50 protein-coding genes and 1 tRNA gene (2 of these 51 running past the window's edge) are annotated in these 56814 nt (G+C 69.2%); 18 read left to right on the top strand and 33 right to left on the bottom strand.

Annotated elements, in window-relative coordinates; all coding sequences use genetic code 11:
* The 3 genes from ccoN to ACAV_RS07690 all read right to left on the bottom strand — a co-directional run.
* Positions 1-76 carry the beginning of a cytochrome-c oxidase, cbb3-type subunit I gene (gene ccoN / locus ACAV_RS07700; RefSeq protein WP_013594005.1) on the bottom strand. The gene continues 1364 nt to the left of window position 1, outside the view, so only the first 76 of its 1440 coding nucleotides appear in the window; the start codon lies at positions 74-76; its stop codon lies beyond the left edge, outside the window.
* Between the two features lie 65 nt (positions 77-141).
* Entirely contained in the window at positions 142-279 is a 138-nt protein-coding gene (gene ccoS, locus ACAV_RS07695; protein ID WP_011794659.1) for a cbb3-type cytochrome oxidase assembly protein CcoS, read from the bottom strand.
* Positions 279-2696 (bottom strand): heavy metal translocating P-type ATPase, encoded by a 2418-nt coding sequence (locus ACAV_RS07690; protein WP_013594004.1) that lies wholly within the window; start codon positions 2694-2696, stop codon positions 279-281. The genes ccoS and ACAV_RS07690 overlap by 1 nt, the downstream gene beginning before the upstream one ends.
* A 137-nt stretch (positions 2697-2833) precedes the next feature.
* Between ACAV_RS07690 and ACAV_RS07685 the strand changes: the two genes are divergently transcribed.
* On the top strand, positions 2834-3280 hold the full coding sequence (locus tag ACAV_RS07685; protein WP_013594003.1) for a universal stress protein: 447 nt from the start codon (positions 2834-2836) through the stop codon (positions 3278-3280).
* A gap of 23 nt (positions 3281-3303) precedes the next feature.
* Here ACAV_RS07685 and ACAV_RS07680 read toward each other — a convergent pair whose 3' ends face one another.
* From ACAV_RS07680 to ACAV_RS07655, 6 genes are read right to left on the bottom strand one after another with little or no spacing between them, the layout of a single operon-like run.
* Positions 3304-4014 (bottom strand): ABC transporter ATP-binding protein, encoded by a 711-nt coding sequence (locus tag ACAV_RS07680; protein ID WP_041829050.1) that lies wholly within the window; start codon positions 4012-4014, stop codon positions 3304-3306.
* 11 nt (positions 4015-4025) lie between these two features.
* A complete protein-coding gene (locus ACAV_RS07675) occupies positions 4026-4787 on the bottom strand; it encodes an ABC transporter ATP-binding protein (protein ID WP_013594001.1) in 762 nt (253 codons plus the stop codon).
* Positions 4784-5665: a branched-chain amino acid ABC transporter permease gene (locus tag ACAV_RS07670; protein ID WP_013594000.1), complete on the bottom strand. Its 882-nt coding sequence runs from the start codon at positions 5663-5665 to the stop codon at positions 4784-4786. The genes ACAV_RS07675 and ACAV_RS07670 overlap by 4 nt, the downstream gene beginning before the upstream one ends.
* A gap of 19 nt (positions 5666-5684) precedes the next feature.
* Positions 5685-6560 (bottom strand): branched-chain amino acid ABC transporter permease, encoded by an 876-nt coding sequence (locus tag ACAV_RS07665; RefSeq protein WP_013593999.1) that lies wholly within the window; start codon positions 6558-6560, stop codon positions 5685-5687.
* 22 nt (positions 6561-6582) lie between these two features.
* A complete protein-coding gene (locus ACAV_RS07660; RefSeq protein WP_013593998.1) occupies positions 6583-7803 on the bottom strand; it encodes an ABC transporter substrate-binding protein in 1221 nt (406 codons plus the stop codon).
* A 40-nt stretch (positions 7804-7843) separates the two neighbouring features.
* Complete coding sequence (locus tag ACAV_RS07655; RefSeq protein ID WP_013593997.1) at positions 7844-9076, bottom strand: metal-dependent hydrolase family protein; 1233 nt, start codon at positions 9074-9076, stop codon at positions 7844-7846.
* A 219-nt stretch (positions 9077-9295) separates the two neighbouring features.
* On the opposite strand from ACAV_RS07655, the gene ACAV_RS07650 reads away from it, so the two are divergent.
* Positions 9296-10252: a LysR substrate-binding domain-containing protein gene (locus tag ACAV_RS07650; RefSeq protein WP_013593996.1), complete on the top strand. Its 957-nt coding sequence runs from the start codon at positions 9296-9298 to the stop codon at positions 10250-10252.
* A 58-nt stretch (positions 10253-10310) separates the two neighbouring features.
* Here ACAV_RS07650 and ACAV_RS07645 read toward each other — a convergent pair whose 3' ends face one another.
* The 7 genes from ACAV_RS07645 to ACAV_RS24515 form a co-directional block, all read right to left on the bottom strand.
* Positions 10311-11930: a malonate--CoA ligase gene (locus ACAV_RS07645; RefSeq protein ID WP_013593995.1), complete on the bottom strand. Its 1620-nt coding sequence runs from the start codon at positions 11928-11930 to the stop codon at positions 10311-10313.
* 75 nt (positions 11931-12005) lie between these two features.
* Entirely contained in the window at positions 12006-12797 is a 792-nt protein-coding gene (locus ACAV_RS07640; RefSeq protein ID WP_013593994.1) for an enoyl-CoA hydratase/isomerase family protein, read from the bottom strand.
* Positions 12798-12919: 122 nt separating this feature from the next.
* The gene (locus ACAV_RS07635) at positions 12920-13933 is read right to left on the bottom strand and encodes a Bug family tripartite tricarboxylate transporter substrate binding protein (protein WP_013593993.1); all 1014 of its coding nucleotides are present in this window, start codon (positions 13931-13933) and stop codon (positions 12920-12922) included.
* Positions 13934-14011: 78 nt separating this feature from the next.
* Positions 14012-15517, bottom strand: coding sequence for a malonyl-CoA decarboxylase (locus tag ACAV_RS07630; RefSeq protein ID WP_013593992.1), 1506 nt, complete (start codon positions 15515-15517; stop codon positions 14012-14014).
* Positions 15514-16182, bottom strand: coding sequence for a GntR family transcriptional regulator (locus ACAV_RS07625; RefSeq protein WP_013593991.1), 669 nt, complete (start codon positions 16180-16182; stop codon positions 15514-15516). The genes ACAV_RS07630 and ACAV_RS07625 overlap by 4 nt, the downstream gene beginning before the upstream one ends.
* Before the next feature lie 300 nt (positions 16183-16482).
* Entirely contained in the window at positions 16483-17310 is an 828-nt protein-coding gene (gene lgt, locus ACAV_RS07620) for a prolipoprotein diacylglyceryl transferase (protein ID WP_041829047.1), read from the bottom strand.
* Between the two features lie 535 nt (positions 17311-17845).
* Complete coding sequence (locus ACAV_RS24515; RefSeq protein WP_157768736.1) at positions 17846-18418, bottom strand: DUF3885 domain-containing protein; 573 nt, start codon at positions 18416-18418, stop codon at positions 17846-17848.
* Positions 18419-18638: 220 nt separating this feature from the next.
* Here ACAV_RS24515 and bfr point away from each other — a divergent pair, with 220 nt between their 5' ends.
* On the top strand, positions 18639-19118 hold the full coding sequence (bfr, locus tag ACAV_RS07610) for a bacterioferritin (RefSeq protein WP_013593987.1): 480 nt from the start codon (positions 18639-18641) through the stop codon (positions 19116-19118).
* Between the two features lie 87 nt (positions 19119-19205).
* On the opposite strand, the gene ilvD is transcribed toward bfr, so the two are convergent.
* Both ilvD and ACAV_RS07600 read right to left on the bottom strand, forming a co-directional pair.
* Positions 19206-21065 carry a dihydroxy-acid dehydratase gene (gene ilvD, locus ACAV_RS07605; protein ID WP_013593986.1) on the bottom strand — a complete coding sequence of 620 codons (1860 nt, stop codon included), beginning with the start codon at positions 21063-21065 and terminating at the stop codon, positions 19206-19208.
* A 129-nt stretch (positions 21066-21194) separates the two neighbouring features.
* Positions 21195-21437, bottom strand: a complete 243-nt coding sequence (locus ACAV_RS07600) for a TIGR04438 family Trp-rich protein (RefSeq protein WP_013593985.1) — start codon at positions 21435-21437, stop codon at positions 21195-21197.
* Positions 21438-21556: 119 nt separating this feature from the next.
* On the opposite strand from ACAV_RS07600, the gene ACAV_RS07595 reads away from it, so the two are divergent.
* A complete protein-coding gene (locus ACAV_RS07595; protein WP_013593984.1) occupies positions 21557-21862 on the top strand; it encodes a c-type cytochrome in 306 nt (101 codons plus the stop codon).
* A 152-nt stretch (positions 21863-22014) separates the two neighbouring features.
* Here the strand turns inward: ACAV_RS07595 and ACAV_RS07590 are convergent, their stop codons facing one another.
* Both ACAV_RS07590 and acs read right to left on the bottom strand, forming a co-directional pair.
* On the bottom strand, positions 22015-22479 hold the full coding sequence (locus tag ACAV_RS07590) for a hypothetical protein (protein ID WP_013593983.1): 465 nt from the start codon (positions 22477-22479) through the stop codon (positions 22015-22017).
* Positions 22480-22657: 178 nt separating this feature from the next.
* The gene (acs, locus tag ACAV_RS07585) at positions 22658-24652 is read right to left on the bottom strand and encodes an acetate--CoA ligase (protein ID WP_013593982.1); all 1995 of its coding nucleotides are present in this window, start codon (positions 24650-24652) and stop codon (positions 22658-22660) included.
* A gap of 65 nt (positions 24653-24717) precedes the next feature.
* Between acs and ACAV_RS24510 the strand changes: the two genes are divergently transcribed.
* The 8 genes from ACAV_RS24510 (at position 24718) to ACAV_RS07550 (ending at position 33490) form a co-directional block, all read left to right on the top strand.
* A complete protein-coding gene (locus ACAV_RS24510; protein ID WP_013593981.1) occupies positions 24718-24864 on the top strand; it encodes a hypothetical protein in 147 nt (48 codons plus the stop codon).
* Between the two features lie 55 nt (positions 24865-24919).
* Entirely contained in the window at positions 24920-25531 is a 612-nt protein-coding gene (locus ACAV_RS07580; RefSeq protein WP_013593980.1) for a TIGR00645 family protein, read from the top strand.
* 525 nt (positions 25532-26056) lie between these two features.
* Complete coding sequence (gene proV / locus ACAV_RS07575) at positions 26057-27331, top strand: glycine betaine/L-proline ABC transporter ATP-binding protein ProV (protein WP_013593979.1); 1275 nt, start codon at positions 26057-26059, stop codon at positions 27329-27331.
* The gene (gene proW, locus ACAV_RS07570; RefSeq protein ID WP_013593978.1) at positions 27328-28689 is read left to right on the top strand and encodes a glycine betaine/L-proline ABC transporter permease ProW; all 1362 of its coding nucleotides are present in this window, start codon (positions 27328-27330) and stop codon (positions 28687-28689) included. Before proV ends, proW begins: the two co-directional genes overlap by 4 nt.
* A gap of 29 nt (positions 28690-28718) precedes the next feature.
* Positions 28719-29756: a glycine betaine/L-proline ABC transporter substrate-binding protein ProX gene (proX, locus tag ACAV_RS07565; RefSeq protein ID WP_013593977.1), complete on the top strand. Its 1038-nt coding sequence runs from the start codon at positions 28719-28721 to the stop codon at positions 29754-29756.
* A 149-nt stretch (positions 29757-29905) separates the two neighbouring features.
* Positions 29906-31465, top strand: coding sequence for an ATP-binding protein (locus ACAV_RS07560; protein WP_013593976.1), 1560 nt, complete (start codon positions 29906-29908; stop codon positions 31463-31465).
* On the top strand, positions 31455-32153 hold the full coding sequence (locus tag ACAV_RS07555) for a response regulator (protein ID WP_013593975.1): 699 nt from the start codon (positions 31455-31457) through the stop codon (positions 32151-32153). Before ACAV_RS07560 ends, ACAV_RS07555 begins: the two co-directional genes overlap by 11 nt.
* Positions 32154-32269: 116 nt before the next feature.
* The gene (locus ACAV_RS07550) at positions 32270-33490 is read left to right on the top strand and encodes a DNA topoisomerase IB (RefSeq protein ID WP_013593974.1); all 1221 of its coding nucleotides are present in this window, start codon (positions 32270-32272) and stop codon (positions 33488-33490) included.
* Positions 33491-33502: 12 nt separating this feature from the next.
* Here the strand turns inward: ACAV_RS07550 and fumC are convergent, their stop codons facing one another.
* Positions 33503-34888, bottom strand: a complete 1386-nt coding sequence (gene fumC, locus ACAV_RS07545; RefSeq protein ID WP_013593973.1) for a class II fumarate hydratase — start codon at positions 34886-34888, stop codon at positions 33503-33505.
* A gap of 239 nt (positions 34889-35127) precedes the next feature.
* On the opposite strand from fumC, the gene ACAV_RS07540 reads away from it, so the two are divergent.
* The 6 genes from ACAV_RS07540 (at position 35128) to paoC (ending at position 43821) form a co-directional block, all read left to right on the top strand.
* Positions 35128-37338, top strand: coding sequence for a putative bifunctional diguanylate cyclase/phosphodiesterase (locus ACAV_RS07540; RefSeq protein WP_244875528.1), 2211 nt, complete (start codon positions 35128-35130; stop codon positions 37336-37338).
* A gap of 81 nt (positions 37339-37419) precedes the next feature.
* On the top strand, positions 37420-38979 hold the full coding sequence (locus ACAV_RS07535; RefSeq protein ID WP_013593971.1) for a fumarate hydratase: 1560 nt from the start codon (positions 37420-37422) through the stop codon (positions 38977-38979).
* A gap of 1 nt (position 38980) precedes the next feature.
* Positions 38981-39847, top strand: a complete 867-nt coding sequence (murI, locus tag ACAV_RS07530; protein WP_013593970.1) for a glutamate racemase — start codon at positions 38981-38983, stop codon at positions 39845-39847.
* Between the two features lie 132 nt (positions 39848-39979).
* Entirely contained in the window at positions 39980-40609 is a 630-nt protein-coding gene (gene paoA, locus ACAV_RS07525; RefSeq protein ID WP_013593969.1) for an aldehyde dehydrogenase iron-sulfur subunit PaoA, read from the top strand.
* 3 nt (positions 40610-40612) lie between these two features.
* Positions 40613-41563: an FAD binding domain-containing protein gene (locus ACAV_RS07520; RefSeq protein ID WP_013593968.1), complete on the top strand. Its 951-nt coding sequence runs from the start codon at positions 40613-40615 to the stop codon at positions 41561-41563.
* A gap of 5 nt (positions 41564-41568) precedes the next feature.
* Positions 41569-43821 (top strand): aldehyde oxidoreductase molybdenum-binding subunit PaoC, encoded by a 2253-nt coding sequence (paoC, locus tag ACAV_RS07515; protein WP_013593967.1) that lies wholly within the window; start codon positions 41569-41571, stop codon positions 43819-43821.
* 10 nt (positions 43822-43831) lie between these two features.
* Here the strand turns inward: paoC and ACAV_RS07510 are convergent, their stop codons facing one another.
* The 12 genes from ACAV_RS07510 to tagF all read right to left on the bottom strand — a co-directional run.
* Positions 43832-44368 carry a M48 metallopeptidase family protein gene (locus tag ACAV_RS07510; protein ID WP_049791064.1) on the bottom strand — a complete coding sequence of 179 codons (537 nt, stop codon included), beginning with the start codon at positions 44366-44368 and terminating at the stop codon, positions 43832-43834.
* 93 nt (positions 44369-44461) lie between these two features.
* Entirely contained in the window at positions 44462-45094 is a 633-nt protein-coding gene (locus ACAV_RS07505) for a DUF6806 family protein (RefSeq protein WP_026434464.1), read from the bottom strand.
* A 13-nt stretch (positions 45095-45107) separates the two neighbouring features.
* Positions 45108-45199, bottom strand: a tRNA-Leu gene (locus tag ACAV_RS07500).
* A gap of 277 nt (positions 45200-45476) precedes the next feature.
* Entirely contained in the window at positions 45477-48215 is a 2739-nt protein-coding gene (tssH, locus tag ACAV_RS07495) for a type VI secretion system ATPase TssH (RefSeq protein ID WP_013593965.1), read from the bottom strand.
* Between the two features lie 70 nt (positions 48216-48285).
* Positions 48286-49452: a type VI secretion system baseplate subunit TssG gene (gene tssG, locus ACAV_RS07490; RefSeq protein WP_013593964.1), complete on the bottom strand. Its 1167-nt coding sequence runs from the start codon at positions 49450-49452 to the stop codon at positions 48286-48288.
* Positions 49449-51323: a type VI secretion system baseplate subunit TssF gene (gene tssF / locus ACAV_RS07485; protein ID WP_013593963.1), complete on the bottom strand. Its 1875-nt coding sequence runs from the start codon at positions 51321-51323 to the stop codon at positions 49449-49451. The genes tssG and tssF overlap by 4 nt, the downstream gene beginning before the upstream one ends.
* A 73-nt stretch (positions 51324-51396) precedes the next feature.
* Complete coding sequence (tssE, locus tag ACAV_RS07480; protein ID WP_013593962.1) at positions 51397-51918, bottom strand: type VI secretion system baseplate subunit TssE; 522 nt, start codon at positions 51916-51918, stop codon at positions 51397-51399.
* Positions 51919-51934: 16 nt separating this feature from the next.
* On the bottom strand, positions 51935-52723 hold the full coding sequence (locus ACAV_RS07475) for a type VI secretion system accessory protein TagJ (protein ID WP_013593961.1): 789 nt from the start codon (positions 52721-52723) through the stop codon (positions 51935-51937).
* A gap of 124 nt (positions 52724-52847) precedes the next feature.
* Positions 52848-54347: a type VI secretion system contractile sheath large subunit gene (gene tssC / locus ACAV_RS07470; RefSeq protein ID WP_013593960.1), complete on the bottom strand. Its 1500-nt coding sequence runs from the start codon at positions 54345-54347 to the stop codon at positions 52848-52850.
* A gap of 13 nt (positions 54348-54360) precedes the next feature.
* Positions 54361-54909 carry a type VI secretion system contractile sheath small subunit gene (tssB, locus tag ACAV_RS07465; protein WP_013593959.1) on the bottom strand — a complete coding sequence of 183 codons (549 nt, stop codon included), beginning with the start codon at positions 54907-54909 and terminating at the stop codon, positions 54361-54363.
* Positions 54910-55069: 160 nt separating this feature from the next.
* Positions 55070-56119 (bottom strand): type VI secretion system protein TssA, encoded by a 1050-nt coding sequence (gene tssA, locus ACAV_RS07460; RefSeq protein ID WP_013593958.1) that lies wholly within the window; start codon positions 56117-56119, stop codon positions 55070-55072.
* A gap of 45 nt (positions 56120-56164) precedes the next feature.
* On the bottom strand, positions 56165-56814 hold the 3' portion of the coding sequence (tagF, locus tag ACAV_RS07455; RefSeq protein WP_041828636.1) for a type VI secretion system-associated protein TagF. It continues 64 nt past the right edge of the window; only the last 650 of its 714 coding nucleotides appear in the window; its start codon lies off the right edge, out of view; its stop codon occupies positions 56165-56167.

Raw genomic sequence — 56814 nt, 5'->3', positions numbered from 1 at the left:
ACACCACGGCCATGATTGAAAACTGCCGCACGACCGTGTCGTTGTAGTGCGCGGCGTTCGAGACAGAAGAATCCATCGGGCACCTCTTTTGGTTTGCTTACAAATTCTGACGAGGGGGGCCCCGGAGCCGTTTGACCAGCGTCAATCGTCCCGAAGAATGCGTTCGCCTTCCTGTTCGACGTTGTCGAATTGCCCCCGGTCGATGGCCCACCAGAGCCCGACCAGGATCAGCAGCACGAGCACGACCGACAGCGGAATCAGCAGGTACAGGATGTCCATCACGCGGCTCCCTGCGCCAGCGGCGCGGCGGTGGGCGGCAGGGCAGCATCCGCCCCCATGGCGGCCGCACCGGCATCGCTGCCAGCGCCCCGCGCGAGGCGCGCCGCGTTCGCCACCACCAGCAGCGAACTGAGCGCCATGCCCAGCCCCGCGAGCCATGCCGGCATCCAGCCGGCGACGGCCAGCGGTACGCACAGCGCGTTGTAGGCCGCGGCCCAGGCCAGGTTCTGCCGCACCACGCGCAGCGTGCGCCGCGCGAGCCGCACGCTGCGCTCCACCAGTGCGAGCTGGTCGCCCATCACCACGAAATCCGAACGCGACCGCGCGAGCGGCACGGCCCGGCCGAAGGCGAACGACACGTGCGCGCCCGCGAGCACCGGCCCGTCGTTGAGGCCGTCGCCCACCATCGCCACGTGCCGGCCGGCGGCCTGCAGCGCGCGCATGCGGTCGAGCTTGTCCTGCGGCGAGCAATCGCCGCGCGCGGCATCGATGCCCGCGCTGGCGGCCACGCGCGCCACCGCGTCGGCACGGTCGCCGGAAAGCAACTCGACCGACAGCCCGGCCTCGCGCAGGCGGGCAACGACGCCGGCCGCGTCGGGCCGCAGATCCTCCCGCCAGTCGAAACACGCGACCTCCGCGGGCCACGCGGCCGGGGACGCGCCAGCCTGCAAAGGCTCCGCGCCCAGGGCCACCCGCTGCGTGGCGGCTGCACCGGCATCCGCGGCCCGGCCCAGGCGCAGCACGGCAGGCGCCCTCAGGCCCTGCAGGTCATCCACCCGGGCGGCCAGGCCCTGCCCTGCCACCTCGCGCACATCGCTCAGCCGCCAGCGCTCGATGGCGCCCTCCCCCTGCGGACCGGCCGCCTGCACCAGCGCACGGGAGAGCGGATGCAGCGAGTGCCGCGCCAGCGCCGCCGCCAGGGCCAGCGCTTCCGCCTGCGTGAAGCCCTGCGCCGGATGCACGCCCGCGATCCGGATGCCGTCCTGCGTCAGCGTGCCGGTCTTGTCGAACACGACCGTGTCCACCGCCGCCAGGGATTCCAGGGCCTGCAGGTTGCGCACCAGCACGCCCTGCCGAGCGAGCGCGCCCGCCGCCGTGAGCATGGCCACCGGCGTCGCGAGCGAAAGAGCGCACGGGCAGGTCACGATGAGCACTGCCACCGCGACCATGAGTGCATGTTCCGGGTCGGTCTTCCACCACCACGCCGCCGCCAGGCCCGCGGCCACCAGCACGCCCGCAAGGAAGGGCCGCGCGATGCGGTCGGCCAGTTGCGCCAGGCGCGGCTTCTGCGCCGATGCGGACTCCATCAGCGCGACGATCTCGGCAAAGCGCGTATCGCCGCCGACACGCTCCACATGCACCTCCACGGGCGCGCGCAGGTTGTAGCTGCCGGCCGTCACGGCCGCGCCTTCCGCACGCGCCAGCGGGGTCGATTCCCCCGTGAGCAGCGCCTCGTCCACCTGCGTGCTGCCGCGCTCGATGCGCCCGTCTGCCGGGAAGGCCTCGCCCGGCAGGATGCGGACCACGTCGCCCACCGCGAGCCGGCGCACGGCGACGCGCGTGAATGCGCCATCGGCGCCGCGCCGCTCCACGCTGTCGGGCAGGCGGTTCATCACCGCCTCCAGCGCGCCCGCCGTGCGGTCGCGCATCCGCATCTCCAGCCAGCGGCCGGTGAGCAGGAAGAACACGAACATGGTCAGCGAGTCGTAATAGACCTCGCGGCCGAAGGCGCCGGCCGGATCGAAAGTGCCCGCCGTGCTCACCACGAAGGTGATGCCCATGCCCAGCGCGACCGGCAGGTCCATGCTCACGCGGCGCAGGCGCAGGTCGCGCAGCGCGCTCGAGAAGAACGGGCCGCACGAGAAGATCATCATCGGCAGCGTGATGACCCAGGAGGCCCAGCGCAGCAGCCGCTCCATCTCGGCCGTGAGGTCGCCCGGCTGGGCCACGTACGCAGGCCACGCGTACATCATCACCTGCATCATGCAGAAGCCCGCCACCAGCCAGCGCCACAGGGCCTTGCGGCCCTCGCGCCGGCGCTGCTCACGGGCCAGCGCATCCATGGCCGGCAAGGCGGGGTAGCCCGCGCGCGCCACCGCGGCCATCCATCGCGACGGGCGCACGCGCCGGGCGTCCCACACCACCCGCGCGCGGTGCGTGGCGGCACTCACCTCGGCCTGCAGCACGCCCGGCACGCCGCGCAGCGCGTCCTCCACCGTGAGCGCGCAGGCCGCGCAATGCATGCCGCCGAGCACCACGTGCGACTCCCACAATCCTTCGGGGGCGTGCCCTGGCCCGGCTGCGCCGGCGGCCTGCGTGCCCACGGGCCGCCCGAAGGCGGTCCATTCCTGCGGATCGTCGAGCAGCTCGGCAGCGGAATCGGCGGCGTCCGCCGGCGCGGAAGGATCGGACATCATGGAGCCGAAGGCTAGGCCCCATGGCGCCGGTCCGCGTTGACGCATGTCAAGACACGGGCAACCACTTCGGCCTACTCTGCCGTTACGCCAAGGCCGTGCCGGCCCCGGCATCTCCCATCTTTTCCAGGAGAACAACGATGTCCTACCGCCGCATCCTCATCGCCACCGACGGCTCCGACCTGTCCGCCAAGGCCGTCGAACACGGCCTGTCCCTGGCCCGGCTCTCGGGCGGCCGCGTGGTCGCGTTCAAGGTCGTGCCGCGCTACCCGCGCAGCTATTTCGAAGGCGGCTCGCCGGTGGATGCCGCCGAGGCCCGGCGCATCGAGAGCCAGTGGGCCACCAACGCCCAGGCGCTGGTGGACGGCATCCGGCAGCTGGGCGATGCCCAGGGGGTGAAGGTCAAGCCCGTGGTGACCAAGTCGGACCTCGTCGCCGAGGCGATCATCGCCGCGGCCACCAAGCACGACTGCGACCTGATCGTGATGGCCTCGCACGGCCGCAAGGGCATCAAGCGCCTGCTGCTGGGCAGCGAGACCCAGCACGTGCTCACGCACTCGAAGGTGCCCGTGCTCGTGCTGCGCTGAAACCGTGCCGCCGTACGGGTGGCTCAGTGGCTGCCCAGGTACAGCTGCGCCATGCGCTGGTCTTCCAGCAGTTCCCGCGCCGGCCCGTGCAGCACGCAGCGCCCCTGGTCCAGGATGTAGCCCTGCTGGCTGATGGCCAGCGCCTGGCGTGCGCGCTGCTCCACCATCAGCACCGACACGCCCGCCGCGGGCAGGCGCTGCACCATGTCGAACACCTTGCCGACCAGCGAGGGCGCCAGCGCGGCCGTGGGCTCGTCCAGCACCATGATGCGCGGCGACGGCATCAGCGCTCGGGCGAACGCCAGCTGCTGGCGCTCGCCGCCCGAGAGGTTGCTGGCCGGCTGCGGCAGCCGCTCCACCAGCGCGGGAAAGTCTGCCAGCACTTCCTCCATGCGCTGCTTCAGGTGCTTCACGCCACGCACCACCTGCAGGTTCTCGCGAACGGTGAGCGAGGGAAACACGTTCGCCACCTGGGGCACATAGGCCAGGCCGGCATCGAAGCGGTCCTCGGCCGACAGCGGGGTGATGTCGCGGCCGTCGAGGTGGATGCTGCCCGCCACGCGCGGCAACAGGCCCAGCAGCGCTTTCACCAGCGTGGACTTGCCCGCGCCGTTGGTGCCGGCGATGGTCACGATCTGCCCCGGCGCCACCGCCAGGCCGATACCGTGGATGATGTCCACCTCGGAGTAGCCGCCGCGCAGCTGTGCGATCTGCAGCAGGTTTTGTGCATTCATGGCTGCGCCGCTCATACCACCCCTCCCATGTAGGCTTCCTGCACACGCGGATCGTCCAGCACGCGGTGCGGGTCGCCCTCGGCCAGGATGCGGCCCCGGTCCATCACGATCATGCGGTGCGACAGCGCCTTGAGCGCCTGCAGGTGGTGCTCGATGACGATGAAGGCGATGCCCCGGCCCTGCAGCTCGCGCACACGGTCGCAGATCTCCTCGATCAGCACCGGGTTCACGCCCGCGAAGGGTTCGTCCAGCAGGATGCAGCGCGGGTCCAGCATGAGCACGCGGCCCAGCTCCACCAGCTTCTTCTGACCGCCCGAGAGGCCACCGGCCGGCACATCGCGCACGCGCGCCAGGTTCAGGAACTGCAGGATGCCGTCGGCCTTCGCCGCCAGTTGGGCCTCGTGATCGCGCAGGCTGCGCGTCTGGAAGAAGGCGTTCACCAGCCGCTCGCCCTGCGGATTGGCGGCGGCGGCCATGAGGTTCTCATGCACCGTCAGGCTCTTGAACTCGCGCGGGATCTGGAAAGTGCGTACCAGTCCCAGGCGGGCGCGGCGGTGCGGCGGCAGGCGCGTGATGTCCTGCCCTGCGAAGGCGATGCGCCCGGCATCGGGCGGCTGCTGGCCCGCGATGGCGGCGAACAGCGTACTCTTGCCGGCGCCGTTCGTGCCGGCAATGCCCAGTATCTCGCGCTCGGCCAGGCGCAGCGACACGTGGTCCACCGCCTTGAAGCCACCGAACAGCCGCGTCACGGCCTCCACTTGCAGCATGCTCATTTCGCCTTGCCTCCGAACAGGCCATGGGGCCGGTAGAGCGTCACCAGGATCAGCGCGAGGCCCACGGCGGCCAGGCGCAGGCTGGCCATGCCCACTTCCGACACGCCCGGCACCCAGTCCTTGGCGAAGCGGGAGCCTTCGAGGAACACCATCAGCAGCAGCGAGCCGAACATGGCGCCGCGCACCGTGCCCGAGCCACCCATGACCAGTCCCATCCACACGTAGAAGGTGATGAGCGGGATGAACTGCTCGGGCGTGATGAAGGTGATGAAGTGGGCGTAGAAGGCACCCGCCACGCCGGCCAGCGCCGCGCCCAGCATGAACACCTGCACCTTGAATCGCGCCGGGTCCTTGCCCAGGGCGGACAGCGCGGCCTCGTCGTCGCCGATGGCCTTCAGCAGCCGGCCGAAGGGGCTGCGCGTGAGGCGCACCGTGCCCCAGCACACGATCCCCACGATCATGGCCAGCACGGCGAAGATGGCCATGTCGGACGTCCCGGGTCCCCAGGCCGCGAACAGCTTGGGCAGGCCCGGCAGGCCCTGCACGCCGTTCGTGAGCCAGCTCTCCTGCTGGATGGTGATGCGCACCGCCTCGGAAAACCCGAGCGTGACGATGGCCAGGTAGTCATCGCGCAGCCTGAGCGACAGCAGCCCGATCGGCAAGGCCAGCAGCCCCGACAGCAGCCCCGCCGCGGCGAAGCAGGCCGGCAGCGGCAGGCCCTTGAGCGACAGCAGGCCCGAGGTGTAGGCGCCGACGGCGAAGAACGCCACCACGCCGAAGTTGACCAGGCGCGTCAGTCCGAACTGCAGGTTCAGGCCGAGCGCCAGCAGGCAATAGATGAGGGCCACGATGCCGATGGCACAGAGATAGGCGACCATGTCTTTCTTCGCTCCCTTGTCAGCGCACCAGTTGCACCCGGCCCATGATCCCGGCGGGCCGCAGCAGCAGCACCAGCGCCAGCACCACGAACGACAGCACGAGCTTGTACGACGGCCCCAGCAATGGCACCGACAGCTCCTGCACAATGCACAGCACCAACGCACCCAGCACGGCCCCCACCGGGCTGCCGATGCCGCCGAGCACCATGGCGGCGAACGCGGGGATCAGACTTTCCCAGCCCATTTCCGGCGTGACGATGGCCTTCATGCCCAGCAGCACGCCGCCGATGGACGAGAGCGCTCCCACCAGCAGCCACAGGCACAGCATCAGCCCGCCGGCACGGATGCCGCTGGCACGCGCCAGGTCCGCGCTGTCGGCCACGGCGCGCAACTGGCGGCCGAAGCTGGTGCGGTAGATCAGCACGAACACCACCGCCAGGCAGGCGGCGGCGATGGCCGCGATCAGCAGGTCGGTGGGCAGGATGCGGATGCCGCCGAAGTTCCAGGCACGCACCAGAGGCAGCTCGAACGTGCGCTGGTCGTGCCCCGCGAAGAACGAGATCAGGCTGCGCAACAGGAAGCCCAGGCCGATGGCCGCGAGCATGGAGGCCACCATGGGCCGCCCCGCCAGCTTGCGGAAGATCAACTGGTAGGAGCCGGCCGAGACCACTGCCGTCACCCCCACGCTGGCGATGGCCGCCAGCCACAGCGGCACGCCGCCCAGCGACTGCACGGCCACGGCGGCATAGGCACCGGTGGTCATCAGGTCGCCCGTGGCGGCATTGGGAAAGCGGTTGACTCCCATCACCAGGGTCATGGCCAGCGCTGGCAGGGCCACTACCAGGCCCTCGATCAATCCATTGATCAACAGGTTCGTGAAATCGATCCAGGTCATTGCGTCATCTCGTGCATCGCCGTCACATCGCGATGGACACCACGTCGCGCCGCACCAGCTGGCCCTTCTCGATCACGTACACACCGAAGTCCGGCGTCGCGTCGCCGTACTTGTCAAAGTCCAGCTTGCTGGAGGCGCCTTCGTAGTTCACCTTGGCCTTCTTTGCGAGCTGCGCCTTGCCTTCGGCGAAGGTATAGACGGCCGTGCCCGGTGCGTTGGAGATATCGCGGATCTTCGCGTTGACCTGCTCCACCGTGGCCTTGGCGCCTGCGGCCTCCATCGCCAGTGCCAGCGAGATCACCATGTCGTAGGCCATGGCGGCATAGATGTTGGTGGCCGCGGATTTGCCCGTGGCCTTGGCGTACGCCGCATCGAAGTGCGCGAACGCGGTGCTCTTCTCGTTGGAGACCGTGTCCACCGAGATGATGCCCTCGCACACCTCGGCGCCCAGGGCCTTCACCAGGTCGGGGTTGGCCGCCCAGCCCGGGATGACCCATTTGTTCTCGGCGCCGGACTGGAACCACTCGCGCAGGATGATGGTGGTGTCGGGCAGGTAGGAGCCCATCACGATCACGTCGGGCTTGGCCGCCAGGATCTTCTGCAGCTCGCTGCGGTAGCTGGGCCGGCTGGGTTCGTAGGTGACGTTCGCCACCACCTTGCCGCCGCGCTTTTCCCACACGCGGGTGAAGCCTTCCACGTTGCCCAGGCCCGAGGCGTTGTTGAACGCCATCGTGGCCGGCCGCTTGAAGCCGCGCTTGGCGCAGATCTCGGCGAAGGCCGCGCCGAAGCGGTCGTTGGTCGCCTGGAAGCGCCAGACCAGGTCCTTGGTGTCGAGCGTGGAGATGGCCGGAGCCCCGGAGACGTTCATCTCGATGATGCCGGCCGCTTCGGTGAGCGGCAGCACGGCCAGCGACACGCCCGAGGCCCACGTGCCCAGCACGGCCTGCACCTTGTTCACCTCGATGAGCTTCTTGGCCGCGAGCACCGCGGCGTCGGGCTTGGTCTGCGAGTCCTCGGTGAAGAGTTCCAGCTTGCGGCCGCCCGCGCCCCCGGCGGCATTCACTTCATCCACGGCCAGGCGGATGGCCTGCTGCATGCCCGGGCCGTAGGGGCTGCCCGCGCCCGTGATCGGCGTGAGCGAGCCGATGCGGAACACCTCGCCCTGCTGGCTGAAGCCGAGAGAGGGAAGGCACTGCAGGACGGCCGCGGCGCCGCCGAGCTTCATGAGGTTTCTACGTTGCATGGTGTGTCTCCGGTCTGGATGCGGGGGGGGGGGGTGGAATTCAGAGGGTGTTCTTGACGAAGGCGCCGTCCTTGACGATCGCGCGGATGCGCTCGCCCTGGCCCAGCAGGCAGGCGATGTCGGCCAGCGGGTCACCATCCACCAGCAGCAGGTCGGCGATGGCGCCCGGGGTGATTTCTCCGAGCTGGCCCTGCTGGCCCAAGATCTCGGCGCCCACCAGCGTGGCCTGCTGCAGCACCGGGCCGTTGCCCAGGATTTCGGCGCGCAGGCGCAGTTCGTCGGACTGCAGGTAGTGCGTCTCGGCGAGCAGGTCGCTGCCCAGGCCCATCTTCACGCCGGCCTTCGCCAGGATCTCGATCGCCTGCCTGCCCTGTCCGCGCACTGCGTCGATCTTGGCGATGGAGACGGCCGGCAGGCCGTAGCGCTCGCCCTCGTTCGCGAGGCCTTCATAGGTGACGAGCGTGGGCACCATGAACGCGCCCGCCTCGGCCATCAGGTCGGCCGTGGCCGCATCGACCAGGTTGCCATGCTCGATGGTGCGCACGCCGCAGCGCACGGCGCGGGCGATGGCGCGCGGCGTGTAGGCGTGGGCCATCACGTAGGTGCTGGCGTTGTCGGCCTCCTCGACGATGGCGCGCAGCTCGGCCTCCGAGTAGCCCAGGTTGCCGATCGGATCGTTGGGCGAGGCCACGCCGCCCGAGGCCATGACCTTGATCTGCGTGGCGCCCTTCAGGATCTCCTCGCGCACCGCGAGCCGGCAGGCATCGACGCCGTCGACCACGCGGCCGATATTGCCCAGCTTGTACGCGCACGAGCACACGTCCAGGTCGTCGCTGCGCTGGCGGAAGTCCGCATGCCCGCCCGTCTGCGACAGCGCCTTGCCCGAGGGGAAGATGCGCGGGCCCTGCACCAGGCCCGTGCGCACCGCTTCGGCGAGCGACCAGTCCGCCCCGCCCGCATCGCGCACCGAGGTGAAGCCGCGATCGAGCATGCCGCGCATGATCGGCAGCGAACGCAGCATGGTGAACACGTTCGGCATCTTCGCCACCGTGCCGAGGTTGAACGAGGACGCCACCACGTGTACGTGGCAGTCGATCAGGCCCGGCATGAGCGTCATGCCGCGGGCGTCGATCCTCTGCGCGCCCTCCGGCGCCTGCAGTTGCTCGCCCACTGCGGCGATGCGGCCGTCCGTCACCAGGACCGAGACGCCGGAGCGCAGCGTGAGCGCATGCACGTCCAGGACGCGGCTGTTTTCGATCAGGAGGGAAGTCATGAAGGGTTTCGTTGGGGAAAAGGGTCGGCTTCGCAATTACTCATGGCACCGTGGACGGTGGCCCATGCCGCTGCCGGCACTGCACCCAGCTGGTGCGAAGGCGGCTGCGACGGGAAAGCGGGAGTCACACGGCAGTCACGGACGCATTTATCGGGCCAGAGCCACCCCGGCCGCAACGCCTAAAATCTCACCACTCCATGAGTGGTACTCATACGCCCTATGCGCCGCCTCTGCCCGACCATTTCCGAACTGAACGCTTTCCACTCCGCGGCAAAGCACCATGCCTTCACCATGGCGGCGCGCGAACTGTGCGTGACCCAGAGCGCCATCAGCCGCCACATCGCGTCGCTGGAGGAATACCTGGGACAGAGGCTCTTCATCCGCAAGGCGGGCGGGCTGGAGTTGACGGACGCCGGCGCCACCTACCTCAACGCCACCCGCCCCGCGATGGCGGCGCTGGAGTCGGCGACGGCGCAGCTCATGTCGTACGGCGGCAGCGGCGGCGCGCTCAATTTCTCGGTGCCTCCGACCTTCGCGGCACAGTGGCTGTTCCCGCGGCTGGGCCACTTCAAGCGCACCCTGCCCCAGGTGGCGCTCAACTTCGTGCGCTACCAGCATGCGCACGATTTCGCGGTGCCGCATGAATTCGACGCCGCCATCCAGTACGGCTACGGCAACTGGCCCAGTGCCAATGCCCGCTACCTGATCGGCAAGGAGACCAGCATCGTCTGCAGCCCCCAACTGCGCGACACGCTGCGGCTGCGCACGCCGCAGGACCTGCAGCATGCCACGCTGCTGCAGCACATCGAGGTGCCGCTCGCCTGGCACGACTGGATGGAGGCGCACCAGTGCGACACGGCCGGCAGCCGCTTCGGGCCGGGCTTCAATCTCTACTCGCTCATCATCCGCGCCGCGGTGTCCGGCTTCGGCGTGGGCATCGTGCCCACCTGCCTGGTGGAGGACGAACTGCAGGCCGGATCGCTGGTCGAGCCGCTCGGCCGGCGGTTCGAAAGCCCCCTGGGCTACTACCTGTGTGCGCCCACGGCCCGCACCAACCTGTCGGTCTACAAGCTGGTGGCCGCGTGGCTGGAACACTGCTGCAGCCACGCGCCCGCGGCGCATGGCACTGCATCGCCTGCGGACGGATGCATCTTCTGCGCTGCGGACACGCCCTGAATCGCGGCAGGCCCGCAGCCTGCCAGGAACACAAGAGCGGTCCCGGGCAGTGCGGCACTCAGCCGAACAGCCCCTTGTACTGCTCGCGCAGCAAATTCTTCTGCACCTTGCCCATCGTGTTGCGTGGCAGCTCTTCGGTGACGAAGCAGCGTTTGGGAATCTTGAAGTTCGCCAGGCGCGCCTTGAGCGCCGCGATGATCGCCTCGCCATCGATTTGCGCACCGGCCTTGGGGATCACCACCGCCACGCCCACTTCCCCGAAGTCCGGGTGCGGCACGCCCACCAGCGCGCTCTCGGCCACGCCGGGCATCTCGTTGATGAAGCCCTCGATCTCGGCCGGATAGACGTTGTAGCCGCCGGAGATGATGAGGTCCTTGCTGCGCCCCACGATGTGGACATAGCCCCGCGCATCGACCTTGCCCACGTCGCCCGTCCTGAACCAGCGGCCGCCCTGCCCGTCCACGGCGAACTCCTCCTTCGTCTTCTCCGGCATGCGCCAGTAGCCCTGGAACACGTTCGGCCCCTGCACCTGGATGTGGCCGATCCCGTCGGTGGCCACCGGCTGCCCCGCGTCGTCCACCACGCGCAGGCCCACGCCCGGCAGCGGGAAGCCCACCGTGCCGCCGCGGCGCTCCTCCTGCCCGCCATGGCGCGGGTCGGCAGCGTACGGGTTGCTGGTGAGCATGATGGTCTCGCTCATGCCGTAGCGCTCCAGGATGGTGTGGCCCGTGCGGTCCTGCCATTCCTTGAACGTCTCGATCAGCAGGGGGGCGGAGCCGGCCACGAACAGCCGCATGCGGGCAGTGCTCTCGCGATTGAGCGCAGGCTCGGCCAGCAGCCGCACATAGAGCGTGGGCACGCCCATGAACACCGTGGCTCGCGGCATCGCGGCGATCACGGCCTTCGGTTCGAACTTCGCGAACCAGACCATCGGGCTGCCGTTGATGAGCGCCCCGTGGATCGCAACGAACAGGCCGTGCACGTGGAAGATCGGCAGCGCGTGGATGAGTACGTCGCCAGGCTTCCAGCCCCAGTAGTCCTTGAGCACCAGCGCGTTCGACAGCAAATTGCCGTGCGTGAGCATCGCGCCCTTGCTGCGGCCCGTGGTGCCGCTGGTGTAGAGGATGGCGGCCAGGTCGTCCGCTGACCGTGCCACCGGCTCGTGCACGCTGGAGTGGTGCGTCGCGCGCTCCAGCAGCGTGCCCGTGCGGTCGTCGCCGAGCGTGAACACGTGCGCCGTGCCGGCCGTGAACGCCAGCTTGGAGACCCAGCCGAAATTCGCCGGCGTGCAGACTACCACCGCGGGCTCGGCGTTGCCGATGAAGTATTCGATCTCCGCGCTCTGGTAGGCGGTGTTCAGGGGCAGGAACACGAAACCCGCGCGCAGCGTCGCGAGGTACAGCAGCATGGCCTCGACCGACTTCTCCACCTGCACCGCGATGCGGCTGCCCTCGGGCAGATTCAGCGACGCGAGCAGGTTGGCGATGCGCGCGCTGGCCTGCTCCAGGTCCGCCCAGCTGTAGTGCAGGGGCAGCCCCTCGGGCGACGTGGCCTCGACGGCGATGCCGCCCAGGTCCGCCGGGAATGCGGCGCGCAGGGCGCTGTAGAGGTTCTGGTGGCCGGCGGCCGATGCGGAGGCCGGCGTGCGGGAAGGCGATGCAAGCAGTTGGGAAGACATGGTGGATGGATGGTTGGGCGAAAGCAAAAGGAAGATGAAGAAAAACAGGTTGCGTATGCGTTGCCGGTGTCCCTCTCAGAACTGCGCAGGCCGCTTCTCCAGGAACGCCGCGATGCCTTCGCGGTGCTCCGCGCCGGCAGCGTAGGCATACGGATCGGCCCCGGCCTGCAGCACACTGCCGCCGCCCTGCCGGCACGCACGCAGCGTCTGCTTGTTGAGCCGCGCCGCCCGGGGCGCGAGCGCCGCGATGCGCCCTGCGCTGGCCCACGCCTGCGCGGCCAGTCCGTCGTCCGCCACCACGGCCGCCAGGAAACCCTGCGCGGCCAGCGGCCCGGCATCGAACGTGGCGGCCTCCAGGAGCATGCGGCGGGCCAGTGCATCGCCCACGGCCTGCGCCACCAGCGCGGCCTCGCGCGGCGCCATCGGAAAACCCAGCCGCGCGATCGGCGCGCCGAAGCGCGCGGATTCCGCCGCGAACCGCACGTCGCAGCAGGCCGCGATCTCCACCCCCGCGCCCATGCAAGCTCCGCGGATCGCAGCCACGATCGGCACATCGCACGCCAGCATCGCCGACAGCCCGCCCCACACATCGTGCTCGTGGAAGTCGCGCAGGCTCCCGGGATCGAACCGGAACGCCGGGTATTCGGAAATGTCGCCCCCCGCGCAGAAGGCATCGCCCTCCCCCTCGATCAGCACGCAGCGCGCATCCTCGCGGGCCTGGATGCCCTCGAACACCTCCCGCAACTGCCGCCACATGGCCCGCGACATGGCATTGAGCCGCCCCGGATGCCGCAACGTGACACGCACGATGCCGCGCCCATCCTGCGCCGCGGCCTCCGGCCACACCACCCCGACCTCACCCGCCATTCATATCCCCTCGTTTTGCGAAAACCCCTGCCGTGGAACCGGCTCCGCCGGGCCACCGGCGTCGCCCCCCTTCCGCGCGCAGCGCGAGAAAGGAGGAAGGCGCACAGCGCCTCAGGGGGGGCTCACTCCAGCTTCGCGCCAGAAGCCTTCACCACCTGCGCCCAGCGCTTCACCTCCGCCCCGACCATCGCACCGAATTGCGCCTGCGTGAGCCCGCCGTAGTCGGCGCCGTTCTTCGCCCACACGGCCTTGATCTCGTCGGCCGCGCCGATGCGGCGCACCTCCTCCACGATGCGCGCCTGCAGGTCCGTCGGCGTGCCTTTCGGTGCCCAGAGGCCGTACCACGTGGTCACCGTGTAGTCGGGCAGGCCCACTTCGGCCGCGCACGGAACGTCCGGGAAAGCCGGGTTGCGCTGCTTGCCCGACACCATCAGCGCACGGATGCGCCCGCCCTTGATGTGCGCCGCGGAAGAACCCAGTCCGTCGAACATCATGTCCACGTTGCCGCCGATCAGGTCCTGCAGCGCAGGCCCCGCACCGCGGTAGGGAATGTGCGTGATGAACGTGTTCGACTGCAGCTTGAACAACTCCCCCGCCAGATGGTGGGAGGTTCCCGACCCCGCCGAAGCGTAGTTGAGCTTGGCCGGATTGCGCCGCACGTGGTCCAGGAAGGCCGGGAACGCCGTGAACGGCACGTTGCGCGGGTTCACCACCAGCACCTGCGGCACGTTGGCCAGCAGCGCCAGCGGAATGAAATCGCGCTCGATGTCGTAATCCAGCTTCGGATACATCGACGGCGCGATCACGTGGTGTGTGCCGCCCATGAACAGCGTGTAGCCGTCCGGCGCGGCCTTGGACGCATAGCTCGCGCCCACCGTGCCGCCGGCACCGCCCCGGTTGTCGATGACCAGCGTCTTGCCGGTGGACTTGGAAAACTGCGCCGCCAGCGGCCGCGCGAACGCGTCGGTGCCGCCGCCGGCCGGGAACGGCACCACCAGCGTGACCGGCTTGGCCGGCCAGGGGTCGTTCGCGAAGGCGCGGCCGGCCGCGAGCGCGAGGCCCGAAGCGGCGGCCCCGCGCAGCAGGGCGCGCCGGGGCAGCGCCGCAGCGGGCGCCTGGAAAGGATTCACTGGCATCGGTCTTGTCTCCTGTCGTCGTTGTGGTGATTCGTCGATCCGATATCCGAAAGGGGGCGGCACGGCCGGCCGCAGGGCTCAGCCGCGGGCGAGGCTGTCGATGTCTCCCGACACCGGTACGCGGCCCTGGGCCAGGAGCGCCCGGTGCTTGTCGATGCGCTTGAGGTCGTAGAGGTAGTTCACCATGAGGCCGAACGACTGCTTCTGCCCCTTGGACGACGGGTCCCCCGCCCAGTTGAGCCGCTCCACGCGCGCCCCGTTGCCGAGGTGGAAGCGCGCCACCCCATCCACGGGGCGGCCGTCCTGCAGTTCGCGCCCCAGGTAGCGAGCCGCGCAGTGCAGCAGCCACTGCCGCAGCGGCGACTTCACGGGCAGCTCCAGCGCCTTCTCTGCCGCGGCTATCACCTGCGCGGCCTGCGGCGCCTCCGCCCCGATGGCACGGCCCAGTTCGGTGCGGCGCTTGTCGTCCATGGCTTCGAGCATGCCTGCGCAGTGCTTGCCGAACCATGCGCGGAAACCCGGAATCGGCGAGAGCGTGGCGAAGGTCCGCAGCCGCGGGAACTCGGCCGACAGCGTCTCCACCACATGCTTGATGAGCGAATCGCCGAAGCTCACGCCGCGCAGGCCCGTCTGCGTGTTGCTGATCGAATAGAAGATCGCCGTGTTGGCGCGGGCGATGTCCACGGCCGCGCCATCCTCGTCCAGCAGCGGCGTGATGCTGTCCGAAATCTCGTTGACCAGCGCCACCTCGACGAAGATGAGCGGCTCGTTCGGCAGCCGCGGGTGGAAGAAACCATAGCAGCGGCGGTCGCTGTCGAGCCGGTTCTTCAGGTCCGCCCAGCTGCGGATGTCGTGCACGGCCTCGTACTTGATGAGCTTTTCCAGCAGCGACGCCGGCGAATCCCACGACAGGCGCTGCAGCTCCAGGAAGGCCACGTCGAACCACGTGGAGAACAACTGCTCCAGTTCCGCGTCCAGCGGCAGCAGCCGCTTGTCGCCCTTGAGCTGCGGCAGCAGTTCCGCGCGCAGGTCCACGAGGAAGCGCATGCCCTGCGGGAACACCGCGAACCGCTGCAGCAGCCGCGTGCGCGGCGAGACCAGGGCGCGGCGCAGATGGACTTCCGCGTGCGCCTCGTCTTCCGTGCCGGCTGCAGCCTCGTAGCGCTTCTGCGCCGACTTGAAGCGCGTGGCATCGGGCGCGAACTGCTCGCACATCAACAGCCACATGTCGCGGCGCTCTTCGGGCTTGGCCTCCGCATACCAGGCGGCCACGGCCTCGGCCTGCCGGCCGCCCTCCACCTCGCTGGCCTGCGGCGCCGCGACCGCCTGCAGGTCGGCCAGCAGCCGGCGCAGAGCGCGCGGGGACAGGGCCTCGTTCGCGCGCCGCAGCGTGGCGGCCATGCGCTCGGACGTGGAACGCGGCGGCGGTGCCTTGGCCGGCGCAGGGGCCGGGGCCGGGGCCGGGGCAGCAGCAGCGGGCGGGCGGCCACCTCCTGCCGCGCCCGCGGCATCGAGGTCGGCGATCGGGGCTTCGGTGCGCAGGCGGGCGACACTGCGCGTGATCCATTCGGAGGCGGCATTCATGGGGCGATCCTGGAGTGGTGGTGGCGGGCAATGTCGCGCAGCGCCACGCGCTGCGCGAGAAGATGGTGGCGCATGGCCTGCTCGGCGGCCTCGGCATCCCCGCGCCGCAGCGCGGCGAACACCGCCAGGTGCTCCGCCAGGCTCTGCTGCAGGCGGCCGGGCGCATGCAATTGCTGCAGCCGCGCCAGGCGCAGGATCTTGCGCAGGTCGCCGATCACCTGGGCCAGCCAGCGGTTGTCGGCCAGCACGATGAAGGCTTCGTGGATCGCATGGTTGGCCGCGTAGTACTCGGCGATGCGGCCGGCGGCAGCATGTTCCTGGAGCCGCTCGTGCAGCACCTCCAGCGCGGCCACGTCGGCCATGCCGGCGCGCAGCGTCGCCTCGTGCGCGGCGCGGCCCTCCAGCAACGCGATCACGGGGAAGATCTCGTCCAGGTCCCGCTCTGTCACCTCGGCCACGAAACAGCCCCGCCGGGGCTCGTGGCGCAGCAGGCCCTCGGCCGTGAGCACCTTCAGCGCCTCGCGCAAGGGGGTGCGCGAGATGGCGAGCCGCTCGCACAGCGCGGTTTCGTCCAGAAAGGTGCCCGGCGCGAACTCACCTGCAAAGATCTGCTCGCGCAGGCGTTCTGCGACGTTGTCGTGCAGAGAGGCGGTCGATGTGCGCATACAACGAGTGCCCGGGAAGGCCTTTCAAGGAACCGAAGAGCCGGCGAGGCACCTGCTCAGCTTCGGTGACCTTGCCGTAATTTTTCATAATTATGAGCGGATGCAACAGAGCCCCAATGTAGGACTTTCACCCGGGTCCGATCCGTTGCCTGTACGACACAGTGATGTGCGCAGCGCAACGGCGGCAGCACACGGCGAACGCCGTCAGCCAGGGGATGCGTACCGAGCCGGGGGCGGGTTCCCGCTCCGATACGCTACAGCGGCCTTTTCCCCTTGGCTTTCGGGCCGTGCTGGAATCCTTCAGTGCGCCGGCGCCACGCGCGCCGGCTGCCGCCGTGCCCACGCCCACAGCAGCACCCCGGCGACGATCATCGGCACGCAGAGCCACTGGCCCATGCTCATGCCGAGCGACAGGATGCCGAGGAACGCGTCCGGTTCGCGGAAATATTCGGCGATGAAGCGGAAACACCCGTATCCCACGAGGAACGCCGCCGCCACCTCGCCCTGCCGGCGCTCGCGCCGCGCATACAGCCACAGCAGCACGAACAGCAGCAGCCCTTCCATCAGGAACTGGTACACCTGCGAAGGATGGCGCGGCAGCATCGAGCCGCTCTGCGGGAACACCATGCCCCAGGGCAGCGACGGGTCGCAGAACCGTCCCCAGAGTTCGCCATTGATGAAATTGCCCACGCGCCCGGCCGCAAGGCCCGTCGGCACGCAGGGTGCCACGAAATCCGCCACCTGCAGCCACGGCCGGTGGCGCGAGCGCGCGAACCACACCATCGATGCGATCACCCCCAGCAGTCCGCCGTGGAAGCTCATGCCGCCCTGCCAGATGTAGAAGATCTCCAGCGGATGCGACAGGTAGTAGCCGGGCTTGTAGAACAGGCAATAGCCCAGGCGCCCGCCCACCACCACGCCCATCACGCCCAGAAACAGAATGTCCTCCACGTCCTTGCGGGTCCAGGCCTGCGCGCCGGTGAGCGAGGCATAAGGCTCGTGCCGCAGCCGGCGCGTGCCCAGGAACATGAAGAGGCCGAACGCGGCCAGGTAGGTCAGGCCATACCAGTGGATGGCGAGCGGCCCGATCTGCAGGGCGATGGGATCGATATGCGGGTACATGAGCATGGTGGGCGGTATTGTGCCCGCCGCGTCGGGCCTGCGGCAGAAGCCCCCGTCCAGGGGCCGCCGCAGGCGCATCGCCCCATCCGCCAATTGGCGATGATCGCCTGCATGAAGATATGAGCAGGTATGCACTCAGCGAGACGCCGGCCGCTGTGGCGGGCTGTGAGTGCCCCGCAGTTGCTCCAGCCGCTCGCGGATCGCCGCGGGCTTGTCGCGGCTGCCATTGATGGGTTCGCAACCACCCGGAAGGATCGCTTCGGATGCATGCGAAGCCGGCTGGTAGTGCAGCGTCTCGCACCCGCATCGCAGGCGAGCCTTCAGCGCCCGAGTGCGGGCGTCCCGGACTTCGGCCACCCAGCAGGCATCGGCGCACCCGCAGGAGTGATAGATGAGCGTTTCCCCAGCATGGGGCCAGTCCAGTGGATACGGCGCGGTTGCGGCAACGGCCACGGTCGTCCACCCCATGGAAAACAACAGCGCCGCGGCGGACACGGCTACAGCCCTGGAGGACTTGGCGGCCACGTGCGCGCCAACGGAGTCAGAGCCGGCTCTCATGCTCGGACATCCACGTGCGAAACCGCTCTTCGAGCCGGGATGGTTTCAGGGAAAAACAGAACACGTCCATGCCGCCATCGTAGGGACAGTACAGGTTTCCGCTGCGCGGCGAAACGAATGTGATGCCCGCCAGTTCCCAGCGGGCAACCTTCCGGGTCAGCACTTCGAAGAAATCGGGTTTCCAAACGGTGGCCAGGGCACGGACGAAGTAGTAGTCCTCATTGAGCATGGGCTTTTCCACAGCAGGAAATCGGATGGTGTGATCTCTCAATTGGCGCCCCACGATCTGGTGGCGACTGCGGCCCTTCAACCTGGGCTCTCCTTGGTGGCATCGGTATACATAGATCGTCTCGCCGGAGGTGAACAACTCGCCCGCAACAGCTAGGTGCCGCATCAGCAGTTCTGCAAAGTCCGATTCATTGTCCGGATACCGCTTTGACCCGGGCAGCGAATGGAAACGCGTCCACCTTGCGGCAAGGTCACCCCGCAGCAGATGCCCGACCGGGGGAATATGCGGGAACGCGGACAACCACCAGGAAAGCGGATCGACAACCATTTTTTAGAAAGACGGTGGTTTTCGCACAGCAGCCGCCCGACACCACCGCCACAGAGGAAAAGATGCCCGTGGATGATGCAATGAATACCGCCCAACGCGAACGATTCTGATCACTGTACGCATGCATACCGCCAGCCCGGGGACTTTGCGCGCCAGCACGACAAAGTCACGCAACGGCGCGATACTCCCTGCCTGACAAAAACAAGGAAAAGAGCACACCATGCAGGGCAACCCACAGGTCATCGACTACTTCAAGGATCTGCTGCGCGGCGAGCTGGCCGCACGCGATCAATATTTCATCCATTCGCGGATCTACGAGGACCAGGGCTTCGTGAAGCTCTACGAGCGCCTGAACCACGAGATGGAGGAAGAGACCCAGCACGCCGACGCGCTGCTGCGCCGCATCCTGTTCCTGGGAGGCCTGCCCGACATGCGCCCCCGCGAATTCACGCCCGGAACCACGGTGCCCGAGATGCTGCGCAAGGACCTCGACACCGAATACGAAGTGCGCGCCGCCCTGCAGACGGGCGTGCACCTGTGCGAGGGCGTGCGCGACTACGTGAGCCGCGACATCCTCCTGGCGCAGCTCAAGGACACGGAAGAAGACCACGCCTACTGGCTGGAAAAGCAGCTGGGCCTGATCGACCGCGTGGGCCTGCAGAACTACCTGCAGTCGCAGACCGCCTCCGACACGCCCTGATCCCGGTCGCATCCGCAGCGGTCTGCCCATGAAAAAGCCGCACCGTCGCCGGTGCGGCTTTTTTTCGACCGGAGCGCGGCGGCAGGCTCAGTCGTCCAGCAGCGACAGGTCGCGCACGGCGCCCTTGTCGGCCGACATCACCAGCTTGGCATAGGCCTTGAGCGCGGCCGACACCTTGCGCGGACGCGGCTTCGCGGGCTTCCAGCCCTTGGCGTCCTGCTCGGCGCGGCGACGGGCCAGTTCCTCGTCGGAGACCAGTACGTCGATCGTGCGGTTGGGGATGTCGATGCGGATGCGGTCGCCGTTGCGCACCAGGCCGATGGCACCGCCAGCCGCCGCCTCGGGCGAGCAGTGGCCGATCGACAGCCCCGAGGTGCCGCCCGAGAAGCGCCCGTCGGTCAGCAGCGCGCAGGCCTTGCCCAGGCCCTTGGACTTGATGTAGCTGGTCGGGTAGAGCATCTCCTGCATGCCGGGGCCACCCTTGGGGCCTTCGTAGCGCACGATGACGATGTCGCCCGCCTTCACCTTGTCGGCCAGGATGTTCTCCACGGCCTCGTCCTGCGACTCGGTCACATGGGCCGAGCCCTCGAACACGTGGATGGATTCGTCCACGCCAGCCGTCTTGACCACGCAGCCATCCAGCGCGATGTTGCCGCGCAGCACGGCCAGCCCCCCCTCCTTCGAGAACGCATGCTCGACGGAGCGGATGCAGCCTTCGGCGCGGTCCAGGTCCAGGCTGGGCCAGCGCGTGTTCTGGCTGAACGCCACCTGCGTCGGGATGCCGGCCGGGCCTGCCATGTAGAAATGGCGCACGGCCTCGTCCTGCGTGCGGGTGATGTCCCACTGCGCCAGCGCATCGCCCAGCGTGGGGGCGTGCACGGTGGGTGCATCGGTGTGCAGCCGGCCCGCGCGGTCCAGTTCGCCCAGGATGGCCATGATGCCGCCGGCGCGGTGCACGTCCTCGATGTGGTACTTGTTGGTGTTGGGCGCCACCTTGCACAGCTGCGGCACCACGCGCGAGAGGCGGTCGATGTCGGCCATGGTGAAGTCGATGCCGGCCTCCTGGGCAATGGCCAGCAGGTGCAGGATGGTGTTGGTGGAACCGCCCATGGCGATGTCCAGCGTCATCGCGTTCTCGAAGGCCTTGAAGCCCACCGAACGCGGCAGCACGCGCTCGTCGTCCTGCTCGTAGTACTGGCGTGCCAGTTCCACGATGCGGCGGCCGGCGCGCTTGAAGAGCTGCTCGCGGTCGGCGTGCGTGGCCACCACGGTGCCGTTGCCGGGCAGGGACAGGCCCAGCGCCTCGGTCAGGCAGTTCATGGAGTTGGCGGTGAACATGCCCGAGCAGGAGCCGCAGGTGGGACAGGCGGAGCGCTCCACCTCGGCCACGTCGGCGTCGGAATACTTGTCGTCGGCGGCGATCACCATGGCGTCCACCAGGTCGAGCTTCTTGAACTCGATGGTCTTGGTGACGGGATTGGCCAGGCGCGTCTTGCCGGCCTCCATGGGGCCGCCGGAGACGAACACCACGGGGATGTTCAGCCGCATCGCGGCCATCAGCATGCCGGGCGTGATCTTGTCGCAGTTGGAGATGCAGACCATGGCATCGGCGCAGTGCGCGTTGACCATGTACTCGACCGAGTCCGCGATGATGTCGCGGCTGGGCAGCGAATACAGCATGCCATCGTGGCCCATGGCGATGCCGTCATCCACCGCGATGGTGTTGAACTCCTTGGCGACGCCGCCGGCGGCCTCGATCTCGCGGGCCACGAGCTGGCCCAGGTCCTTCAGGTGCACGTGGCCGGGCACGAACTGGGTGAAGGAGTTCACCACCGCGATGATCGGCTTGCTGAAGTCTTCGTCCTTCATGCCGGTGGCGCGCCACAGGGAGCGGGCACCGGCCATGTTGCGTCCGGCGGTGGAGGTCTTGGAACGGTATGCGGGCATCGTGGGTCGGAGAAAGGTTGGAAGGAGGCGGTCGCTCGGCGACGCGGAATTATCCTCCAGTGCCTTCCCCCGCCGGGCGGCATGCCTATCTCCGCCCCGGCGGCAGGCGCCCGGAACCGGCCAGGGCCCTCAACGGGGCCGGCGCGGCTTCACACCCATGGCCTCCTTGTGCCGGTCGATGCGGTCCTGCCGGCGCTGGTCGATCTTCTCCATGGCACGGCGCTTGGTGTAGCCCGTGGCATCCGCCCAGGCCCACCAGGCCGCGGTGACGGCGAACGGCGACAGCACCCACCACCAGCTCCACTGCGCGACCGGGCCGATCTCCAGGTACTTGAGCACGACCAGCAGGATTCCGAGACCCAGGGTATACATGATGGTGGCAACTCCGGCAGGGGTGGCGCGGGCAGGCAGCGGAACAGACCGCCACGGCACGTCAACCCCGCCCACTACAATTTCATTGAGCCGCATACTAACCCACACGAAAGCCCCCCATGAAGCGCACGCTCCCCCTCCTCCTGCTGGCCTTCTCCGCTGCCACGCCGGCCCTGGCCGACCAGGCCCTGGCCACGGCCAAGAACTGCATGGCCTGCCATGCCGTGGACAAGAAGCTCGTGGGCCCTTCCTACAAGGACGTGGCGGCCAAGTACGCCGGCCAGAAGGATGCCGTGGACAAGCTGGCCGCCAAGATCATGAAGGGAGGCTCCGGCGTGTGGGGCCCGGTGCCCATGCCGGCCAACTCCCAGGTGAATGAAGCCGACGCGAAGAAGCTGGCGGCCTGGGTGCTGTCGCTCAAGTAACCGGTCTTCCGCGGCAGGCAGCCACGGCAGGGTGGCTGCCGTATCGCCGCCCTCCAGCCGTGCTCGCCCGGCGCGAACGAAAAAGCCGCCCGGACCGGGCGGCTTTTTGTTTGGTGTGGTGCGGCAGCGGGACGAACGCCCTGCCGGACAGCTCACAGCACCGGATCGCGGCGCGTGCGCAACTGGTCTTCGAGCTGGCCCACATACGCCGCCGTGGCGTTGTCGGACTCCTGTACACGGGCCGCGACATGCGATTCCAGCACGTCGATGCGCGCCAGCAGCGCGGCCTGGCCCTGCTGGTGCTGCGATTCGAGGAAGGTTCGCAGTTCGGTGAAGCGCGAGGCCTCGGCCCGGTCGGCCAGTTCGCGCTGGGCCTGGAGCTCCTTGGCGTGGCGGCGGGTTTCCAGCAGCACGGAGCCCTGCAGCGACAGCACGTAGGCGATGAAGAAAACGCCCAGCAGCACGGTGAGCCCCAGCATCAGCAGGCCGAGGGGCGCCTGGAACGACGTGAAGCCGAGCGAAATGGCCGAAGGCGTGGCCAGGGTGCCCCAGTTGAGCGCGGCAAGCACGGCAATCGCCGCGACGATGAGCAGGATGACGATGGATCGGAAGGCCATGGTTGTTCTCCGGGGAGGGTGACGGGCGCAGCGCCGCGAGGGACGCGGCGGCGTTGGCACCCGGTTGTAACCCGGCCATGGCCATCCCGCCGGCGCGGGGCCGGCGAAACAGATTCCGTCCTACAGGACGCGCCAGCGAGTTGCTGCGCGCCGGGCCATCTGCGATGGCCCTCCTGGATCAGTTGGCTTGCGCCAACTGGTCCAGGATCGCGGGGTTTTCCAACGTACTCGTGTCCTGCGTGATCGCCTCGCCCTTGGCGATGGAGCGCAGCAGGCGGCGCATGATCTTGCCGCTGCGGGTCTTGGGCAGGTTGTCGCCGAAGCGGATGTCCTTCGGCTTGGCGATCGGTCCGATCTCCTTGGCCACCCAGTCGCGCAGCTCCTTGGCGATGGCCCTGGCCTCGTCGCCCGTGGGGCGCGGGCGCTTCAGGACCACGAAGGCGCAGATCGCCTCGCCGGTCAGGTCGTCGGGGCGGCCCACCACGGCGGCCTCGGCCACGAGGTCGGTCTTGGAGACAAGGGCCGATTCGATCTCCATCGTGCCCATGCGGTGGCCCGAGACGTTCAGCACGTCGTCGATGCGGCCGGTGATGCGGAAGTAGCCGCGGTCGGCACTGCGCACCGCGCCGTCGCCCGCCAGGTAGTAGCCCTTGAGCTCTTCGGGGAAGTAGCTTTTCTTGAAGCGCTCCGGATCGTTCCAGATGGTGCGGATCATGCTGGGCCAGGGGCGCTTGATGACCAGGATGCCGCCCGTGCCGTTGGGAATGTCGTTGCCGGATTCATCGACGATGGCGGCGGTGATGCCGGGCAGCGGCAGCGTGCAGGAGCCCGGCACCAGCGGCGTGGCGCCCGGCAGCGGGGTGATGACGTGGCCGCCGGTCTCGGTCTGCCAGAAGGTGTCCACGATGGGGCAGCGCTCGCCGCCCACGTTCTTGTGGTACCACATCCAGGCCTCGGGGTTGATGGGCTCGCCCACGCTGCCCAGGATGCGCAGGCTGGACAGGTCGGAGCTGGACGGGTGGACCGCCTTGTCGGCTTCTGCCGCCTTGATGAGCGAGCGGATGGCCGTGGGCGCGGTGTAGAAGATCGAGACCTTGTGGCGCTCGATCATCTGCCAGAAGCGGCCGGCGTTCGGGTAGGTGGGCACGCCCTCGAACACGACCTGCGTGGCGCCGGCGGCGAGCGGGCCGTAGGCCACGTAGGTGTGGCCGGTGATCCAGCCGATGTCGGCCGTGCACCAGAAAACGTCCTCGGGCTTGAGGTCGAAGGTCCAGTCCATCGTGAGCCTGGCCCACAGCAGGTAGCCGCCGGTGGAGTGCTGCACGCCCTTGGGCTTGCCGGTCGAACCGCTGGTGTAGAGGATGAAGAGCGGATGCTCCGCGCCGACAGGCACGGGCGCGCACTCGGCGCTCTGGCCGGCCAGGGCTTCATCGAAGGTCTTGTCGCGGCCTGCCACCATGTTGCAGGCCGTGGCGGTGCGCTGGAAGACGAGGATGCTGCGGATCGATTCGCAGCCGCCCATGGCGATGCCTTCATCGACGATGGCCTTGAGCGGCAGTTCCTTGCCGCCGCGCATCTGGTAGTTGGCGGTGACCACGGCCACCGCGCCCGCGTCGATGATGCGCTCCTGCAGCGCCTTGGCCGAGAAGCCGCCGAACACCACGCTGTGCGTGGCGCCGATGCGCGCGCAGGCCTGCATCGCCACCACGCCCTCGATGGTCATGGGCATGTAGATCAGCACGCGGTCGCCCTTCTTCACGCCCTCGGCCTTGAGCGCGTTGGCGAAGCGGCCCACGCGCTCCAGCAGCTCCCTGTAGGTGACCTTGGTGACGGCGCCGTCGTCGGCTTCGAAGATGATCGCGGTCTTGTTCTCGACCGGCGTACCGATGTGGCGGTCCAGGCAGTTGGCGCTGGCGTTCAGCTCGCCGTCGGCGAACCACTGGAAGAACGGGGCGTTGGACTCGTCCAGCGTGCGGGTGAAAGGCCTGGTCCACTGCACGTTCTCGCGTGCCAGGCGTGCCCAGAAGCCTTCGAAATCACGTTCGGCCTCGGCGCACAGGGCCTCGTAGCCGGCCATGCCGGAGATGCGCGCACCCTTCTCGCAGGCGGCGGGCGGGGGGAAGACGCGGTTTTCCACCAGCACGGATTCGATCGTGGACGATGACGCACTCATTTGCTTGTGTCTCCTGGGAGTCGTTGGAACAGGTTTTCGCCGGTACTTTCAGGGGGCCCACTTACATGCCACTGACGCACGCCCGCATGGGGCCGCAGCCCGCCACCGGCACGGCCCACATGCTACTCCCGGCACGGCGCCGCAGCGGGCGCTTCCACCCGCCCGGACAGGGCAGCAGCCCCACGGACCGCCGGCTCGACGGCAAGCCCTAGAATTCCGCCGCGACCTTCCCGCTCCCCGGTTTCCACCACTTTTTTCCCCACCGATATGGCCTTCCCCCAAGACTCTGCCCCGCGCCCGCAGGGCCCTGCCCTGAGCCCGCTCGCCTCGCTCATCTTCGCGAGCCGCTGGCTGCAGCTGCCCCTGTACCTCGGACTCATCGTCGCCCAGGGCGTGTACGTATGGCACTTCCTGGTGGAGCTCTGGCACCTCGTGGAGGCCGCCTTCGGCCACCAGCCTGCGCTGCAGGCGCTGGTCACGAGCATCGGCTACAAGCCGGGCGTGGAAGTCGTTGCGCTCAACGAGACCGTGATCATGCTGGTGGTGCTGGCGCTCATCGACGTGGTGATGATCTCGAACCTGCTCATCATGGTGATCGTGGGCGGCTACGAAACCTTCGTGAGCCGGCTCAACCTGCACACCCATCCCGACCAGCCCGAATGGCTGGGCCATGTCAACGCCTCGGTACTCAAGGTGAAGCTGGGGCTGTCCATCATCGGCATCAGCTCGATCCACCTGCTCAAGACCTTCATCAACGCAGCCAACTACGACACCAAGGTGCTGATGTGGCAGACCATCATCCACGTGGCGTTCCTGGCCAGTGCCATCGCGATCGCCTACACGGACCGGCTGCTGCACGTCTCGCACGAAAAGCACTGAAGCCCGCCGTGCGGCCGGCGCGTGGGGCGCCACGGTCGCGCTCGCGAATAACACATCCGTAAAAACCGGTGTTTTGACTCAAAAACACCGAATGCTTACACTTTGTGGGTGTTTTACCACCTGCAGTGCAGGTAATCCGGTCCCATCCTCCCATTGCGGAGTGCAGCAGGGCCCGGATCATTGAGTCGGCGCCGCCGCAGCCTTGCCTGTGGTCCGCCGGCGCCACGGCCGGTTCCGGCCCTGATGCCCCACGGGGCACCGGCGGAGTCCTCGCAGCCCCGACCTCTCCGCCGGGCGCCCCTCGCCCTTGCGCACCTTCCTGCGTGCCATGCGGGCCAAACCCCGGGCCACCGCCCACCTTTTTTCCGGCAACGCAGGCGCATGCTTTTTTCGCGGCGCCGCGCGGGGCCGCCGCATCAGGTTGCAGCCGATAGACCGGCCCCGTGCCCGGAAGGCGGTCCTGTGCCCAGGATCGCCGCCGGGCGTGTTCGTTCAACCCGTTCCGACCGAGGGAGGACCCACGACGTGGCCAAGCAAATCACCATCGACCATGTATTCAAGGTATTCGGCGACGCGCCCGATACCGCGCTCGAACTCGTGCGCCAGGGCTGCAGCAAGCAGGAGATCCTGGAGCGCACCGGCCAGTCCATCGGCGTCTTCGACGCCACCTTCACCATCGAGGCCGGCGAGATCTTCGTCGTCATGGGCCTGTCGGGCTCCGGCAAATCGACGCTGGTGCGCATGCTCAACCGCCTCATCGAGCCCACCGCGGGGCGCATCCTGGTCGAAGGCTCCGACATCAACGTGCTGCCGGACCGCGCCCTGCGGGCGCTGCGCCGCAAGGACATCAGCATGGTGTTCCAGTCGTTCGCCCTGATGCCCCACATGACCGTGCTCGACAACACCGCGTTCGGCCTGGAACTGGCGGGCGTGGCCCGCGCGGAGCGGGAGCAGCAGGCCGCTGCCGCGCTGGAGCAGGTGGGACTCGCCGCCTGGGCGCAGAGCTATCCGGACGAGCTCTCCGGCGGCATGCAGCAGCGCGTGGGGCTGGCCCGCGCGCTGGCGTCCGATCCATCCATCCTGCTGATGGACGAGGCCTTCTCGGCGCTCGACCCCATCATCCGCACCGAGATGCAGAGCGAACTGCTGCGGCTGCAGCAGATCCGCCGCCGCACCATCGTCTTCATCTCCCACGATCTCGACGAGGCCATGCGCATCGGCGACCGCATCGCCATCATGAAGGACGGGCACGTGGTGCAGGTCGGCACGCCGGACGAGATCCTGCGCAATCCGGCCAACGACTACGTGCGCAATTTCGTGCGCGGCGTGGACGCGGCTGCCGTGTTCAAGGCAGGCGACATCGCGCGCAAGCGGCTGACCGTGGTGCGCGAGCACACCGACCGGGGTTGCCGCCCCGCGCTGCAGCTCATCGAAGGGCATGACGACAACTTCGCCTACGTGGTCACGCCCGCGCAGCGGTACCTGGGCACCGTCTCCGGCGATTCGCTGCGGGCGGCACTGCAGGGCCACTCGGGTCCGCTGGGGCTGCAGCATGCCTTCATCCCGGAGGTGGGCACGATCCCGGCCGATGCCCCCGTGGCCGACCTGTTCGGCCAGGTCGCGCAGGCTCCGTGCGCCCTGCCGGTGGTGGATCCCGACGGCCGTTTCCGGGGCGTGGTCAGCAAGACCACGCTGCTGCGCTTCCTGGACCGCGACACCCCACCCGTGCCGCCGACGGTTCCGTCCCCCGCGCACGCGACCCGTTCCGCCGCATCCGAACCCGCAAGGAGCCACGCATGACCGCCACCCCGACGCTTCCTTCCTCCACCTCCACGACGGGTAACGACGCCCTCCAGGCCACCCAGGTGGCCCAGGCCCATCCCGCTCCGGCGCCCGACACCAACCCCTGGGCGGCAGCAGGCGACGGCCCTGCCGCCGTGGCTCCGTTCGGCACGCAGGCGGACCCTGCCACCGGCACGCCCCCGGCCGCACCTGCCGCAGACCCCTGGGCCGCCTCTTCGGCCACCGGGCCCGATGCCGGCGGCGCGGACTGGCTGAACGCCGCGCCCGACGCGTCCGCGAGCGGTGCCACGCTGCCTCACGACGCCCTGGCCAGCACGGGCGATCCGTCGCAGGCCGCGGGCGGCCTGCACCTGTCCCAGCTCTGGGACGGATCGCTTCCGGTGGAACACTGGATCAACCAGGGCCTGACCTGGACGGTGGAGCACTTCCGGCCCGCATTCCAGGCCGTGCGCGCACCGGTGGACGCCACGCTCGCCGGCGTGCAGTCGGTGCTCACCGGCCTGCCCACGCTGGGCATGATCGCCGTCGTGGGCCTGCTGGCATGGCAGTTCGCGGGCCGCGCGCTCGCCCTGGGCGCGGTGGTATCGCTGCTGCTGGTGGCGATGCTGGGCATCTGGCAGGAGGCGATGGTGACGCTGTCGCTCGTGCTCACCTCGCTGGCGTTCTGCCTGCTGCTGGGCCTGCCCCTGGGCATCCTGCTGGCCAGCAGCGACCGGGCACAGCGCCTGTTGCGCCCGGCGCTCGATGCCATGCAGACCACCCCAGCCTTCGTGTACCTCGTGCCGGTGGTGATGCTCTTCGGCATCGGCAACGTGCCGGGCGTGGTAGTGACCATCGTGTTCGCGCTGCCGCCGCTGGTGCGCCTCACCAACCTGGGCCTGCGGCAGGTGCGCCCCGACCTGGTGGAAGCCGCCCGCGCCTACGGAGCCTCGCCGCTGCAGATGCTCTGGAAGGTGCAGCTGCCGCTGGCCATGCCGTCGATCATGGCCGGTATCAACCAGGCCCTGATGCTGTCGCTTTCGATGGTCGTGATCGCCTCGATGATCGCCGTGGGCGGCCTGGGCCAGATGGTGCTGCGCGGCATCGGCCGACTGGACATGGGCCTGGCCACCGTGGGCGGTCTGGGCATCGTGCTGCTCGCGATCACGCTGGACCGCCTCACGCAGGCCATGGGCCAGCCGCGGCGTGGCGCACGCCACTGGTGGCAGACCGGCCCCGCTGGCCTGGTGGTGGCCGCCTTCACCGCGCTGCGCCCCGCCCCGGGGCAAGCCCCCCGCGGCGGCACCCCCACCGCGGAGCCCTTCTCCGCCCTGCCCGCAGCGGAAGAGCCCGCGCTGGCGGGGGCCGCCCGCTGACACACCCCATCCAGGAATCACTTCACCCCATGCACATCACTTTCCAACGCTCCTTTCCTACCCCGGCGGGCGTGCCGGCATTCGCCCGTGCCGCCGCCTGTGCCTTCGCCCTGGCCCTGGCCGCGCTGCCTGCCGGCGCGCAATCCCTGCCCGGCAAGGGCATTTCCGTGCAGCCGCTGCAAAGCTCCAATGCCGAGGAAACCTTCCAGACGCTGCTGGTGTCCCGCGCGCTGCAGAAGCTCGGCTACGACGTGCAGCCCATCAAGGAAATCGAATACGCCACGGCCCATCTCGCGGTCGCCAACGGCGACGCCACTTTCATTGCCGACCACTGGGATCCGCTGCATGCCGACTTCTACAAGAACGCCGGCGGCGACGCGAAGCTCTGGCGCAAGGGGGCCTACTCGCCCAACGCGGTGCAGGGTTACCTGATCGACCGCAAGACGGCTGAGCAGTACAAGATCACCCACATCGACCAGCTCAAGGACCCGAAGCTCGCGAAGCTCTTCGACGCCAACGGCGACGGGCGCGCCGACCTCACGGGCTGCAATCCGGGCTGGGGCTGCGAAGCGGTCATCGAGCACCAGCTCAAGGATTTCGGCCTGGCGGGCACGGTCACGCACGTGCAGGGCAGCTACGCGGCGCTGATGGCCGACACCATCGCGCGCTACAAGCAGGGCAAGCCCATCCTCTACTACACCTGGACGCCCTACTGGGTGAGCGGCGTGCTGCGCCCCGGCCGGGACGTGGTATGGCTGCAGGTGCCCCGCTCCTCGCTTCCGGGCGAGCAGGCCGGCATCAACACGAAGCTGCCGGACGGCAAGAACTACGGCTTCGTGCCGAACGTGCAGAAGATCGTGGCGAACAAGGCCTTCACCGAGAAGAACCCGGCAGCGGCGAAGCTCTTCGAAGTGATGCAACTGCCGGTGGCCGACATCAACGCGCAGAACCTCGCCATGCAGCAGGGCCAGAACCGGCAGGCCGACATCGAGCGCCACGTGGACGGCTGGATCCGGGCACACCAGCAGACCTTCGACGGCTGGATCGCGCAGGCGGCCGCCCACTGAAGCGGGCGCCCGCGGGGAGCGGGTCCATTTTTTCTCCTGAATCGGCGGGCACAGTCGAACCCATCCATACTGGAGGAACACAAAAATACCCGGTCGCGCCCCGCGCCCGCCGGCAAACCTGGACCCGCACAGCCTCCCCGCCCGAACCGATGCCACGACTGACCCTGCAGAGCAAAGCCTTCCTCGCGCTCAGCGTCCTGCTGGCCGTGCTGCTGGCACTGTTCGTGGGGTTCTCCCGCCTGGGCCTGCAGCGGGGGCTGGGTCCCTATATCGCAGAAATCGAACTCGGCCGGCTGGACTGGCTCGCGGAGCGACTGGAACGCGTCTATGTGCTGCACGGCGGCTGGCAGACCCTGCGCACGCAGCCCGAGCTGTGGCGCCAGATGCACAAGCCCGGCGCTGCGCTGCCCCGGGCGACCTTCGGGCCCTCCCGACCCGCCCCAACTGCAAGGCATGGTGATACATGCGATGTGGATGCCTATGCATTCGGCGACGGCAACCCGCCGTCCCCCGCCGGAGCGCCGTCCGGTAACGCCGCGCCCCCTTCTCCCGATCCCAACCAGCACGCGCTGTCGGTCCGCCTGGGGCTGGTCGACAGCAACCGCCAGCTGGTCGCGGGCGTCCAGCCCGTGCAGGGCACGGCCCGGCGCGTGCTGCGCGGCCCCCGCGGCGAAGCCATCGGCCAGCTCGTGCTGCTGCCGCCGCTGGACGTGGAGACCGAGGCGGACCAGGCCTTCCTGCGCGAGCAACTGGTGTTCGTCGCCTGGACGGGCGCCGCCGGCCTCATCCTGGCGCTCTGGCTGTCCTGGTGGCTGGCGCGGCGCTGGCTGGCCCCCATCGGCGCGCTGGTCCACGGGGCACGCCGGGTGGCCGGCGGCCGGCTGGACACGCGCGTGCCGGTGCAGGGCGACGACGAACTGGCGCGGCTCGCTTCCACGTTCAACGACATGGCGGAGCAGCTCGCGAACATGGAAGCCTCGCGCCGCCAGTGGATCGGCGACGTGGCACACGAACTCCGCACGCCCCTGGCGGCCATGCGCGCGGAGATCGAGGCCGTACAGGATGGCGTACGCACCTTCGACGACAGGACGGCACTGCGCCTGCACCGGCAGGTGATGCGGCTGATCCAGCTGGTGGGCGACCTGCGCGCGAGCCTCGACGCCGCAGGCGACGCCACGCCCACGGCCCCGGAGCCCGTGGAGCCGCTACCCCTGCTGTCGGAGGCCATGGCCTCGATGCAGGCGCGCTTCGACAACGCAGGCATCTCCCTGGACACGTCGGCGGTGGACGCCTGCGCGGGCAGCCACCCGCCGCCGGTGGTGCGGGGCGACGCGGCGCAACTGCACCGCGTGTACCTCAACCTGCTGGAAAACAGCCTGCGCTACACCGAAACGGGCGGCCGGCTCTGCATCGCCGCGCGCACCGAACGCAAGGCGGGCGAAGGCGCCTGGCTGGTGCTGCAATGGGACGATACGGCGCCCGGCGTCCCCGCACCGGAGTTGCCGCGCGTGTTCGACCGGCTCTACCGTGCCGAAGCCTCCCGCACCCGCGCCGCGGGCGACACCGGCGGCTCCGGGCTCGGGCTGGCCATCTGCCGGGCCATCGTGCAGGCGCACGGTGGACGGATCACCGCCGAGGCCTCGCCGCTGGGCGGCCTGCGCATTCTTCTCACCCTGCCCTTGCTGGAGACACCCATCCATGAACGATGACCCCCAACGCATTCTGGTGGTCGAGGACGAGCCCGACATCGCGGATGTCGTCCTGGACTACCTGCGGCATTCCGGCTTCGAGGCCGAACACGTGGCCGACGGCCATGCCGCGATCGCCCGCCTCACCGGCCCCACGCCGCCCGACCTCACCCTGCTCGACATCATGCTGCCCGGCATGGATGGGCTGGAAGTGCTCAGGCAGGCGCGCCGGCGCACCGACCGCCCCATCATCATGCTCACTGCGCGGGTGGAAGAGGTGGACCGGCTGATCGGGCTGGAACTGGGCGCTGACGACTACATCTGCAAGCCTTTCTCGCCCCGCGAGGTCGTCGCGCGGGTGCGCACGGTGCTGCGCCGCAGCACGGCCCGTCCGTCGCCGGCCGCGCAGGACGCGCCCCTGGTGCTCGATGAGGCCTTCTGGCAGGTGCATCTGCGCGGCACGCCCGTTTCGCTCACGCCGCGCGAGTTCCGCCTGCTGCAAGCCCTGGCGAGCCACAGCGGCAGGATCTTCTCTCGCGCCCAGCTGCTCGACATGGCATACGACGACACGCTCGATGTGAACGAACGCGCGATCGACAGCCACATCAAGAACCTGCGCCGCAAGCTGCGCGCCGCCGACGGCAGCGACCACGAATGGATCCGGTCGGTCTATGGCGTGGGCTTCTCGCTGGAGCCGCCGCAGGAGTGACGGGGCCGGCCGCCTGCGCGTCACGCTTCTTTCCCACCGGCGGGCCCTGGCGCTTCCTACAGCGCCGCGGCGCAAAACCGTGTGTGATGGACCCAGATCCGCACACAGGCCCGTCCATGTACCTCCCCGCCGACCCATCCGCCCGTTCCCGCGACGCCGGGCCCCGCCCCGCCCCGCCGGAGCGCCTGCCAGGCGGCCTGCGCTACGTCCACCCCGACACGCTGCCGGGGCTTACCCGCGTGCTGCGCGGCAAGCACTTCAGGTTCCGCACGCCCGACGGGCAGTGGGTGACGGACGAGGAGGAGATCGCCCGCATCCGCAAGCTGGCGATTCCTCCAGCCTACACGAATGTCTGGATCTGCCCTCTGCCCGAAGGACACCTGCAGGCCACCGGGCTGGATGCGCGCGGGCGCCGGCAGTACCGCTACCACCCCGAATGGCGCCAGCAGCGCGACGAGGCCAAGTTCGAACGCATGCAGGCCTTCGGCCGGGCGCTGCCCCGCATCCGCGCACGCGTGGCGCGCGACCTACAGCCGCGGCGCGGCGAGCCTGCGCTTTCGCGCGCGGTGGTGCTGGCGACCATCGTCCGTCTGCTGGACACCACCTTCCTGCGCGTGGGCAATGAGGAATACGCGGCTGCCAACCGCTCCTACGGCCTCACCACGCTGCGCAACCGGCATGCGGGCGTGCGCGGCAGCACCCTGACCCTGCGCTTTCGCGGCAAGAGCGGCGTGGAGCAGCAGGCGACCGTGGACGACCCGCGCGTGGCCCGCGTGGTGCGCCGGTGCCAGCAGTTGCCGGGGCAGGAGCTCTTCCAGTACGAGGACGAAGACGGCACGCGGCACACCGTGGGCTCCGGCGACGTGAACGACTACCTGCACGAGATCGCGGGCACGGACGACAGCGCGCCGGGTGGCGGCATGCGCTTCACCGCCAAGGATTTCCGGACCTGGCACGGCACGGCGCAGGCCCTGGAGCTCACGCGCATCGCCTGCACCCAACCCGAGGGCGCCCCGGTCGCGACGGCCAAGCACATCCTGGCCGAAGTGGCGCGCCAGCTGGGCAACACCCCGGCGGTGTGCAAGAAGTCCTACATCCACCCTGCCGTTCTCGAACTCGGCTCTCGGCTCGCGTCGGACGCAGGGCCCGGCATGCAGGCGGTGTGGGAGCGCATCGGCGAGCGCGCCGCCGGGGCCCGGGGCCTCAGCGCCGTGGAGCGCCGGCTGATGGCCTTCCTGCAGGACACGGCCCGGGCCCGGGCGCGCGCCGACAGGAAAGGCCGCGCCGCCCGGCCTGCCTCCGCGGCCCGGCGCACCCGCCGCAAGGCGGCGGCCTGAGCGGCGGCCGCGTCAGCGGCCCACCATGTTGCCGGGTACCACCCACTGGTCGAACTGCTCGCCCGTCACGTGGCCCGAAGCCACGGCCGCCTCGCGCAGCGAAGTGCCTTCCTTGTGGGCCTTCTTGGCGATGAAGGCTGCCTTGTCGTAGCCGATGTGGGTATTGAGCGCCGTCACCAGCATCAGGGAACGCTCCACCAGTTCGCCGATGCGCTCGCGGTTCGGCTCGATGCCCACGGCGCAGTGGTCATTGAAGCTCACCATGCCGTCGGCGAGCAGGCGCACGCTCTGCAGGAAGTTGTGGGCCACCATCGGGCGGAACACGTTCAGCTCGAAATTGCCGGAGGCGCCGCCGATGTTGATGGCCACGTCGTTGCCGAAGACCTGCGCCGCCAGCATGGTCACGGCCTCGCTCTGCGTGGGGTTCACCTTGCCCGGCATGATCGACGAGCCCGGCTCGTTCTCGGGGATCGTGATCTCCCCGATGCCGCTGCGCGGGCCGCTGGCCAGCCAGCGCACGTCGTTGGCGATCTTCATCATGCTGGCCGCCAGCGTCTTGAGCGCACCGTGGGCATGCACCAGCGCGTCGCACGACGCGAGCGACTCGAACTTGTTGGGCGAGGTGATGAAGGGCAGCCCCGTCAGCCGGGCCAGCTCCTTCGCCACGCCCTCGGCGTAGCCCTTGGGCGCGTTCAGCCCCGTGCCCACGGCGGTGCCGCCCAGCGCCAGTTCGCAGAGATGGGGCAGTGCGTCGCGCACATGCTTTTCGCCATGCGCCAGCTGGGCCACCCAGCCGGAGATCTCCTGGCCGAGCGTGAGGGGGGTCGCATCCTGCAGGTGCGTGCGCCCGATCTTCACGATGCCGTCGAACTCCGCCGCCTTCTTCTCCAGGGTGGCTCGCAGCTTCGCGATGGCGGGCAGCAGCCGGTGGGTGAGCGCTTCCACGGCCGCCACGTGCATGGCCGTGGGGAACACGTCGTTGCTGGACTGGCTGCGGTTCACGTCGTCGTTGGGATGGACCGCCCTGCCTTCGCCACGCTCGCCGCCGAGGATCTCGCTCGCGCGGTTGGCCAGCACCTCGTTCATGTTCATGTTGGTCTGCGTGCCGGACCCTGTCTGCCAGACGACGAGCGGAAACTCGTCCGGATGCTGGCCGGCGGCCACCTCGTCGGCGGCGGCGATGATGGCCTCGGTCTTCTTCGCGTCCTGCAGGCCCAGGGCGTGGTTCACGCTGGCCGAGGCGCGCTTGACCAGGGCCAGGGCATGGAGGATCTCGCGCGGCTGGCGCTCGCCGGAGATGTCGAAGTTCTGCAGCGAGCGCTGCGTCTGCGCGCCCCAGAGCCGGTGGGCCGGGACTTCGATGGGGCCAAAGGTATCGCGTTCCGTACGGGTGGACATGGATGGATTTCCGCTGGATGGAAGGTGTGAAGACTGGTGCAGCCACGCTGCGTGGGGTGCACCCCGGCCACAGCTGGCGCGTTCTCTTCGGGGCCGCGCTGGCGAGGAAGCCTCGCTGCACAGCATAAGCCAACGGAACGATTCTCATCCCGACCCCTTCTGCCAAGCCCCGGTGGCCTGCAAGGTCTGTAACCAATCGATACACTAATGGACCGCACTGCATGCTGCGGCCACCCACCATGTCCGCCCTCTCCAGTTACGCCGTCACCGCATTCATGCCATCGCGCTACGATCCGCTGGTGGTGGCGGCCTCCTTCGCCATCGCGGTGCTGGCCAGCTACGTGACGCTGGACCTGGCGCGCCGGGTGCATGTGTCGCAGCGTCACATCGGCGTGGTCTGGTGGGCCGCGGGCTCGGCGGTGATGGGCACGGGCATCTGGGCCATGCACTTCCTGGGAATGCAGGCCTTCCAGCTGCCCATCGTGCTGGGCTTTTCCGGCGGCCTCACGATGCTGTCCTGGCTCGCCGCGGTGCTGGCTTCGGCCCTGGCGCTGGGACTGGCCAGCCTGCCGCGGTTCGGCCGGTGGCAGATCCTTGTCGGCGCGGCCTTCATGGGCGCGGGCATCAGCGGCATGCACTACATCGGCATGGAAGCCATGAAGATGTCCATCGACATCGTGTGGGACCCGGTGCTGGTCGGGCTGTCGATCGCGGTGGCCTTTTTCGCGTCGGCCACCGCGCTGTACATCTTCCAGTGGCTCATCCACATCCGGCAGGACCGGCGCCGGACGTGGTACCAGGCGGCCTCGGCGCTAGTGATGGGCATCGCCATCTGCGGCATGCATTACACGGGCATGGCGGCCGCATCCTTCCCCGAAGGCGCGATCTGCCTGAGCGCCGACGGCCTGGGCGGCCCCGGCCTCACCGCCATGGTGGTGCTGTCGTCCGGCATGCTCTTGCTGAGCACGCTGTTCACATCCGTGCTGGACGCGCGCCTGCAGAGCACCGCGCGGCAGCTCAACGCGTCCCTGCAGGAGAGCAATGCCCGCCTCACCGAAGCCAATGCCCAGTTGCAGAAGCAGGCCTTCGCGGACCCCCTGACCCTGCTGCCCAACCGGCTGCTCTTCGAGGACCGGCTGTCCCACGCCCTGCTGCGCCTGGACCGCCTGCGGCGCCGCGATGCCGGCCAGCGCCTGGGCGTGATGTTCGTGGACCTGGACGGCTTCAAGCCCATCAACGACTCCTTCGGCCATGCGGCGGGGGACGCGATCCTGCGCAGCGCCGCCGAACGCCTTCGGCTGCAGGCCCGCGAGAGCGATACCGTGGCCCGCGTGGGCGGCGACGAGTTCCTGCTCCTGCTGGAAAACGTGAACGGCCCGGCCGACTGCCTCGCGGTGGCGCACCGGCTGCTCAACTCCCTGGGCCAGCCGTTCGAGGTGGCCGGCAAGACGGTGCAGATCGCCTGCTCCATCGGCATCGTCGTATATCCGGACCACGGCGAGCGCGACAAGCTCGTCGCGAACGCCGACGCCGCCATGTATGCCGCCAAGCGGGCCGGCGGCAACAGCTACGCGATGTTCGAGTCGCACATGGATTCCGACGCCACGGCCCAGCTGTCGCTGCAGCACGACCTGCGGCAGGCGATCCCCCGCGGAGAGCTGTCGCTGCACTACCAGCCCAAGATCGACGCCCGGCGCGGCCGCATCAACGGCGTGGAGGCGCTGCTGCGCTGGCGGCATCCGGAGCGGGGCAACGTCAGCCCGGTGGAATTCATCCCGGTGGCCGAGCGCTTCGGCCTGATCGCGCAGCTCGGCAACTGGGTGATCGAGGAGGCCTGCCGGCAGATGGCCGCGTGGACCTGGGACGGGCTGCGCATGCGCGTGGCCATCAACCTCTCGGCCTACCAGTTGCGAGAAAGCGGGCTCGCCGACCGCATCCGCGACGCCCTGCAGCGGCATGGCGTGCCGGCCTCGCACCTGCTGTGCGAGATCACCGAATCGGTCGCGATGGAGGACACGCGCGCCACCCAGCGGGCCATCGAGGAACTGGGGCGCATCGGCGTGTACCTGTCCATCGACGACTTCGGCACTGGCTACTCCAGCCTGCACTACCTGCGCAGCCTGCCGGCACGCCAGCTCAAGATCGACCGCAGCTTCGTGCGCGACCTGGAGGAGCAGGAAGACGCCCGCGCCGTGGTGGATGCGGTGGTGCGGCTGGCGCACGCCCTGGGCCTGCGCGTGGTGGCCGAGGGCGTGGAAACGGAAGGCCAGCGCGATATCCTCGCGGCCATGCACTGCGACGAGCTGCAGGGCTTCTACTTCGCCCGGCCCATGCCGGCAGACACGCTGCTCGCCTGGGCCGTGGGCGACAAGCCCGAAGGCGCGGCGGACTTCAGCCCTTCGATCATCGACCTGCAGGCGATCGGCCCGGCCGCGGACGTACCGGCCTGAGGTTCCACGACCCGCCCGCCCCTCGCCGGGGCGCGGCGCGATAATCACCGCCGTCAGTCCTACCTACAACGCATCCCCACCATGAGCACCACCATCCGGTACCACGACCTCGTGGAATCCGTCGCCGCGTCCCTGCAGTACATCAGCTACTACCATCCCGCCGACTTCATCGCCCACCTGGCCCGTGCCTACGAGCGCGAGCAGAGCCCGGCGGCCAAGGACGCGATGGCGCAGATCCTCACCAACAGCAAGATGAGCGCCACCGGCCAGCGCCCCATCTGCCAGGACACCGGCATCGTCAACGTGTTCCTGAAGATCGGCATGGACGTGCGCTGGGAAGGCTTCCCCGCCGGCCAGGGCCTGGAAGACGCCGTCAACGAGGGCGTGCGCCGTGGCTACAACCACCCGGACAACACGCTGCGCGCGAGCGTCGTGGCCGATCCGCAATTCCTGCGCAAGAACACGAAAGACAACACGCCCGCCGTGATCTTCACGCAGATCGTGCCCGGCAACACCGTGGACATCACCGTCGCGGCCAAGGGCGGCGGCAGCGAGAACAAGTCCAAGATGGTCATGATGAACCCCAGCGACAACCTGGTGGACTGGGTGCTCAAGACCGTACCCACCATGGGCGCCGGCTGGTGCCCGCCGGGCATGCTGGGCATCGGCATCGGCGGCACGGCCGAGAAGGCCGTCCTGCTCGCCAAGGAAAGCCTGATGGACGACCTGAACATGTACGAGCTGCAGGCCAAGGCCGCGCGCGGCGAAAAGCTCGACCAGGTGGAAGAACTGCGCCTGGAGCTGTTCGACAAGGTCAACGCCCTGGGCATCGGCGCGCAGGGCCTGGGTGGCCTGACCACCGTGCTGGACATCAAGATCAAGATGTACCCCACGCACGCGGCCTCCAAGCCCGTGGCCATGATCCCCAACTGCGCCGCCACGCGCCATGCGCACTTCGTGCTCGACGGCTCCGGCCCCGTGTACCTGGAAGCCCCGTCGCTGGACCTGTGGCCGAAGATCGACTGGGCACCCGACTACAACAAGAGCCGCCGCGTCAACCTCGACACGCTCACGCGCGAAGAGGTCGCCAGCTGGAAGCCCGGCGACACGCTGCTGCTCAACGGCAAGATGCTCACCGGCCGCGATGCTGCGCACAAGCGCATCCAGGACATGCTGGCCAGGGGCGAGAAGCTGCCCGTCGATTTCGCCAACCGCGTCATCTACTACGTCGGCCCGGTCGATCCGGTGCGTGACGAGGCCGTGGGCCCCGCAGGCCCGACCACGGCCACCCGCATGGACAAGTTCACCGAGATGATGCTGGCCGAGACGGGCCTGATCGCGATGATCGGCAAGTCCGAGCGCGGCCCGGTCGCCATCGAGGCGATCAAGAAGCACCAGTCGGCCTACCTGATGGCCGTCGGCGGCGCTGCCTACCTCGTCAGCAAGGCGATCAAGACCGCGAAGGTGGTCGGCTTCGAAGACCTCGGCATGGAAGCGATCTACGAGTTCGACGTGGTGGACATGCCCGTCACCGTGGCTGTGGATGCGGGCGGCACCAGCAAGCACATCACCGGCCCGGCCGAGTGGAGCCAGCGCATCGCCACCGGCGAGTTCAAGTCGATCGGCCTCGTGGCCGCCTGACGTGCCGTCCGCCACGCAGCGCCCCATCGGTGTGTTCGACAGCGGCGTCGGCGGCCTGAGCGTGCTGCGCGCGCTGCGGGCCGAACTGCCGCACGAGCGCTTCGTCTACCTGGCCGACAGCGGGCACGCACCCTACGGCGAGCGCGGCGATGCCTACGTGGCGGCACGCACCCATGCCATCACGACCTACCTGCAGCAGACGCACGGAATCAAGGCCCTGGTTGTGGCCTGCAACACCGCGACCGCGGCCGCCATCCATGAGGTGCGTGCCCGGCATGCCGGCCTGCCGCTGGTCGGCGTGGAGCCGGCACTCAAGCCTGCGCTGGCGCTCACGCGCACCGGCCGGGTGGGCGTGATCGGCACGCGAGGGACACTGGCGAGCGCGAAGTTCCAGCGCCTGCAGGCCTCGCTGCAGGGTGCCGTCGAATTCGTGGTGCAGCCTTGCGACGGGCTGGCCCACGCCATAGAGCGCAGCACGGCCGACACCCAACCCGACGCCCCGGCCACCGCCGAGATCCGCGCGCTCTGCGCCCGGTACACCGCGGCGCTCGGCCCATTCGGCACCGCACCCGGCGAGATCGACACGCTCGTGCTCGGCTGTACCCATTACATCTTCGCCGAGAATGCGCTGCGCGCGCACACCGGCCCGCACGTGCGCCTGGTGGAAACGGGCGAGCCCGTGGCGCGCCAGACACGCCGGCTACTCGAGGCGGCCGGCACCCTGGCCACGGCCCACGGGCCGGCTGCAGGCACTGCGAGCCTCTTCACCACCGGGGCCCTGCCCCTGCTGCAGGCGGCCGCGCACCGCTGGCTGCAATTGCCCGCATCGGCATGCGCCATGGTGGAGATGCTACAGGAAGCGGCCTGAGCCAGAACCCACGGCGGTTTCAGTGCACGGCCTACACGGCCAGGCCAGGGACTGTACGAGGCTGTGGAATCCGCGCGTGCCGTGTGCACGCAGCGCTTTCCCGGCCTTGCGGCAGCACCCCACGGAACCACGATGGAACACAACGCCCAGCTCCCCCTCTCGCGGCGCGATCTGCTGATCGCCAGCGCTTCATCGGCGGCGGCATCCGCCATGCCGGCCTCCGCTGCGAGCGCGCCGGAGGCGGCCCCGGCGCCGGTCCACGCCGCCGTCCGCATCAGCGTCAACGGCACGGCGCATGAGCTCCACCTCGATACCCGCACCACCCTGCTGGACGCGCTGCGCGAACATCTGCGCCTGACCGGCACCAAGAAGGGCTGCGACCATGGCCAGTGCGGAGCCTGCACGGTGCTGGTGGACGGCCGGCGCATGGTGTCGTGCCTCAGCCTGGCGGTGATGCACCCGGGCGCGAGCGTGACCACCATCGAAGGCCTGGGCACGCCCGCCGCGCCGCACCCGTTGCAGGCCGCCTTCGTCAAGCACGACGGCTACCAGTGCGGCTACTGCACGCCGGGCCAGATCTGCTCTGCCGTAGGCGCGCTCGACGAGTTGCGCCGCGGCGCCCCCAGCCATGCCAGCGCCGACATCGTGGCCCAGCCCATGCTGTCGGCCGAAGAGCTGCGCGAGCGCATGAGCGGCAACCTCTGCCGCTGCGGCGCCTATTCCAACATCGTGGATGCCATCACCGAAGTCGCGGAGGCTTGAGCAATGAAGCCCTTCAGCTACGAACGCGCGGCCTCGCCCGCGCAGGCCGCGGCCGCCATCGCCGCCCGGCCGGGCGCCAAATTCATCGCTGGCGGCACCAACCTGCTGGACCTGATGAAGCTGCAGATCGAGGCGCCGGCCCACTTGGTGGACGTGAACGGCATCGGCCTGGACACGGTGGAGCCCACGCCGCAGGGAGGGCTGCGCATCGGCGCGCTGGTGCGCAACAGCGACCTGGCCGCCCACCCGAGCGTGCGGCGCGACTACGGCGTGCTCACGCGGGCGCTGGTGGCGGGCGCATCGGGCCAGCTGCGCAACATGGCCACCACGGGCGGCAACCTGCTGCAGCGCACGCGCTGCCCGTACTTCTACGACACCCACATGCCCTGCAACAAGCGCCAGCCGGGCAGCGGCTGTTCGGCCATCGGCGGCTTCAGCCGCCAGCTCGCGGTGCTGGGGACCAGCGACGACTGCATCGCCACCCACCCGAGCGACATGGCCGTAGCGATGCGCGTGCTCGACGCCACGGTGGAAACCGTGCGTGCCGATGGTGCGACGCGCGTCATCCCCATCGCCGACTTCCACCGGCTGCCGGGCAATACCCCGCACATCGAGACCACCCTGCAGCCGGGCGAGCTCATCACCTCGGTCACGCTGCCGGCGCCCGTGGGAGGCACGCACATCTACCGCAAGGTGCGCGACCGGGCCTCCTACGCCTTCGCGCTGGTGTCGGTCGCAGCCATCGTGCAGCGCGACGGCACGGGCCGCGTGGCGCTGGGCGGCGTGGCGCACAAGCCCTGGCGCAGCGAGGCGGCCGAGGCCGCCATGCCCCAGGGCGCCAAGGCGGTGGCGGACCGGCTGCTGGCCGGCGCCCGGCCCACGCACGAAAACGCTTTCAAGCTGCCCCTGGCCGAGCGCACGCTGGCCGCAGCCCTGCAACAGGCCCGGAGCTGACCGCCATGAAGTTCGACACCCCCGCGACCGCCAACCCCATCGACCAGCTCAAGGTCGTGGGCCGGCCGGTGAACCGCATCGACGGCCTGCTCAAGACCACCGGCTCCGCGCCCTATGCGTACGAACGGCACGACGTCGCACCCGGCGCGGCCTACGGCTTCGTCGTGGGGTCGGCCATCCCGCGCGGCACCATCCGCCACATCGACCTCGAGCGTGCCCGGCAGGCCCCCGGCGTGCTGGCCATCGTCACGGCGCAGTCGGCCGGCAAGCTGGGCCAGGGCAGGATGAACACCGCCCCGCTGCTGGCCGGTCCGCAGGTCGATCACTACCACCAGGCCGTGGCGCTGGTGGTGGCCGAAACCTTCGAGCAGGCCCGCGCCGCCGCGCAACTGGTGCGCGTCGATTACGACCGCCAGCCCGGCAACTACGACCTCGCCGCAAGCAAGGGCTCGGCCACCCGCCCCAAGGACATCAACGGCGATGCGCCCGACACGGCGGTGGGCGACTTCGCGGGCGCCTTCGCCGCCGCACCGGTGCAGATCGATGCCACCTACACCACGCCCGACCAGTCGCACGCCATGATGGAGCCGCACGCCACCATCGCCGCCTGGAAGGGCGACGAACTCACCGTGTGGACCTCGAACCAGATGATCGCCTGGGGCCAGGGCGAACTCGCGAAGACGCTGGGCATCCCGAAGGACAAGGTGCGGCTGGTGTCGCCCTTCATCGGCGGCGGCTTCGGCGGCAAGCTCTTCCTGCGGGCCGATGCGCTGCTGGCGGCGCTCGGTGCACGTGCGGCGAAGCGGCCGGTCAAGGTGGCGCTGCAGCGTCCGCTGATGATGAACAACACCACGCACCGGCCTGCCACCATCCAGCGCGTGCGCATCGGTGCCGACGCACAGGGCCGGATCCTCGCGATCGGCCATGAGTGCTGGTCGGGCGACCTGCCCGGCGGCCAGGCCGACGGCGCCGTCGACCAGACCCGCAGGCTCTACGCGGGTGCGAACCGCATGACCGCCACGCGCCTGGCCGAACTGCACCTGCCCGAGGCCAACGCCATGCGCGCGCCGGGCGAGACCACCGGCCACATGGCACTCGAAATCGCCATGGACGAGCTGGCCGGGAAGCTCGGCATGGATCCGGTGGAACTGCGCATCCGCAACGACACGCAGTTCGTGCCCGACACCACGGGGGAAAAGGGCGGCGGCGACAAACCCGGCAGCAAGCGCCCCGAAAAGCCCTTCTCCCAACGCCAATTGGTGGAGTGCCTGCGGCTGGGCGCCGAACGCTTTGGCTGGAATGCGCGCAACCCACTTCCGGCGCAGCGCCGCGAAGGTGCCTGGTGGGTGGGGCTGGGCGTGGCCTCGGCCTACCGCGGCGCACCCGTCATGAAATCCGCCGCCCGCGTGCGGCTGGACGGACAGGGCCGCGTCCTGGTCGAAACCGACATGACCGACATCGGCACCGGCAGCTACACCATCATCGCCCAGACCGCCGCCGAGATGATGGGCGTGCCGCTCTCGCGCGTGGCGGTGCGGCTGGGCGATTCCGACTTTCCCGTCTCGGCCGGCTCGGGTGGCCAGTGGGGCGCGGCCAGTTCCACTTCGGGCGTCTATGCCGCCTGCGTGAAGCTGCGCGAGGCCGTCACCCGGAAGCTGGGCCTGGACGCGTCCACCGCCCGGTTCGCCGACGGGCAGGTGTCGGCTGGCGACCGCAGCGTGGCGCTGGCCGATGCCGCCCGCGACGGCGAACTGGTGGCCGAGGACGGCATCGAGTTCGGCGTGCTGGAAAAGGAAACCCAGCAGTCCACCTTCGGCGCGCATTTCGTCGAGGTCGCCGTGGATGCATTCACGGCCGAGGTGCGCGTGCGCCGCATGCTGGCCGTGTGCGCGGCGGGCCGCATCCTCAACCCCCTGTCGGCACGCAGCCAGGTGATCGGCGCCATGACCATGGGCGTGGGCGGCGCGCTGATGGAAGAACTCGCGGTGGACACGCGCCTGGGCTTCTTCGTCAACCACGACCTGGCCGGCTACGAGGTGCCGGTGCATGCCGACATCCCGCACCAGGAGGTCGTATTCCTGGACGAGCCCGATCCCCGCGCATCGCCCATGAAGGCCAAGGGCGTGGGAGAGCTGGGCATTTGCGGAGTGAGCGCGGCCATCGCCAATGCCATCTACAACGCGACCGGCGTGCGCGTACGGGACTACCCCGTCACGCTGGACAAGCTGATCGCCGGGCTTCCGCGCATGGCGGGCTGAGCGCGGCCCATCAGTCCCTCCAGAGCGGCTCGCCGCCCCCTTCCAGGTAGGTCAGGTACACGCGGGTGTCGAACTCGTACTGGTGGTAGCCCGGCTCCATGGATTCGCACAGCTGGTAGAAGGCCTTGCCATGGTCCCGCTCGCGCAGGTGGGCCAGTTCATGCACCACGATCATGCGCAGGAACTCGTCCGGCACCTGCTTGAACATGGACGCCACGCGGATCTCGTGGCGGGCCGCCAGCCGGCCTCCCTGCACCCGCGAAGAGGCCGTGTGCAGGCCCAGGGCATGGCGCATGACGTGGATCTTGCTGTCGAACACCACCTTGTTGACCGGTGCCGCATGGCGCAGGTGGCGCGCCCGGAGGTCGGCCGCATAGCGGTAGAGGGATTTGTCGTCGCGCACGGCATGCGGGCGCGGGTACCTGCGCAGCAGCACGCTGCCCAGTTCCGAGGCCTCGGCCAGCGCGGCCACCTGGGCGCGCAAGCCCTCGGGATAGCCCTGCAGATAGGGCATGGGATGGCGGGGAGGGATGGAGGAAGCGGACATGCGGAAATCACGTTCCGGGGCGGCCCGCAGTACCGAAGGACGCGGCACCCGCCGGACGGCCAAAGCAGGCGCGAAACGGGTAGCGCCGTGCGATCAGTGCAGGTGGCGGGGCCTGCGGCCGCCGCCGCCGTGCCCGCCGCCGCCGGGACCGCCAGACCCGCGCGGGGGCTTGCCGATCTCCAGCGAATTCACCAGCGCGTCGAAGCGCTGCGAGAACAGCTTGTCGATCTCGGCCACCACGCCGCCCAGCTCGGCGCCGTCGAAATGGCGTTCCATCATGTGGACCACGTCCTGCACCAGCAGGTCGCGCTGCACCTGCATGATGGCCGCGGGCGTCGGGCCCACGAAGAGCATGACGAAATCATCGCGCGCCTCGGTGCCGTCGTCTTCCTCGTCCTCGTCGAACTCGGTGTCGTAGAAGGTGACTTCGAGGGCGGCCCCCTGCTCGGACAGCTCGTTGAGGCTCATGCACATCTCGTCGAGCGACTGGCGGAAATCCTCGTCGCCGTGCACCGTCCAGCAGATATTCAGCACGTGCTCCTTGGCATCGAACTCGATGCCGGGCTCTTCCTCGTAGGCGCTGGCCGCGCCGTCGGCCAGCGAACGGGCGCCCGCATACTTCCAGAGCGGCTTGAGCGCGTCCTGCAGTTGCTCGAACGTGGTGTCGGCACGCATCTGCACCTGGCCGTGGACATGGATTTCAAAAGGAGCGTTGTAACTTGACATGATCGAATCGTAGTGGTGCCCCGAGCCGGGATCGAACCGGCACGCCCCTTCGCAGGAAGCGGCGGATTTTAAGTCCGCAGTGTCTACCAATTTCACCATCGGGGCGCCGGCTGCGCCGCCCGGGCTCCGAACCTGAGCGTAACCCCGGAGCGGGGTGCGTGCAATGTCCGCATGGCCTCCCGGGGGACAGGCAGGCGATGCCTGCCTGCACGGCAAAGTGAAAAGGGAAGCCGCAGCTTCCCTTTGTATCGACCGAAATGGGTGCCGTGCGTTCCGGCAGTTGCGCCGCTGCCGCAGGGCACCTCACCCCGGCCGCGGAAACCGTCCATTATGTACCAAGTCGGGCAAAGCCCCCTCCGGGGGCCCGCGCACTGGAGACGCGTCAGGCCTCCTCGTACTCGATGGCGAAATCGCTGTCCGCCACGCCCAGCCGGATGTGGCGGATCGACTTCGAATCGACCGAGCTCTGCAGGAAGCGCATCGCCAGACGCGGCAGCAGGTTCTGGGTGATGATTCCGTCCACCATCCGGGCACCGGATTCCACCTCGGTGCAGCGCTGGCGGATGAGCTGCACGGCGGCATCGTCGATGTCCAGCACGGCGCCGTGGCGCTCGGCGATGCGCGTCTGGATGCGCTTGAGCTGCAGGCGGATGATCTGCTCGAGCATCGCATCCGAGATCGGGTAGTACGGCACCACCACCAGCCGGCCCAGCAGCGCGGCCGGGAACTTCTCCAGCAGCGGCTTGCGCACCGCCTGGGCCAGCGCCTCGGGCTGGGGTGCCAGCTCCGGGTCCCGGCACATCCCGGCGATCAGTTCCGAGCCCACGTTGGAGGTCAGGATGATGACCGTGTTCTTGAAGTCGATGTAGCGGCCCTCGCCGTCTTCCATCCAGCCCTTGTCGAACACCTGGAAGAACAGCTCGTGCACGTCCGGGTGGGCCTTCTCGATCTCGTCGAGCAGCACCACGCTGTAGGGACGGCGGCGCACGGCCTCGGTCAGCACGCCGCCTTCACCGTAGCCCACGTAGCCGGGCGGCGCGCCCTTGAGCGTGGAGACCGTGTGCGCCTCCTGGTACTCGCTCATGTTGATGGTGATGAGGTTCTGCTCGCCGCCGTACAGCGCTTCGGCCAGCGACAGCGCGGTCTCGGTCTTGCCGACGCCCGACGGGCCGGCCAGCAGGAACACGCCGATCGGCTTGCCCGGGTTGTCCAACTGGGCACGCGCGGTCTGGATGCGCCGCGTGATCGCCTCCAGGCCGTGGCGCTGGCCGATCACCCGCTTCTCCAGCGTGTCGGCGAGCGTCAGCACGGACTGCACCTCGTCGCGCACCATGCGGCCCACGGGAATGCCCGTCCACTCGGCCACCACCGCGGCCACCACGCCCGCATCCACCACGGGCTGCAGCAGCGGGTCTTCGCCCTGCAGGCGGGCCAGGTCCTGGCGCAGCGCGCCCAGCGCCTCGGGGGTGGCAGCCCCCTGTGGCCCCGCCGCGCCCTGCTCCGCGCCGGCGGCAGCCGCCTCGCCGCTGCCGGCTTCTCCGGAAGCCGGCGCCGCCCCGGTTCCGGCAGGCTGGGCGGCCGGCTTCAGCAACGCGGCCTCCGCGTCCACGATCTGCTGCACCAGCACCTTCTCGCGCTCGAACCGCTCCTGCAGTTCGGCCTTCTCGGCCAGCAGGCGCTCGATCGCGGTGCCGATGTCGGCGAAGCGGCCGGCATCGCCGACCCCCAGGCCCAGTTCGCGCTGCACGATGCCCTTCTCGACCTCCAGCGCCTCCAGTTGCCGCACCACCGACTCCAGCCGCGCCGGCGTGGCATGCAGGCCCAGCGCCACGCGCGAGCAGGCCGTGTCCAGCAGGCTCACGGCCTTGTCCGGCAACTGGCGCGATGGGATGTAGCGGTGCGACAGCGTCACCGCGGCGGCCACGGCATCCTCGCCGATGCGCACCTTGTGGTGGCCTTCGAGCTTGGCGGCCACGCCGCGCAGCATGTGCACCGCCTTGGCCTCGTCCGGCTCGTGGATCTGCACGAGCTGGAAGCGGCGGGTGAGCGCCGGGTCCTTCTCGATGTATTTCTTGTACTCGGCCCAGGTGGTGGCGCCGATGGTGCGCAGCACGCCGCGCGCCAGCGCCGGCTTGAGCAGGTTGGCGGCATCGCCCGTGCCCGCCTGCCCGCCCGCGCCGACCAGCGTGTGCACTTCGTCGATGAACAATACGATCGGCACGGTACTGGCCTGCACCTCGTCGAGCAGCGAGCGCAGCCGGTTCTCGAACTCGCCCTTCATGCTCGCGCCGGCCTGCAGCAGGCCGATGTCCACCACGCGCAGCTGCACGTCCTTGAGTGGCGGCGGCACGTCGCCCGCCGCGATGCGCAGCGCGAGGCCTTCCACCACCGCCGTCTTGCCCACGCCGGCCTCTCCGACCAGGATGGGGTTGTTCTGGCGCCGGCGCATGAGGATGTCCACCATCTGGCGCACTTCCTCGTCGCGGCCGGTGACCGGGTCCAGCTCCTGCAGGCGCGCGCGCTCCGTCAGGTCCACCGTGTAGCGCTTCAGCGCCTCGCCGGGCCCGGCCGCCTCGGCCGTGGCGCCGCTCGCCTCGCCGGGCACGCCGCCCAGGCCGCTACCGTCCGCGGCCTTCAGGCGCGATTCCGGCGAATCCGGCAGCAGGCGGCCGAACACCTCGCTCAAAGCCGGCTCGCCCAGCTTGTTGAACTCCGCCGAGATCGCGCGCAACTCGTTGGCCAGCACGCGCGTGCGCACCATGCCCGAGAGCCAGTAGGCGCTGCGGATCTGCGATTCGCCGTACATCAGCGTGGCATACACCCAGCCGCGCTCGATCGAGGATTCGATCTGCGCCGAGAAATCGCTGATCGAGGTGGCGCCCCGCGGCAGGCGGTCCAGGCTCTGCAGCACGTCGGCGGCGAGCCGGTCGGAATCCACCGCGAAATGGCGCAGCAGCCGGATCAGGTCGGAATCGGTCTCCTGCAGCAGCTGGTGCAGCCAGTGCACCAGTTCCACGTACGGGTTGCCGCGCAGCTTGCAGAACACGGTCGCGCTTTCCAGCGACTTGAAGAGCAGGGGATTGAGCTTGCCGAAAAGGGCTTGCCGGCTGATTTCAGACATGGGACCTCGCGGATGGAAATGGAAATCGGTGATGGGATGAAAAGGAAGAAACAGTCAACGGTGCTGTGCGCTAGTGCGCCTCGGCCGCCGGGACGGGCGCGGCACGCGATCCCGCACCGGCATCCTCGCGGGGCCGCCTGCGCGACGCCAGCCACAGTTCGGGGTCGAGCCGGAAGTCGTCCGGATCGCGCTGCGCGGGGCCGGAAAAGGACCATGTCGTCCAACCCAGCCGGACGCTGCCGCCCAGTTGGCAGGGCGGGACATCCTCGCGGCGCAGGATCAGTTCGTAATCCCAGGCGAACTCGATGCCGACGTAGTTGCGCACCCAGTCCACCAGCGCCCGGAAATCCTCGCCGCCCGGCAGGAAGCGCTCGTACTGCGCAATCGGCAGCGGCCCGATGCGCAGCCGGAACTTGCCCTGCGCGTCGGGCACGCGGCTGCCCACCACCGTGTCCACGCCCAGGCGCGCGTTGCGCGGCACGCGCGACAGCGTGGTCTGCTGCTCCGGGTCCAGCTCCAGGTAATGCAGCGTGAATTCGACCAGCTCCACCGGCACTTCGAAGAAGATCCGCAGGGCCGACACCAGGCCTTCGGGATTGCGTGTCCAGCGCGTCCAGTGGCCCGCCAGGTACTGCTTGGCATGGTCCGGCACGGTGTCGCGATCGCGCTGCGACGCCTCGCCATAGCCGATCAGGCTGCGCAGGTGGCGCCCGAACAGGTCGTTGTCCGGGCGGTCGAGCGAAGTCACCGGCTGCGCGTCGGACCACGCCCGGAAGAACAGCAGCAGCAGCCGGTGGTGGAAGATGTCCGAGAAGCGCGCGATCGTCGGGTCGTCGTGCTGCCGCAGCCGCTCGCGCACGTACTCGGTCAGGTGCGTGGGCAGCGGCCCGTTGGGACCATAGAGTCCGAAGTTCCAGACCGTGAGGCGTTCGGGCTGGCCGGCCGTGGCAGGCAGCACTTCCGCGAGGGTCGCGGGCGCGAAGGCCAGCGACGGGTCCTGGCCCAGGCGCAGCGGTTCGTCCCGCGGCCGCAGGGCCTTGCCGAAGCGCGGATGCCCGCGGCTTCGCGCCTGCAGCACGCGCAGCGCGAAGAAGAGGTCGAACGGATGCGGATCGCGCCGCAGCCGCTGCCAGAAACCCGAGGCATCCAGGCCGGCGTCCGGCGCCGGTCCCTGCCCCGGTTGCGGAACCGGCTCCGGCGTTGCGGAGTCCTCCGGCGCGGGCACGCGCTCACTCATGCCGCGGGCCTCTGGCCGGGACGCACCTTCCAGCGGGCGATCGATCCCCGCTGCCGCGACCGCAGCGACAGCTCGGTGTAGCTGTTGACGCCCACATGCCGCGCGAAGAAGCGCTCCAGGATCGACGCGAGGGGCCAGGGGCTCACGCCCGCGAGCGGCCCTTCGTCCACCCCCAGGGTGATGCCCACGCCACGGCCATAGACCAGTTGCCCGTGCTGCGGCAGCCGGCGCGTGACTGGCGCGATCGACAGCGAGCGGATCGCCGCGATCTGCCCGGACAGGTCGCGGTCACCATGGTCGATGTAGAGCCGCAGCAGATCGCGCAGCGTCGCCGCGCCCTCTTCCTCCGACAGATCGCTCATCGCGAGGTAGTTGAGGGACAGGTGCGAGATCAGCCGCCAGGTCATCTCGTTCTCGGCGATGCTGGCCGTGGGCCGCGTCGGCCCCGCCACCGTGCGCACCGAGGCCACGGGCGCGGATTCCACCAGGGTGAAGTCGCTCTGCTCGCCCTTGCCCGCCATGAGCAGCGGCAGGTCGCGGTTGGTGCACAGCACCCGCACGCTGAGTTGCTTGAGATCGTCCGCGAACGGCGCCGCGCGCTGGTCCACCAGCGAGATGAACACCTCGCTGCCCAGGTACTGCGTGCGCGGCCCGAAACGGGTCGCATGTTCCGAGAAGAGGCGCGGCTCCCTGCGCACGGCGAAATAGGCCTGTTCGCTCGCGCGCAGGCCGTGCACCGATGCGAAGAACGGCACGAAATCCTGGTCCTTGAGCTGGCCTTCGCGGTGGCCCGTCACCGCCAGGACAGAATAGACCTCGAAGTCGCGCGGCCGCGTCCGGTCCGGCACCACGTGGTATTCGTTGACGCCCGGGGACACATGGATCCGGTCGGCCGGGCGCTCGAACAGGTTGATCGCCGGCACGCAGTGCAGGAGGAACTTGTGGCGGTCCACCTGCGCCTCCAGCGAAGGCTGTGCGCGCCGCAGCAGCAGCGTGATCCCGACCTGCGCGCCCGGCACGCGGTCGAGCGCTTCCCGCAGCCCCCGGATCGAGAAAAAGCGGAACCGCGCGGGGAACGCGAAATACTCGTGCAGCAGGCGGTGCCCCTGGAACGCCCGGTGGGTGTACGGCAGCAGGGCCTGGGACTGCTCATGCCCCTCCGGCTGGACGGACTCCGCCGGCAGCTGGGCCCAGACCTTGGAGGCGTCCTGCGGGTCGTGAACGATCACGCCCATGACGGACTCGTGGATCAGTTCCTGCAGGTGCGACGCCACGGCGTCCCCCGCCGAAATGTGCAGATCGAGCCGGTCCATGCGCAGGTTGCGCCACTGCGCGGCGCCGCGCACCGACAGCGTGAAACGCAGGTGCCCCGCGGCCTCCTCCGCCAGGCCGAAGCGCGACAGCGGCAGGTCCAGCGGCGGCCCTCCCAGGCGGGCCTGCAGCAGGTCGATGGGCCAGAGCGTGACCGCATGGCCGGTGCGGAAGTCGCACGGCGTCTGGTCTTCCGCGGTCTTGCGCCCGCGGATCACGCTGCCGGCCTCCAGGGTGTAGCCCTCGACCAGGCTGCCTTCCGTGCCGCTGGGCTCCATCTGGACGACCACCATCGACGGCGTCGGGGCCAGGTAGTGGGGGCAGACCATCTCCAGGATGCGCTGCGAGAGGCGCGGAAACTCCGCGTCCATCTTCATCTGGATGCGCGCCGTCAGGAAGCTGAAGCCCTCGAGCAGCCGCTCCACGTACGGATCGGCCACCTCCAGTTCGCGCAGCGACAGCCGCCCGGCGACCTTCGGGAAGGCGGCAGCGAACTCCGCACCCAGTTCGCGCAGGTAGCTCAGCTCCCGGTTGTAGTACTCGACCAGCCGCGGATTCATGTCAGAAAAGCTCCAGGCCGCGCCACCGCGGCCATCAGGCGGGCCCGCCCGGGGCGGCCCATTGCACGCAGCCTCACCGCTGCTCGGACACGGACACCTGCCCGGTCTCCAGGTCGAGGCTGGTCTTGAGCAGCAGCTCCAGCGGATAGGGCGATGACCAGAACTGGCACCGGATTTCGAACTGCAGGGTGTTGTGGTGGTTGAACAGCTTGCTGGAGGGAGCCAGCGTCACGCTCAGGGTATGGGGCAGGATGCGGGGTTCGTGCTGGAGGATCGACTTCAGGATGGCCGCTTCCACGTCCTTCCAGTCCAGCTCCGACAGCAGTTGGCCGGCCAGCGGTTTCATGCCGAAGTTCAGCACGGACCGTTCGGCGTGGGTCAGGCCCTCGAAATCGATGTGCGACGACGCGTCCGACGCGTTCAGCAGCCAGTTCAGGTCGCGCAGCAGCGCCTGCCGCAGGCGCGCCTCGGTCACATACACCGCCTCGGCCCGCTCCGTGCGCCGGGAGGGCTCATGGTCGGTCAGCCGGTCCAGCAGCGCCGGCTGCAGGCGGTCCTTGCCGTGTCCGTACTTCTCCCTGCCCTGCGTCGCCATGGCCCGCGCTCTCCGGTCAATGGGACAGCTTCACCCGGCGCACGTCGAGCAGCGCGGCATCGCCCTGGTCCGTGGCCCATACGCGCTGGCCCCAGCCCGTCGCCTGGTCGTCTCCCAGGTCGCGCCATTCGGTGGCACGTGCCAGCCGGATCTCGTCGCGCTCCGCGGTCTCGGAGCCCGGATAGCGCGTGGGGATGAAGCCATGCATCACGCCGCCGTTCTGGAGCGTGACCTCGCAGGCCGACCAGACGAGGTCGCGCAGGTCCTGCGGCTTCTCGAAGGCGATCTGCGACACGCTGGAAAACGGCACCCAGTAGTAGCTGCCGTTGGCATACAACTCGCAGACCGGGCCCAGGCGTGCGTCGGAGTCGGCGATCCATTCGAACGCCTCGCCGTCGATTTCGCCGGCCGAGGCCGGTGCCTGCTCGAACGCTGCAGCGCGCAGTTCCGCAGCCTGCGCGGTACGGCCCTCGGCCAGGCACTGCAGGCCTTCCACCATCCATCCGAGCCATTCGGGCGGCTCCCCGACGATGTTGGGCGTGCGCTTGCCCGCGAACACGTCGCGGCGCGCGACCTCGCAGAGGATGACCTCGCGGTAGGCACGCGCCATGGCTTCCGCCTTGCGGTCCAGCTGGGCGCAGATCTGCAGTTGATCCAGCGCTTTCTGCCATTCGCCGTACACCGCCAGGACCTGGAAATAGAACACCCGCAGCGACGCATCCTGCGGCTTGGCCCGGATCGCGTCCTTGAGCTCGGCCAGCTGGCGGTCCAGCGGGCGCTTGAAATCGAAATTCATGGATTGCATGCGGTGGTCCGCAAAAGTAGTTATGGGTTCTCCGCTGGCGGGGAACCGGCGGCAGGGGCGCGCCCTGCCACGCCACCCTGCCGCCAAGCGGGCGCGGCAGGAGGCTGCCGCACGCCCCGAAGGGTCAGTTGCCCGCCTGCTTCACCGACGGCAGCTTCGAGACCAGCCGCAGGGACACGGTCAGGCCTTCGAGCTGGTAGTGCGGGCGCAGGAAGAACTTGGACGTGTAGTAGCCCGGGTTGCCTTCCACTTCGGCCACCTGCACCTCGGCCGCGGCCAGCGGCTTGCGGGCCTTGGTCTCCTGCGAGGAGTTGGCCGGGTCGCCGTCCACGTAGTTCATGATCCAATCGTTGAGCCAGCGCTCCATGTCGGAGCGCTCCTTGAACGAGCCGATCTTGTCGCGCACGATGCACTTGAGGTAGTGCGCGAAGCGGCAGCACGCGAACATGTAGGGCAGGCGTGCAGACAGGTTGGCGTTGGCCGTGGCGTCCGGATCGTAGTACTCGGCCGGCTTGTGCAGCGACTGCGCGCCGATGAAGGCCGCCACGTCGGAGTTCTTGCGGTGCACCAGCGGCATGAAGCCGTTCTTGGCCAGTTCGGCCTCGCGCCGGTCGCTGATGGCGATCTCGGTCGGGCACTTCATGTCCACGCCGCCATCGTCCGTCGGGAAGGTGTGCGCCGGCAGGTTGTCCACCGCGCCACCGGACTCCACCCCGCGGATCGAGGTGCACCAGCCGTAGTACTTGAACGAACGGTTGATGTTCACGGCCATGGCATAGGCGGAGTTGGCCCATGCGTACTTGCTGTGGTCGCCGCCGGCCGTTTCCTCCTCGAAGTCGAACTCGTCCACCGGGTTCGTCTTGGCACCGTACGGCAGGCGCGCGAGGAAGCGCGGCATCGCGAGGCCGATGTACTTCGAATCGTCGGAGTCGCGCAGGCTGCGCCACGCGGCGTACTCGGTGTTGGTGAAGATCTTGGTCAGGTCGCGGGGGTTGGCCAGCTCCTGCCAGGAGTCCATCTGCATCATCGCGGGAGACGCGCCGGCGATGAACGGGCAGTGGGCGGCGGCGGACACCTTCGCCATCTCGCCGAGCAGTTCCACGTCCGGCGGGCTGTGGTCGAAATAGTAGTCACCCACCAGGCAGCCGAAAGGCTCGCCGCCGAACTGGCCGTATTCCTCTTCGTACACCTTCTTGAAGATGGGGCTCTGGTCCCAGCCCACGCCCTTGAAGCGGCGCATGTTACGGTGCAGCTCCTTCTTGGAGATGTTCATCACGCGGATCTTGAGCAGCTCGTCCACCTCGGTGTTGTGGACCAGGTGGTGCAGGCCGCGCCACGCGCCCTCGAGTTGCTGGAACTCGCTGTGGTGGATGATCAGGTTGATCTGCTCTGAGAGCTTGCGGTCGATCTCGGCGATGATGGCCTGGACGGTCTGGTAGGCGTCGTCGGAGAGCGTGGACGAAGCGGCCAGGGCCTGCTGCGCCAGCGTCTGCACGGCCGATTCGACCGCCTCGCGCGCCTGGTCGGTCTTGGGCTTGAATTCCTTTTGCAGCAGCGATGTGAATTCGCTGCCTTCGAGCGTCTGGGTGCCCTGCACCGCGTCCAGAGAAGTCGTCGTGTTCATGCGGCTGTCCCTTTCACTGAGCGTCGTCGGTCTTCTCGGTCACGCCGCCGGCGGGCCGGTTGGGCATCGCGGCCAGCGACTTGAGCAGCGCCGGGTCCTTCAGCACCTTGCCGATCAGTTCCTCCGCGCCCTGCTTGCCGTCCATGTACGACAGCAGGTTGTGCAACTGGGTGCGGGCTTCCAGCAGGGAGTTGAGGGCGCCCACCTTGCGCGCGATCGAGGCGGGAGAGAAGTCGTCCATGCTCTCGAACGTCAGGTCGATGTGCAGGCGGCCGTCGCCCGTCAGCGTGTTGGGCACGTTGAACGAGGCACGCGGCTTGATCGACTTCATGCGGGCATCGAAGTTGTCGATGTCGATGTCGAGGAACTTGCGGTCCGCGATCTCCGGCAGGGGATCCACCGGCTTGCCCGAGAGGTCCGCCATCACGCCCATGACGAAGGGAATCTGCACCTTCTTCTCGGAGCCGTAGATCTCGACGTCGTACTCGATCTGCACGCGCGGGGCCCGGTTGCGGGCAATGAACTTCTGACCGCTCTTGCCGGTCTTGCTTAAGGTCACCATAGTGAAATCTTCTCTCTCGTAAGGCTAAAAACAGAGATCGGCCGGCTTCACCGCCTGTGCTGGCGCACGGCGGGCCCTCCACCGCCTCTTCCGGCAGCGTGCCTGCTGAACAAGTATCCAGCCGGCAACAAAATACCGCTGTTACATTTCGTTTTCCAAATCAGGACGACGGGTTTTGCCCTCCCGTGATCGTCTCGACCTGGCCCACGCTGTCAGGGGACAATTCGCGCAGGATGTCGAGGAAGCTCAGGCCCATCAGCTTCGCCGCCCGGCGGATCAGCAGCGGCGCGGGGTTGGTGGGCTCCGTGCGCTCCAGGAACTCGGCCACCAGCAACAGCTGCGCCAACGCGTCGTCGCGGGTCCGCAGCCCTGCCGGCCTGCCGGCCACCCCGGCGGGCTCGCCAACCGCACCGGCCGCACCTGCCCCCGCCGCGACCGCGATGGCTCCAGGAGCAGCGCCCTCCTCCGGCGCACCCGTGGCGACATCGGCCACCCCGATGGGCGCATGCGGCACCAGGTCGTTCAGGACCACCAGCAGCGACTGGAACTGCTCCAGGTCCGGAACCTGCGAGCTTTCCAGCCGGTCGCGGAACGTCGTCTGCAGGCTGCGCAGCGCTTCGCTGGCCGTGCTCCAGGCGCGCAGGGACTCGTCGCCCTGCTGCCACGCCTGCGCCAGCGCCACCCGGAGTTGATCCAGCGATATGCGCGCGCCGCCTTCGGCGGCGGTGCCGCGCGCCACCGCTTCCGCATCGCGTACGCTGATCGAGCCGCCGGGCAGCCGCACGAAATCCTGCTGGCGCAGGTCCCGCAACAGGCCCGTGATCTCGTTCAGCGAGGACACGGCGTTCATGCGCATGAAATAGTCGCCGTCCTCGGGCAGCGGGTGCAGGTCGTCCCAGTACCGGGCGAACATCCCGGCCATCAGCTGCACGCCCTGGGACATGCCGCGCACGCCCTGGATGTTGGTCAGCGCCCGGCACAGCAGGGCCGCGACGCGCGCGTCCTTCGTGCGCACGAGCAGCGCGCGGGCGCGCCGCTCCACGTCCCGCCAGTCCGGTGGCTCGGCGGGAATCACCGTTTCCCCGAACTGCTGCTCCGGCTTGCCGGTGGCCGCGGTCTCCAGGGCCAGGAACTCCGCGTCGTAGGTCAGGTCCTGGCCGCAGGGCGGCGTGTCTGCCGCGGGTTCAAGAAGCTCTTCGATGTCGATCATGATGGATTTGTCGGTCCAGTGCGCCCCGCGCCATGGCGCGGGACACTATGCATTCGGGCCTCCGCCGAAAAGACGCAGGAACAGGCTTTCGTTGGGGTCGCCCCAGTGCTCGCAGCTGCGGCCCCCGGCTCCGGGCGGATGGGACCACCAGAAGCTCGCGGCCTGCCCCGCGCGCAGGATGTCGCGCCCGCGGGAGAACATCGCCTCGCCACGGCCGGCGGCCCCGCCCATGCCGAGGTCGGAGAGGATGCCCGCCATGTCGCCGCCCTGCCCCTTGCTGTCCGCCGCAGCGGCGGTGAACGGCCAGGGCAGGCGGGAGAGGCGGGTGTCGAGCGCATCCGCCGGCAGGGCCAGCCGGCGTGCCTCGATGACCGCATCACAGGCTTCCGAGAAGAACTGCCCGAGCACGCCATCGGCGGCCAGCGCCTGCCGGCCGTTCTCGCCCACCGCCATCACCGTGAGCGGATAACAGCGCCCCACGCGGTCGATGCTGGGCGCGAGCACGCCGCACGACGGCGCGGCACCCTTGCTGCCGCTGGCCACGAACGACCACAGCGGCGACTGCGTGAACGTGCGCTCCCAGTCGCCATGGGCGGTGGACCGGAGGTGCCCCAGGCCATGGCTCAGCCACTCGTCCCAGGCACCGCTCATGGCCCGCGGCATGCGCCGGCCCACGAAGTCCCCCTGGCCGGGCA

Origin of the sequence: Paracidovorax avenae ATCC 19860 (genome assembly GCF_000176855.2) — a bacterium.
Lineage (GTDB): Bacteria > Pseudomonadota > Gammaproteobacteria > Burkholderiales > Burkholderiaceae_C > Paracidovorax > Paracidovorax avenae.
The sequence above is the reverse complement of the archived record's forward strand: the minus strand, read 5'-3'. Positions and strand labels throughout refer to the sequence as shown.

Coding starts and splice junctions, on each gene's coding strand:
- ccoS (WP_011794659.1), bottom strand. CDS start 279: ATGGACATCCTGTACCTGCTGATTCCGCTGTCGGTCGTGCTCGTGCTG.
- ACAV_RS07690 (WP_013594004.1), bottom strand. CDS start 2,696: ATGATGTCCGATCCTTCCGCGCCGGCGGACGCCGCCGATTCCGCTGCC.
- ACAV_RS07685 (WP_013594003.1), top strand. CDS start 2,834: ATGTCCTACCGCCGCATCCTCATCGCCACCGACGGCTCCGACCTGTCC.
- ACAV_RS07680 (WP_041829050.1), bottom strand. CDS start 4,014: ATGAATGCACAAAACCTGCTGCAGATCGCACAGCTGCGCGGCGGCTAC.
- ACAV_RS07675 (WP_013594001.1), bottom strand. CDS start 4,787: ATGAGCATGCTGCAAGTGGAGGCCGTGACGCGGCTGTTCGGTGGCTTC.
- ACAV_RS07670 (WP_013594000.1), bottom strand. CDS start 5,665: ATGGTCGCCTATCTCTGTGCCATCGGCATCGTGGCCCTCATCTATTGC.
- ACAV_RS07665 (WP_013593999.1), bottom strand. CDS start 6,560: ATGACCTGGATCGATTTCACGAACCTGTTGATCAATGGATTGATCGAG.
- ACAV_RS07660 (WP_013593998.1), bottom strand. CDS start 7,803: ATGCAACGTAGAAACCTCATGAAGCTCGGCGGCGCCGCGGCCGTCCTG.
- ACAV_RS07655 (WP_013593997.1), bottom strand. CDS start 9,076: ATGACTTCCCTCCTGATCGAAAACAGCCGCGTCCTGGACGTGCATGCG.
- ACAV_RS07650 (WP_013593996.1), top strand. CDS start 9,296: ATGCGCCGCCTCTGCCCGACCATTTCCGAACTGAACGCTTTCCACTCC.
- ACAV_RS07645 (WP_013593995.1), bottom strand. CDS start 11,930: ATGTCTTCCCAACTGCTTGCATCGCCTTCCCGCACGCCGGCCTCCGCA.
- ACAV_RS07640 (WP_013593994.1), bottom strand. CDS start 12,797: ATGGCGGGTGAGGTCGGGGTGGTGTGGCCGGAGGCCGCGGCGCAGGAT.
- ACAV_RS07635 (WP_013593993.1), bottom strand. CDS start 13,933: ATGCCAGTGAATCCTTTCCAGGCGCCCGCTGCGGCGCTGCCCCGGCGC.
- ACAV_RS07630 (WP_013593992.1), bottom strand. CDS start 15,517: ATGAATGCCGCCTCCGAATGGATCACGCGCAGTGTCGCCCGCCTGCGC.
- ACAV_RS07625 (WP_013593991.1), bottom strand. CDS start 16,182: ATGCGCACATCGACCGCCTCTCTGCACGACAACGTCGCAGAACGCCTG.
- lgt (WP_041829047.1), bottom strand. CDS start 17,310: ATGCTCATGTACCCGCATATCGATCCCATCGCCCTGCAGATCGGGCCG.
- ACAV_RS24515 (WP_157768736.1), bottom strand. CDS start 18,418: ATGGTTGTCGATCCGCTTTCCTGGTGGTTGTCCGCGTTCCCGCATATT.
- bfr (WP_013593987.1), top strand. CDS start 18,639: ATGCAGGGCAACCCACAGGTCATCGACTACTTCAAGGATCTGCTGCGC.
- ilvD (WP_013593986.1), bottom strand. CDS start 21,065: ATGCCCGCATACCGTTCCAAGACCTCCACCGCCGGACGCAACATGGCC.
- ACAV_RS07600 (WP_013593985.1), bottom strand. CDS start 21,437: ATGTATACCCTGGGTCTCGGAATCCTGCTGGTCGTGCTCAAGTACCTG.
- ACAV_RS07595 (WP_013593984.1), top strand. CDS start 21,557: ATGAAGCGCACGCTCCCCCTCCTCCTGCTGGCCTTCTCCGCTGCCACG.
- ACAV_RS07590 (WP_013593983.1), bottom strand. CDS start 22,479: ATGGCCTTCCGATCCATCGTCATCCTGCTCATCGTCGCGGCGATTGCC.
- acs (WP_013593982.1), bottom strand. CDS start 24,652: ATGAGTGCGTCATCGTCCACGATCGAATCCGTGCTGGTGGAAAACCGC.
- ACAV_RS24510 (WP_013593981.1), top strand. CDS start 24,718: ATGCCACTGACGCACGCCCGCATGGGGCCGCAGCCCGCCACCGGCACG.
- ACAV_RS07580 (WP_013593980.1), top strand. CDS start 24,920: ATGGCCTTCCCCCAAGACTCTGCCCCGCGCCCGCAGGGCCCTGCCCTG.
- proW (WP_013593978.1), top strand. CDS start 27,328: ATGACCGCCACCCCGACGCTTCCTTCCTCCACCTCCACGACGGGTAAC.
- proX (WP_013593977.1), top strand. CDS start 28,719: ATGCACATCACTTTCCAACGCTCCTTTCCTACCCCGGCGGGCGTGCCG.
- ACAV_RS07560 (WP_013593976.1), top strand. CDS start 29,906: ATGCCACGACTGACCCTGCAGAGCAAAGCCTTCCTCGCGCTCAGCGTC.
- ACAV_RS07555 (WP_013593975.1), top strand. CDS start 31,455: ATGAACGATGACCCCCAACGCATTCTGGTGGTCGAGGACGAGCCCGAC.
- ACAV_RS07550 (WP_013593974.1), top strand. CDS start 32,270: ATGTACCTCCCCGCCGACCCATCCGCCCGTTCCCGCGACGCCGGGCCC.
- fumC (WP_013593973.1), bottom strand. CDS start 34,888: ATGTCCACCCGTACGGAACGCGATACCTTTGGCCCCATCGAAGTCCCG.
- ACAV_RS07540 (WP_244875528.1), top strand. CDS start 35,128: ATGTCCGCCCTCTCCAGTTACGCCGTCACCGCATTCATGCCATCGCGC.
- ACAV_RS07535 (WP_013593971.1), top strand. CDS start 37,420: ATGAGCACCACCATCCGGTACCACGACCTCGTGGAATCCGTCGCCGCG.
- paoA (WP_013593969.1), top strand. CDS start 39,980: ATGGAACACAACGCCCAGCTCCCCCTCTCGCGGCGCGATCTGCTGATC.
- ACAV_RS07520 (WP_013593968.1), top strand. CDS start 40,613: ATGAAGCCCTTCAGCTACGAACGCGCGGCCTCGCCCGCGCAGGCCGCG.
- paoC (WP_013593967.1), top strand. CDS start 41,569: ATGAAGTTCGACACCCCCGCGACCGCCAACCCCATCGACCAGCTCAAG.
- ACAV_RS07510 (WP_049791064.1), bottom strand. CDS start 44,368: ATGTCCGCTTCCTCCATCCCTCCCCGCCATCCCATGCCCTATCTGCAG.
- ACAV_RS07505 (WP_026434464.1), bottom strand. CDS start 45,094: ATGTCAAGTTACAACGCTCCTTTTGAAATCCATGTCCACGGCCAGGTG.
- tssH (WP_013593965.1), bottom strand. CDS start 48,215: ATGTCTGAAATCAGCCGGCAAGCCCTTTTCGGCAAGCTCAATCCCCTG.
- tssG (WP_013593964.1), bottom strand. CDS start 49,452: ATGAGTGAGCGCGTGCCCGCGCCGGAGGACTCCGCAACGCCGGAGCCG.
- tssF (WP_013593963.1), bottom strand. CDS start 51,323: ATGAATCCGCGGCTGGTCGAGTACTACAACCGGGAGCTGAGCTACCTG.
- tssE (WP_013593962.1), bottom strand. CDS start 51,918: ATGGCGACGCAGGGCAGGGAGAAGTACGGACACGGCAAGGACCGCCTG.
- ACAV_RS07475 (WP_013593961.1), bottom strand. CDS start 52,723: ATGCAATCCATGAATTTCGATTTCAAGCGCCCGCTGGACCGCCAGCTG.
- tssC (WP_013593960.1), bottom strand. CDS start 54,347: ATGAACACGACGACTTCTCTGGACGCGGTGCAGGGCACCCAGACGCTC.
- tssB (WP_013593959.1), bottom strand. CDS start 54,909: ATGGTGACCTTAAGCAAGACCGGCAAGAGCGGTCAGAAGTTCATTGCC.
- tssA (WP_013593958.1), bottom strand. CDS start 56,119: ATGATCGACATCGAAGAGCTTCTTGAACCCGCGGCAGACACGCCGCCC.